The 55010-nt window shown below is 57.3% G+C and carries 55 protein-coding genes, 2 tRNA genes and 4 pseudogenes (2 of these 61 running past the window's edge); 27 read left to right on the top strand and 34 right to left on the bottom strand.

Annotated elements, in window-relative coordinates; translation table 11 throughout:
* Nucleotides 1-1370, top strand: partial view of a putative bifunctional diguanylate cyclase/phosphodiesterase gene (locus AC1MEE_RS21210; protein ID WP_480411514.1) — the 3' portion only. It extends 739 nt beyond the left edge of the window; the window shows 1370 of its 2109 coding nt (coding positions 740-2109); its start codon lies beyond the left edge, outside the window; its stop codon occupies nucleotides 1368-1370.
* A 201-nt stretch (nucleotides 1371-1571) separates the two neighbouring features.
* Here AC1MEE_RS21210 and AC1MEE_RS21205 read toward each other — a convergent pair whose 3' ends face one another.
* Nucleotides 1572-2321 (bottom strand): hypothetical protein, encoded by a 750-nt coding sequence (locus tag AC1MEE_RS21205; protein ID WP_480411513.1) that lies wholly within the window; start codon nucleotides 2319-2321, stop codon nucleotides 1572-1574.
* 432 nt (nucleotides 2322-2753) lie between these two features.
* On the opposite strand from AC1MEE_RS21205, the gene AC1MEE_RS21200 reads away from it, so the two are divergent.
* Nucleotides 2754-3113: a RidA family protein gene (locus tag AC1MEE_RS21200; protein WP_480416292.1), complete on the top strand. Its 360-nt coding sequence runs from the start codon at nucleotides 2754-2756 to the stop codon at nucleotides 3111-3113.
* A gap of 154 nt (nucleotides 3114-3267) precedes the next feature.
* On the opposite strand, the gene AC1MEE_RS21195 is transcribed toward AC1MEE_RS21200, so the two are convergent.
* Entirely contained in the window at nucleotides 3268-3921 is a 654-nt protein-coding gene (locus AC1MEE_RS21195) for a TetR/AcrR family transcriptional regulator (protein WP_480411512.1), read from the bottom strand.
* 51 nt (nucleotides 3922-3972) lie between these two features.
* Between AC1MEE_RS21195 and AC1MEE_RS21190 the strand changes: the two genes are divergently transcribed.
* Nucleotides 3973-4632 carry a glutathione S-transferase family protein gene (locus tag AC1MEE_RS21190; protein WP_480411511.1) on the top strand — a complete coding sequence of 220 codons (660 nt, stop codon included), beginning with the start codon at nucleotides 3973-3975 and terminating at the stop codon, nucleotides 4630-4632.
* On the opposite strand, the gene AC1MEE_RS21185 is transcribed toward AC1MEE_RS21190, so the two are convergent.
* Both AC1MEE_RS21185 and AC1MEE_RS21180 read right to left on the bottom strand, forming a co-directional pair.
* Nucleotides 4622-5125 (bottom strand): N-acetyltransferase family protein, encoded by a 504-nt coding sequence (locus tag AC1MEE_RS21185; protein ID WP_480411510.1) that lies wholly within the window; start codon nucleotides 5123-5125, stop codon nucleotides 4622-4624. The genes AC1MEE_RS21190 and AC1MEE_RS21185 overlap by 11 nt on opposite strands.
* A 59-nt stretch (nucleotides 5126-5184) precedes the next feature.
* Entirely contained in the window at nucleotides 5185-5724 is a 540-nt protein-coding gene (locus AC1MEE_RS21180; protein ID WP_480411509.1) for an NADPH-dependent FMN reductase, read from the bottom strand.
* A gap of 220 nt (nucleotides 5725-5944) precedes the next feature.
* Here AC1MEE_RS21180 and AC1MEE_RS21175 point away from each other — a divergent pair, with 220 nt between their 5' ends.
* Complete coding sequence (locus AC1MEE_RS21175) at nucleotides 5945-7081, top strand: DUF2817 domain-containing protein (protein WP_480411508.1); 1137 nt, start codon at nucleotides 5945-5947, stop codon at nucleotides 7079-7081.
* A gap of 112 nt (nucleotides 7082-7193) precedes the next feature.
* On the opposite strand, the gene AC1MEE_RS21170 is transcribed toward AC1MEE_RS21175, so the two are convergent.
* Nucleotides 7194-7427, bottom strand: a complete 234-nt coding sequence (locus AC1MEE_RS21170; protein ID WP_480416291.1) for a hypothetical protein — start codon at nucleotides 7425-7427, stop codon at nucleotides 7194-7196.
* 287 nt (nucleotides 7428-7714) lie between these two features.
* Between AC1MEE_RS21170 and AC1MEE_RS21165 the strand changes: the two genes are divergently transcribed.
* A complete protein-coding gene (locus AC1MEE_RS21165) occupies nucleotides 7715-8173 on the top strand; it encodes a carboxypeptidase regulatory-like domain-containing protein (protein ID WP_480411507.1) in 459 nt (152 codons plus the stop codon).
* A 390-nt stretch (nucleotides 8174-8563) separates the two neighbouring features.
* Here AC1MEE_RS21165 and AC1MEE_RS21160 read toward each other — a convergent pair whose 3' ends face one another.
* From AC1MEE_RS21160 to AC1MEE_RS21150, 3 genes are all read right to left on the bottom strand, one after another.
* Nucleotides 8564-8869 (bottom strand): panthothenate synthetase, encoded by a 306-nt coding sequence (locus AC1MEE_RS21160; protein WP_480416290.1) that lies wholly within the window; start codon nucleotides 8867-8869, stop codon nucleotides 8564-8566.
* A gap of 230 nt (nucleotides 8870-9099) precedes the next feature.
* Nucleotides 9100-10473 carry a nucleotide 5'-monophosphate nucleosidase PpnN gene (gene ppnN, locus AC1MEE_RS21155; protein ID WP_480411506.1) on the bottom strand — a complete coding sequence of 458 codons (1374 nt, stop codon included), beginning with the start codon at nucleotides 10471-10473 and terminating at the stop codon, nucleotides 9100-9102.
* A 183-nt stretch (nucleotides 10474-10656) separates the two neighbouring features.
* Nucleotides 10657-10917 carry a nuclear transport factor 2 family protein gene (locus AC1MEE_RS21150; protein ID WP_480411505.1) on the bottom strand — a complete coding sequence of 87 codons (261 nt, stop codon included), beginning with the start codon at nucleotides 10915-10917 and terminating at the stop codon, nucleotides 10657-10659.
* A gap of 146 nt (nucleotides 10918-11063) precedes the next feature.
* Here AC1MEE_RS21150 and AC1MEE_RS21145 point away from each other — a divergent pair, with 146 nt between their 5' ends.
* From AC1MEE_RS21145 to AC1MEE_RS21125, 5 genes are all read left to right on the top strand, one after another.
* Nucleotides 11064-11228 carry a BrnT family toxin gene (locus AC1MEE_RS21145; protein WP_480411504.1) on the top strand — a complete coding sequence of 55 codons (165 nt, stop codon included), beginning with the start codon at nucleotides 11064-11066 and terminating at the stop codon, nucleotides 11226-11228.
* A gap of 59 nt (nucleotides 11229-11287) precedes the next feature.
* Nucleotides 11288-11605 carry an IS66-like element accessory protein TnpA gene (tnpA, locus tag AC1MEE_RS21140; protein ID WP_480411503.1) on the top strand — a complete coding sequence of 106 codons (318 nt, stop codon included), beginning with the start codon at nucleotides 11288-11290 and terminating at the stop codon, nucleotides 11603-11605.
* Nucleotides 11602-11937, top strand: coding sequence for an IS66 family insertion sequence element accessory protein TnpB (gene tnpB, locus AC1MEE_RS21135; protein WP_480411502.1), 336 nt, complete (start codon nucleotides 11602-11604; stop codon nucleotides 11935-11937). The genes tnpA and tnpB (AC1MEE_RS21135) overlap by 4 nt, the downstream gene beginning before the upstream one ends.
* A 61-nt stretch (nucleotides 11938-11998) precedes the next feature.
* On the top strand, nucleotides 11999-13525 hold the full coding sequence (gene tnpC / locus AC1MEE_RS21130) for an IS66 family transposase (RefSeq protein WP_480411501.1): 1527 nt from the start codon (nucleotides 11999-12001) through the stop codon (nucleotides 13523-13525).
* A 14-nt stretch (nucleotides 13526-13539) separates the two neighbouring features.
* A complete protein-coding gene (locus AC1MEE_RS21125) occupies nucleotides 13540-13854 on the top strand; it encodes a BrnA antitoxin family protein (protein WP_480411500.1) in 315 nt (104 codons plus the stop codon).
* Nucleotides 13855-14465: 611 nt separating this feature from the next.
* Here AC1MEE_RS21125 and tnpC (AC1MEE_RS21120) read toward each other — a convergent pair.
* The 5 genes and pseudogenes from tnpC (AC1MEE_RS21120) to AC1MEE_RS21100 form a co-directional block, all read right to left on the bottom strand.
* Nucleotides 14466-16010: an IS66 family transposase gene (gene tnpC / locus AC1MEE_RS21120; protein WP_480411498.1), complete on the bottom strand. Its 1545-nt coding sequence runs from the start codon at nucleotides 16008-16010 to the stop codon at nucleotides 14466-14468.
* A gap of 16 nt (nucleotides 16011-16026) precedes the next feature.
* On the bottom strand, nucleotides 16027-16386 hold the full coding sequence (gene tnpB / locus AC1MEE_RS21115; protein ID WP_480411499.1) for an IS66 family insertion sequence element accessory protein TnpB: 360 nt from the start codon (nucleotides 16384-16386) through the stop codon (nucleotides 16027-16029).
* 99 nt (nucleotides 16387-16485) lie between these two features.
* Nucleotides 16486-16620, bottom strand: a complete 135-nt coding sequence (locus AC1MEE_RS21110; RefSeq protein WP_480416391.1) for a hypothetical protein — start codon at nucleotides 16618-16620, stop codon at nucleotides 16486-16488.
* Between the two features lie 28 nt (nucleotides 16621-16648).
* Nucleotides 16649-16777: pseudogene (locus AC1MEE_RS21105) on the bottom strand (tyrosine-type recombinase/integrase); the annotation flags it as partial.
* Between the two features lie 113 nt (nucleotides 16778-16890).
* Nucleotides 16891-17112: pseudogene (locus AC1MEE_RS21100) on the bottom strand (hypothetical protein); the annotation flags it as partial.
* Nucleotides 17113-17214: 102 nt separating this feature from the next.
* Between AC1MEE_RS21100 and tnpB (AC1MEE_RS21095) the strand changes: the two are divergent.
* Both tnpB (AC1MEE_RS21095) and tnpC (AC1MEE_RS21090) read left to right on the top strand, forming a co-directional pair.
* On the top strand, nucleotides 17215-17574 hold the full coding sequence (tnpB, locus tag AC1MEE_RS21095) for an IS66 family insertion sequence element accessory protein TnpB (protein ID WP_480411499.1): 360 nt from the start codon (nucleotides 17215-17217) through the stop codon (nucleotides 17572-17574).
* 16 nt (nucleotides 17575-17590) lie between these two features.
* Nucleotides 17591-19135, top strand: coding sequence for an IS66 family transposase (gene tnpC / locus AC1MEE_RS21090; RefSeq protein ID WP_480411498.1), 1545 nt, complete (start codon nucleotides 17591-17593; stop codon nucleotides 19133-19135).
* A gap of 510 nt (nucleotides 19136-19645) precedes the next feature.
* Here the strand turns inward: tnpC (AC1MEE_RS21090) and AC1MEE_RS21085 are convergent.
* The 8 genes and pseudogenes from AC1MEE_RS21085 to AC1MEE_RS21050 all read right to left on the bottom strand — a co-directional run.
* A pseudogene (locus AC1MEE_RS21085) lies at nucleotides 19646-19855 on the bottom strand (hypothetical protein); the annotation flags it as partial.
* Nucleotides 19855-20298 (bottom strand): hypothetical protein, encoded by a 444-nt coding sequence (locus AC1MEE_RS21080; RefSeq protein WP_480411497.1) that lies wholly within the window; start codon nucleotides 20296-20298, stop codon nucleotides 19855-19857. The gene AC1MEE_RS21080 and the pseudogene AC1MEE_RS21085, both read right to left, overlap by 1 nt.
* On the bottom strand, nucleotides 20295-21221 hold the full coding sequence (locus AC1MEE_RS21075) for a DUF6402 family protein (RefSeq protein ID WP_480411496.1): 927 nt from the start codon (nucleotides 21219-21221) through the stop codon (nucleotides 20295-20297). The genes AC1MEE_RS21080 and AC1MEE_RS21075 overlap by 4 nt, the downstream gene beginning before the upstream one ends.
* A gap of 5 nt (nucleotides 21222-21226) precedes the next feature.
* Nucleotides 21227-21838 (bottom strand): PAAR domain-containing protein, encoded by a 612-nt coding sequence (locus tag AC1MEE_RS21070; protein WP_480411495.1) that lies wholly within the window; start codon nucleotides 21836-21838, stop codon nucleotides 21227-21229.
* 175 nt (nucleotides 21839-22013) lie between these two features.
* The gene (locus tag AC1MEE_RS21065) at nucleotides 22014-22463 is read right to left on the bottom strand and encodes a RusA family crossover junction endodeoxyribonuclease (RefSeq protein ID WP_480411494.1); all 450 of its coding nucleotides are present in this window, start codon (nucleotides 22461-22463) and stop codon (nucleotides 22014-22016) included.
* Nucleotides 22464-22488: 25 nt separating this feature from the next.
* Nucleotides 22489-22565: transfer RNA gene (locus AC1MEE_RS21060), tRNA-Met, on the bottom strand.
* Between the two features lie 134 nt (nucleotides 22566-22699).
* Nucleotides 22700-24472 carry an acyl-CoA dehydrogenase C-terminal domain-containing protein gene (locus tag AC1MEE_RS21055; protein WP_480411493.1) on the bottom strand — a complete coding sequence of 591 codons (1773 nt, stop codon included), beginning with the start codon at nucleotides 24470-24472 and terminating at the stop codon, nucleotides 22700-22702.
* Between the two features lie 23 nt (nucleotides 24473-24495).
* Nucleotides 24496-26118: an acyl-CoA synthetase gene (locus AC1MEE_RS21050; RefSeq protein WP_480411492.1), complete on the bottom strand. Its 1623-nt coding sequence runs from the start codon at nucleotides 26116-26118 to the stop codon at nucleotides 24496-24498.
* 230 nt (nucleotides 26119-26348) lie between these two features.
* Here AC1MEE_RS21050 and AC1MEE_RS21045 point away from each other — a divergent pair, with 230 nt between their 5' ends.
* The 4 genes from AC1MEE_RS21045 (at nucleotide 26349) to ltrA (ending at nucleotide 32830) form a co-directional block, all read left to right on the top strand.
* Entirely contained in the window at nucleotides 26349-27827 is a 1479-nt protein-coding gene (locus AC1MEE_RS21045) for a sensor histidine kinase (RefSeq protein WP_480411491.1), read from the top strand.
* Complete coding sequence (locus tag AC1MEE_RS21040) at nucleotides 27824-28459, top strand: response regulator transcription factor (protein WP_480411490.1); 636 nt, start codon at nucleotides 27824-27826, stop codon at nucleotides 28457-28459. Before AC1MEE_RS21045 ends, AC1MEE_RS21040 begins: the two co-directional genes overlap by 4 nt.
* A gap of 176 nt (nucleotides 28460-28635) precedes the next feature.
* Complete coding sequence (locus AC1MEE_RS21035; RefSeq protein WP_480411489.1) at nucleotides 28636-30693, top strand: methyl-accepting chemotaxis protein; 2058 nt, start codon at nucleotides 28636-28638, stop codon at nucleotides 30691-30693.
* 853 nt (nucleotides 30694-31546) lie between these two features.
* Nucleotides 31547-32830, top strand: a complete 1284-nt coding sequence (ltrA, locus tag AC1MEE_RS21030; protein ID WP_480410935.1) for a group II intron reverse transcriptase/maturase — start codon at nucleotides 31547-31549, stop codon at nucleotides 32828-32830.
* A 133-nt stretch (nucleotides 32831-32963) separates the two neighbouring features.
* Here ltrA and AC1MEE_RS21025 read toward each other — a convergent pair.
* Nucleotides 32964-33170: pseudogene (locus AC1MEE_RS21025) on the bottom strand (hotdog family protein); the annotation flags it as partial.
* Between the two features lie 166 nt (nucleotides 33171-33336).
* Here AC1MEE_RS21025 and AC1MEE_RS21020 point away from each other — a divergent pair.
* The 3 genes from AC1MEE_RS21020 (at nucleotide 33337) to panB (ending at nucleotide 35803) form a co-directional block, all read left to right on the top strand.
* Nucleotides 33337-33954 carry a LysE family translocator gene (locus tag AC1MEE_RS21020; RefSeq protein ID WP_480411488.1) on the top strand — a complete coding sequence of 206 codons (618 nt, stop codon included), beginning with the start codon at nucleotides 33337-33339 and terminating at the stop codon, nucleotides 33952-33954.
* A 114-nt stretch (nucleotides 33955-34068) separates the two neighbouring features.
* A complete protein-coding gene (locus AC1MEE_RS21015) occupies nucleotides 34069-34887 on the top strand; it encodes a helix-turn-helix domain-containing protein (protein WP_480411487.1) in 819 nt (272 codons plus the stop codon).
* 115 nt (nucleotides 34888-35002) lie between these two features.
* Nucleotides 35003-35803, top strand: a complete 801-nt coding sequence (gene panB / locus AC1MEE_RS21010) for a 3-methyl-2-oxobutanoate hydroxymethyltransferase (protein ID WP_480411486.1) — start codon at nucleotides 35003-35005, stop codon at nucleotides 35801-35803.
* Nucleotides 35804-35851: 48 nt separating this feature from the next.
* Here the strand turns inward: panB and AC1MEE_RS21005 are convergent, their stop codons facing one another.
* The 4 genes from AC1MEE_RS21005 to AC1MEE_RS20990 are packed head-to-tail and all read right to left on the bottom strand — an operon-like array spanning nucleotide 35852 to nucleotide 40913.
* Nucleotides 35852-36793, bottom strand: a complete 942-nt coding sequence (locus tag AC1MEE_RS21005; protein WP_480411485.1) for an aldo/keto reductase — start codon at nucleotides 36791-36793, stop codon at nucleotides 35852-35854.
* Nucleotides 36794-36824: 31 nt separating this feature from the next.
* Nucleotides 36825-38291, bottom strand: coding sequence for an efflux transporter outer membrane subunit (locus AC1MEE_RS21000; protein ID WP_480411484.1), 1467 nt, complete (start codon nucleotides 38289-38291; stop codon nucleotides 36825-36827).
* Nucleotides 38292-38310: 19 nt separating this feature from the next.
* A complete protein-coding gene (locus AC1MEE_RS20995) occupies nucleotides 38311-39777 on the bottom strand; it encodes an MDR family MFS transporter (RefSeq protein ID WP_480411483.1) in 1467 nt (488 codons plus the stop codon).
* Nucleotides 39774-40913 carry an HlyD family secretion protein gene (locus AC1MEE_RS20990; protein ID WP_480411482.1) on the bottom strand — a complete coding sequence of 380 codons (1140 nt, stop codon included), beginning with the start codon at nucleotides 40911-40913 and terminating at the stop codon, nucleotides 39774-39776. Before AC1MEE_RS20990 ends, AC1MEE_RS20995 begins: the two co-directional genes overlap by 4 nt.
* 259 nt (nucleotides 40914-41172) lie before the next feature.
* On the opposite strand from AC1MEE_RS20990, the gene AC1MEE_RS20985 reads away from it, so the two are divergent.
* Nucleotides 41173-41796: a TetR/AcrR family transcriptional regulator gene (locus AC1MEE_RS20985; protein ID WP_480411481.1), complete on the top strand. Its 624-nt coding sequence runs from the start codon at nucleotides 41173-41175 to the stop codon at nucleotides 41794-41796.
* A complete protein-coding gene (gene mug / locus AC1MEE_RS20980; RefSeq protein WP_480411480.1) occupies nucleotides 41793-42311 on the top strand; it encodes a G/U mismatch-specific DNA glycosylase in 519 nt (172 codons plus the stop codon). The genes AC1MEE_RS20985 and mug overlap by 4 nt, the downstream gene beginning before the upstream one ends.
* 272 nt (nucleotides 42312-42583) lie before the next feature.
* On the opposite strand, the gene ychF is transcribed toward mug, so the two are convergent.
* The 8 genes from ychF to AC1MEE_RS20940 form a co-directional block, all read right to left on the bottom strand.
* Nucleotides 42584-43684: a redox-regulated ATPase YchF gene (gene ychF / locus AC1MEE_RS20975; protein ID WP_480411479.1), complete on the bottom strand. Its 1101-nt coding sequence runs from the start codon at nucleotides 43682-43684 to the stop codon at nucleotides 42584-42586.
* A 21-nt stretch (nucleotides 43685-43705) separates the two neighbouring features.
* Nucleotides 43706-44290 (bottom strand): aminoacyl-tRNA hydrolase, encoded by a 585-nt coding sequence (pth, locus tag AC1MEE_RS20970; protein WP_480411478.1) that lies wholly within the window; start codon nucleotides 44288-44290, stop codon nucleotides 43706-43708.
* A 165-nt stretch (nucleotides 44291-44455) separates the two neighbouring features.
* A complete protein-coding gene (locus tag AC1MEE_RS20965; RefSeq protein WP_480411477.1) occupies nucleotides 44456-45046 on the bottom strand; it encodes a 50S ribosomal protein L25/general stress protein Ctc in 591 nt (196 codons plus the stop codon).
* A gap of 137 nt (nucleotides 45047-45183) precedes the next feature.
* On the bottom strand, nucleotides 45184-46125 hold the full coding sequence (locus tag AC1MEE_RS20960) for a ribose-phosphate pyrophosphokinase (protein ID WP_397449821.1): 942 nt from the start codon (nucleotides 46123-46125) through the stop codon (nucleotides 45184-45186).
* A gap of 46 nt (nucleotides 46126-46171) precedes the next feature.
* Nucleotides 46172-46246, bottom strand: a tRNA-Gln gene (locus AC1MEE_RS20955).
* A 35-nt stretch (nucleotides 46247-46281) separates the two neighbouring features.
* Nucleotides 46282-47133 (bottom strand): 4-(cytidine 5'-diphospho)-2-C-methyl-D-erythritol kinase, encoded by an 852-nt coding sequence (gene ispE, locus AC1MEE_RS20950; protein ID WP_480411476.1) that lies wholly within the window; start codon nucleotides 47131-47133, stop codon nucleotides 46282-46284.
* A 2-nt stretch (nucleotides 47134-47135) separates the two neighbouring features.
* Nucleotides 47136-47753: a lipoprotein insertase outer membrane protein LolB gene (gene lolB, locus AC1MEE_RS20945; RefSeq protein ID WP_480411475.1), complete on the bottom strand. Its 618-nt coding sequence runs from the start codon at nucleotides 47751-47753 to the stop codon at nucleotides 47136-47138.
* Nucleotides 47754-47757: 4 nt separating this feature from the next.
* A complete protein-coding gene (locus AC1MEE_RS20940) occupies nucleotides 47758-49485 on the bottom strand; it encodes a tetratricopeptide repeat protein (RefSeq protein WP_480411474.1) in 1728 nt (575 codons plus the stop codon).
* 227 nt (nucleotides 49486-49712) lie between these two features.
* On the opposite strand from AC1MEE_RS20940, the gene hemA reads away from it, so the two are divergent.
* From hemA to AC1MEE_RS20910, 6 genes are all read left to right on the top strand, one after another.
* Nucleotides 49713-50990, top strand: coding sequence for a glutamyl-tRNA reductase (gene hemA / locus AC1MEE_RS20935; protein WP_480411473.1), 1278 nt, complete (start codon nucleotides 49713-49715; stop codon nucleotides 50988-50990).
* On the top strand, nucleotides 50987-52069 hold the full coding sequence (prfA, locus tag AC1MEE_RS20930; RefSeq protein ID WP_480411472.1) for a peptide chain release factor 1: 1083 nt from the start codon (nucleotides 50987-50989) through the stop codon (nucleotides 52067-52069). Before hemA ends, prfA begins: the two co-directional genes overlap by 4 nt.
* Nucleotides 52070-52912, top strand: a complete 843-nt coding sequence (gene prmC, locus AC1MEE_RS20925; RefSeq protein WP_480411471.1) for a peptide chain release factor N(5)-glutamine methyltransferase — start codon at nucleotides 52070-52072, stop codon at nucleotides 52910-52912. It begins immediately after the preceding gene.
* Entirely contained in the window at nucleotides 52906-53661 is a 756-nt protein-coding gene (locus AC1MEE_RS20920) for a molybdopterin-synthase adenylyltransferase MoeB (RefSeq protein ID WP_480411470.1), read from the top strand. Before prmC ends, AC1MEE_RS20920 begins: the two co-directional genes overlap by 7 nt.
* Nucleotides 53654-54454 carry a glutamate racemase gene (gene murI, locus AC1MEE_RS20915; protein WP_480411469.1) on the top strand — a complete coding sequence of 267 codons (801 nt, stop codon included), beginning with the start codon at nucleotides 53654-53656 and terminating at the stop codon, nucleotides 54452-54454. The genes AC1MEE_RS20920 and murI overlap by 8 nt, the downstream gene beginning before the upstream one ends.
* Before the next feature lie 117 nt (nucleotides 54455-54571).
* Nucleotides 54572-55010 carry the 5' portion of an acyloxyacyl hydrolase gene (locus AC1MEE_RS20910; protein ID WP_480411468.1) on the top strand. Its footprint extends 80 nt past the window's final position, so 439 of the gene's 519 nt are visible here — the first part of the coding sequence; it begins with the start codon at nucleotides 54572-54574; the stop codon falls past the right edge of the window.

Here is a 55010-nt window from a genome sequence, read left to right as displayed (position 1 = left end):
CACTCGCTCATGCGAACAGCGAACTGATCCAGTTGGCGTTGCACGATAACTTGACCAGGTTACCCAATCGCATACTGCTGGATGACCGACTGGAGCAGACGATTCAGAAAGCGGCTCGAGAGAAACGGCACTTTGCTGTGCTATTCATGGATCTGGATGGGTTCAAGGCAGTCAACGATGCCTGTGGCCACCACATCGGCGACCTCTTACTTATCGATGTAGCTCAACGCATTCAGAACGTCACGCGTATACAGGACACCGTTGCGCGGTTGGGGGGAGACGAGTTCGTCTTGCTGATTGAGGTTGAAGAGCCCGCGGATGCTGCGTTTTTTGCGGAAAAGTTGGCGAAACAAATCAGTAACCGCTATCAAATTGCTCGCCATGATTTACACGTCTCAGCAAGCATAGGCATTGCCATCTACCCTGACGATGGACGCACTCGGCATGAGTTAATGGTCAATGCTGATGCGGCCATGTACCACGCAAAGGAAAAGGGCCGGAATGGTTACTGCTTCTTCGAAAAAGCGATGAACACCAATGCGCACGAGCAGTTGCAACTACAACAGGATCTTCGGCAAGCCCTGGACCGGGGAGAGTTTCTGTTGCACTACCAGCCGAAAATGCTGGCCCCCAATGGTCCGATGATTGGCGTCGAGGCATTGTTGCGCTGGCAACATCCGGAGCGAGGGCTTATCCCGCCCGACCAGTTTCTGCCCCAGGCGGAGAAGACCGGGTTGATTATTCCGATTGGTAACTGGGTGATCGATGACGCGTGCAGGCAGATGCGTCAATGGCACGATCAGGGGCACGATTGGAGCATTGCGGTGAACCTGTCTGCTTTACAGCTTGCCCATCCCGGACTGGTTGATTTCGTGGGTGCTGCTCTGCAACGACACTCGCTAGAGGCCCGTTACCTGACCCTGGAAATCACCGAGTCCACGGCCATGCGTGATGCTGACGCCAGTCTGGTGGTCCTGGAACGGCTGGCTGAAATAGGCGTGAGCATTTCCATCGATGACTTCGGTACGGGTTACTCCAGCCTGCTCTACCTCAAGCGCCTCCCCGCCAATGAGCTGAAGATCGATCGCGGTTTCATTAATGAGCTGGCCCATGGCAGCGATGATGCTGCGATTGTCTCGGCCATTATCGCGCTCGGCTTGACGCTGAACTTGAAAGTTGTTGCTGAGGGGGTAGAAACCGTCGAACAACAGGAACTTCTTACGCGCCTTGGTTGCGACACTCTGCAAGGCTTCCTTCTTGGGCGTCCCATGCCGGCGGAACAACTACTCAATAGTGTGGCTAACGTAGCCGCACGCTCTCTGTTTCGACATGCCGAGGGCAGTGTCGGGGCCGATGGCGTCTGCCGCTAAATCGGCTGCACCGCCCAAACCGCAAACCCGGGCAGATTCAAAGCCTGGTCAGCGCGATTAGACCATCGGTTGAAAAAGTGCTGAAAGCGCCAGGTTCCTTGGCGAGTGACCAGCGATATCGAACAGGCTCGTTTGATGACGGCTGAAACCTTGCTCTAGCGTCATCAGCCCCCTTCACGGTTCAGGCCAGCTCCTCGTGACTCACATCGGGAGGGGCGAGCGCGGTTTTAGATATCCGAGCGTTCGACGTATCCGGCTGGCGAGGAGGCTGCTGGCATGCACGTTGTGGTAGTGAAAGACGGCGGTCGCACGCACGGTGTCCGGGTCAGCCGGCAGATTCGTGTGCAGCGAACGGTAACCCCAGAACAGGTAGAGGTTGCCCGGTCGCATTCGGACCCGCGTGAACCCGTCGGCATGAGTGGCGAAGTCCTTTGCCAACCGGCGCTGTATCCAGCGGTTGTCGACCCGCAACTTGTCGATCAGGTTCAAGGCGTAGGTCCGCCGGAGCGGTCGGTGGTTCGGCAGTATGAGCAAATCGCCGGGTTCGCCCTTGTCTGGCATACAGACCGGCATGATCGTGGTCAGCACGAAGGAGTCGTAGTGGAAAATCAGCGACTCACGTTGGCCGCGTTCACCGGTCAGGCAACGCAGCACCTGGTGCAGGCCCTGCTCGGTTGGACGTCGCCCCGTCGCAGTCGCAACGATACGCCGGCATAAGTCGATGAAGACCGGGGAGCAGCCCCACTCGTGCAAGAGTGAGCCGGCAACGGCTTGGTGTCCGGTCAGGGCAACGTAGTCGTTGCCCGCCGCTGCGACCGCGTCGAGGACCAGGGTCTGTAAGTCGGTCAGCTGTTCGCGGGTGGCCCATCCGGGCAGCACAGCGTAGCCGTCGATGTTTATCGCCTCGATCAGGGTCTTGATCTGTTCGTCTGAAAATGTTGTGTATTGCATGGCTTCATCCCTGACCCCTGTTAAAAATAACAGGGACGTTTGTTAACGCTGATCAAAACGTCCGGGAAGGCGTTGGGTGGTCGCCCGATCTAGCGCTGGTGGCACATATTGATAATGCCGAGGGGCACGCTTGAGAGTACGTCGAGTTGTTCAACGCTTTCGAAATGTCCTGGCAGCCCGTGCAACAAGGCTTCGTTCGTGGAGGCAGATGCCACAACTAGTTTCCACGTGGCTCGAAGGTCCGTCGAATTGATGCGGGGTTTCCTGCGGCATTGTCGATGGCTCCATTGTCGGTTACTCCATGAGATAGCCGACAATGCATAGCCGTTTTGAGGCGGTCTAAGAAGGCAATAATCAGCGTAGCAGCTATCTCGCATTACGCCCGTTGAATGGATATATTCTCTTTTGAAAACCGAGCGGGCGTTTATTTCTATGGATATCGAGCGAGTGCAGGGTGCCTATCAGGGGCGGAACAAATCTTCGGCATATGCGGATCTCGTTTGGACGGTAGCAACTGCTAGTGACGTAGGTCTGGGTATGAGAGGGCAAACACTTCAAACGCTAGAAACGATCCAGCGCAATCTTGAGGAGCTAGGTTCCGGCAAACATCACATCGTCTCAGCGCAGGTATACATCGCCAACATGGATGACAAACCTTTGATGGATGATATTTGGTGTCAATGGATTGGGAGTAACCCTAGGCACTGGCCGCAGCGCGCCTGTCTTGGGGGCGCTCTTGAGGGGAAAGTCCTTATTGAGGTGACGGTAACCGCAATACGGAACTTGACGTAAAAATGGCCGCCGCGGCGTCCAAATGAAGCCTGCTGTCAGGCTGCCAATAGGCTGGCCAGATACCTTGACGGGCTGTCTTGGATTCTTGACGGGCACAGGATAGATGCCGGTGCCCCAAGCGGCTGCAAACCGTTCTGACCCCGGATTAAAAAAATCAGCTCGGGACTTGGTCTTTCAGTAGAGCTAAACAACCATGTTGACAAGCAGCCAGAATATCTTCAGCTAGTTCTATGTCCTCTACGGCTCTAGCCAGCGCTACTCCGCCAATCATTCCTACGGCAATCTGTATTGCGTGCTGCCTGGAATTAACGCCTTCCGGCTCTGACGCAAGTACGCCCTCCAGGCGGGCAATGAATGCCGCGACAATTTGAGAGTAGTTGCTTCGAATCGCGTCGTCCTGCCGAGCGACATCGGAAACCATGAACGCCAAAGGACAGTGCATCTGACTACCGTCACGATGGTCCATTCGCAGATAGCTCTTAATTACTTGCTGCAAACCTCCTGCACCTGCGCGCTCAAGGAGCAAGCCGCCCGTTCGGGCTGCGTTCCGAATCGCCTCGTTGTACAGATCGGTCTTGGATGCGAAATGGTGATAGAAGGCTCCTCGGGTCAAGCCTGCATTCTTCATGATCGTGTCGATGCTGATCTGCTCGAAACCCTCCAGAGAAAATAACCGCGTGGCACTTTCAATGATTCGCTGGCGGGTAGTTGCACGCTGTGTGGCCGGCCATGGCATGAGTTTTTCTTCTCGGAGTTGGGCACTGAGGGGGGCAAGTATGCCAAGACTAAAGTTTATGTTCTTGAACATAAGGTCATCGCTGTCAGTATTTCAGCCACATTCCCTGCTCGGAAATTATCGATGAGCCTGCACATAGTTGGCCCGGGTTTCAGCACTTTCGTCCGCAGCGTCCGGCTGTACTGTGAAGAAAAGTCGCTCCTATACACTTACGGCCTTGAGCATGATGGCTACACAATCGCCCTGCGTAGCGCTGAGCATTTAGCTCTGCATCCTTTCGCAAAGATGCCCGTGCTGCTACACGGCGAACGGCGGATTTTTGAAACCACCAGTATCTGCCGCTACCTCGACAGTGCCTTTCCTCAATCATCTCTGCAACCGCAAGACCCGGTACTACGAGCAGAGGTGGATCAATGGTCCGCCGCGCTTGCCATGTATGTCGACGACCGGCTGATTCGCCGTTACCTTCTGCTCATCGTTTCACCTACCCAACCGGCCCGGCCCCTTGATCCATTGGCCATCGCTGCGGCGGAGCCGGCGGCCATTCAAACCCTCAATCATCTCGAGCAGCAACTGGGTAGTCGTGAGTTTTTCTGCGGCGAGCACTACAGCATGGCTGACGCAATTCTCACGCCGATGCTCGATTATTTGCAGGCGCTACCGAATTTGGCGGCATGGTTTGAGCAGTCTCCAACCGTATATGAATATTTGCGCCGCATGCGCTTGCGTCTGTCGGGACGTACAGTCTTGGGGGACGGAAATTGCACGGACGTCAAACGGTGAAAAGACGCTTCTCCATCCATGCGGAGCTAATGTAGCGATCGTCTTTCATACCGTATTCGTTGAAGACACCGACCTCAGCAAATCCGAATTTTCTATGCAGGGCGATCGAGGCCTCATTGGGCAAAACGATGCCAGCCAGCGCCCGGTGCAGATCATGCTTCGCCACTTCTCTAAACAGCCTCTCGTACAGCGCCGAACCGACCCCCTTCGACACGCTGCGAGGTGAGGTATAGATACTGGTTTCGATGGTTTTCCGATAGGCCTGCTCTGGACGGTAGGGCTGCGAGCAGCAAAAACCAGTAATGACGCTGTCCTGCTCCGAAACGAGTAGTTGGTGCGGACTGTCCTTGTCGAATCGCAGTAGCCAGGGCGTGCGCAACTCAAGGCTGACAGGCTCCGATTCAAAATAGCGCGCATCGCTATTGAGGATGTAGTGATTCAGGATGCCGGTGATTTCCAGAAAGTCTTCTGCGACGGCGTGACGAATGAGCATGTTGGTTCCTGATACCGAGTGAGGTGTAACGATTATTCGCTTCTTGCGAAGCCGATTTCTCAGGCTTTCACGCGTTGTTGCTCGATTTGCTCCTTGAACGTTTCCAGCGCGGAAACGATGAGGGGGCGAATCGATAGATCCGCTGCAATGCTCTCGGCATCTAATCCTTTGGCCAGCAAATTCACAGTGATCGATGCTTGTTCGATAATAGACGCTGACATTGTTTCAAGAACCAGCCGCAGTGCTGCCTGGGCGTGTGAGGCGCGTGGAGAGGCGTTGAAAAGCGCAACCGGTTTACCTGGGAAATCCTCGCAGCTGACTAGCCAGTCCAGCGCATTTTTGAATGATCCGGGAATGCCACGGGCGTACTCAGGGCAACAGATCAAAATGCCGTCTGCCTGGGCAATGATCGAGCGTAAATCAACGATTAGCGCGGGTGGATCGTCAGCTAGATCCGGGTCGAAGTGAGGTAACTGACCGACCCCATGATAGTGCTTGATCGACATGCCTTCAGGGCTGAGCATTTCAGCAGCGCGCAACAGCGCGGAGTTGGATGAGGCTTCACGAAGACTCCCTGACACTGCAAGCAATCGCACCATATTCACGCGCTCTTCGACTTAGGTAGAGGGGGGCAGTGTCGCATGGCGCCGAGCTCTCGTGTGTAGTGGTCAACTCATCCCGGACACGACGTTAAGTTTTTCTTTCGCTCTTCACAGATTTTCTTAAGAGACGTTCTTAATCTTTATGAGGGGGCGTATTTTCCGTACCGTCGATTGAAATAGACGTGCTCGTAGATCAATAAATCAATAAGAGGCAGACATGCACACAGACTTTCCAACGCACGCCAGTTACCGCACACAACGCGAACAATTTCTGGCTGCGGCGACTGCGGCTGGCGCGAGCCTGACCGAGTACCCGCATCCACTCCCGGGGCCGTTCGGCGAGCCTCTGAGCACTGATGTGGCGGTACTTGGCGATCCTGGCGCAAAGCGTTTGTTGGTTGCTCTTACTGGCACCCATGGGGTTGAAGGGTTCTATGGTTCGAGTTGCCAGATCAAATGGCTGCAAGAATTCGGCAAACGCCCACTGCCCGCGGATGTCGCGGTCGTGATGATCCACTTGATCAATCCCTGGGGCACTGCTTGGTTGCGCCGCGTCAACGAAGACAATATCGACCTGAATCGTAACCACCTGAACTTCGATCGCCCGCTGCCGAACAATGAGCCCTACGCGGCGCTTCATGAAATCTATGGCTGCACTCAATTGCAGGGGCCGCAGCGAGACCGAGCCGATGCCCTGCTCAGCGAGCAGGTTCGCGAGCATGGTTGGCCTACCGTGATGTCGATTGTCGAGGGTGGCCAGCACAGCCATCCCGATGGTCTGTTTTACGGTGGGCTGGCGCCCAGTTGGTCGAACAGAACACTGCACCGCATCATTCAGGAGCATGTGTCGCAGGCCGAGGTGGCCATGTGCTTTGACTTGCATACCGGCGCGGGGGACTACGGTCATCCGATGCTGTTGACGATTGCCCAGACGGCCTATCCGGCATTGGCGGATGCCAGCGCAGTCTATGGTCCCTGGCTGTACACCCTGCTGACTGGAGCGCAGAGCCTGAGTGACACCGGCGTTGCAGCGACGGCCACCGGCTACACGTCACAGGCCCTGATCGATGCACTGCCAAATGTGCACCTGATGCCTTTCGTCATTGAGTGCGGTACCTACCCAGGGGAAGAGGTTCACCGCCATCTGCGCGATGATCACTGGCTGCACCTGCACGGTGACCCCAGCGATAAGATTGGGCGGCAAATCAAACTGGACCTTCTTGAGCAGTTCTATCCGGCCGACAGTGACTGGCAGGAAATGGTCTGGGTCCGCACTCGGCAGATATGGGAGCGGGCATTGTCAGCGCTGCCGACGATTTGCCAAGGGGATCATGGACAGGCCGGCAGCCTGTAAGAGGGGTGACGTTGTGTGGGCGCGACATGTTTTGCGATTCGCTGAAGGGTGTCGCGTACCCGTAGCCAGGAAGTTTCCGGTTATCTTCCCTCCGCGGGGAATGACGCATCGATCATAACCACGACTCCACAACGCGGCGGTCCAGCTCTTCCAAATCCGCCATGCCCAACACTCTTGTGGTGTTGAGGCCGCGCAGGTAGCCCCTGAGCTGATTTGCCGATGCGCGCAGGTCGTCAGAGCGGGCATTCTCGTCGTGCAGAGTTTCTTCGTAGAAGCACAGGTATTCCGCCACCCGGTCACGGAACTCCGGCAACACTGCGTGGCGGATCAGGTCAAAGGTTCGCAGCTTCTGAGTGGTGTTCACGGAGTCATCCCTGGTGCGCTTGAGGGCTGTTGCGATGATTGGAGGATCATACCCCAACACCAGCACCCTGAAAGTGGGTAGATCTATCTTGTAGAGCCCTCATGCCAAAATGATCTAAAACCAACAAGTGAGGCGTAACATCAAAAAAGTAATGCCCCGCCAAGCAAGAGGCTATCGGCAGCGTCGCCATTAATTGAAAAGCAGCGCTTCATTCTCGCAGGCATTGAGGGGCGAAACTTAGGTTCTATACGAACCGAGGAGTACTCATCATGACGCCTACCCATTCACTTACACTGTCAGGTGCTGTCTTTGCCACGCTGTTGGCGTTGTTGCCTGCAGTGGGGCTGGCGGCTAGCGGAGAGCCGATCGACATGTCGGTCGTACAGTTGGTGCCACACGAGGAAAACGGAATTACCTATCTAACAGGCGGCATTGGCGAGGACGAGTCGCGGGCCATCCAACAGACCAAGGGCTACAACCTGCACATGACCTTTTCCAAGGGAAAGGACAATAAGTATATCGCCGATGCTGACGTTGTGATCAAGACCACAAACGGGAATACCTTACTGTCATTGAGTCAGGTAGGTCCTATTGTTTACGTTAAATTGCCGGCAGCCGAATACGTTATCGCCGGCAGCAGGGGTGGTCAGGTAAAACAACAAAAAGTCAAACTCGGCGGAACGACCGCCAGTAGTGTGATTTTCCACTGGGGTGAAGGACAGCCTTGAGCCTCGCCTGGACACAAAGTTGTATAAGACTCATTAAGCAGCGCGATGCGCTGCTTAATGTTTACTGGTCTGGCAATTTCTTTCGAGGGATGATCAGGACCAGGATTACCCTCTCATCAAACAACCTATAAATCATTGAAAAATAAAGCATAAATTTTCAGCTTAACGCCGATCCCCTGTAGGAGCTGCCGAAGGCTGCGATCGACCGGGAACCGGTCGCTTTCTTGAGACCGCTGAAGGTCGTGCCGGTCGAGCGCGACCCCGGCCTTTCGCAGCCTTCGGCAGCTCCTACAGGGGGACCGAGTTTGCTGCGCGACAGCGCGGTGGCGTAGACGGGGCGGAATCTCCCATGAATAATCAAACTACGTGACCGATCTCACTGACCGCTCTTCACGCCCACTTCTTCCCAAGCTCCTCCAGACCGGCCTTTTGCAGATCCTGCGGGCTCATCACAATGCGGAATTTGCAGTTGGCCTGGAAATTAAGAAAAAAGGGTTCCGCAAAAGCCGGGACGTCAGATGAGTTTTGTACATTGATCAAGAAGAGCCCACCGCGCATTCCGTCCTGCTCGGTAAAGTACGCCGCCTCTGGCTTGATGCTTTCAAGGATGCGCCCAATAATCTCGCCCGCCTTCCCGGCTCTGACGAGGGCATTGAAGGGTTCATGAGGAAATTCGACCGTAAGTAGCATCTTCATCATTCAATTCTCCTATCAACTTGCTGCCCTGTAGCCAGACGCTTGCCGCTGGCTCTCATGCCGCCTGACAGGCATTCAACTGTCCCGGCGGTCCGTGTCGTTAAGAATAGCGAAGCGTGAGCTAACGCTCATGTAGGGTTACGGACGGTCATGAAGCACGACAACCTCGTGCCTTGCGACCTGTTCTCAACGCTTTGGCAAGCGCGCCGGAACAGGTCACGACCCGGTTTTTACGTGGCTACCCGATAGCAGGGCACATAGGCCGCGCCGCCTGGCAGCTTCATGCGGTGCTGCGCGACGAACGCTTGCAGCAAGTGGTCCAGAGGCTGCATGACGGCCGCGTCGCCATGGATCTCGTAGGGGCCATGCTGCTCGATCAGGCGGATGCCCTTGTCTTTCACATTGCCGGCAACGATACCGGAAAAGGCGCACCGCAGATTGGCCGCCAGCTCGTGAGGAGGCAGGTCGCGGCTCAGCTGGAGGCTGGCCATGTTGGCGTGGGTGGGGTCGAACGGGCGCTGAAAGCTTTCCTCGATCCTTAGCAGCCAGTTGAAATGGAAGGCGTCGTTGCGCTCCCGGCGGAACTGCTTGACCGTCTTTAACCCCTCGGTCATTTGTCTTGCCACTTCGGCGGGATCATCGATGATGATCTGGTAGTGAGCCTGTGCGGCCTCTCCCAGCGTAGCGCCGACGAAAGCGTGCAACTGCTGCAAGTAGGGCGCCGCACTTTTTGGCCCGGTCAGGATGACGGGGAACGGCAGGTCCCTGTTGTCCGGGTGCATCAGGATACCGAGCAGGTAGAGGAACTCCTCGGCGGTGCCGGCACCACCGGGAAAAATGATGATGCCGTGACCAACACGCACGAAGGCCTCCAGGCGCTTCTCTATGTCCGGAAGGATCACCAGCTCGTTGACGATCGGATTCGGCGCCTCGGCAGCGATGATTCCCGGTTCAGTCAGGCCCAGGTAGCGGCCGCCGCTCATCCGCTGCTTGGCGTGGGAGATGGTGGCGCCCTTCATTGGCCCTTTCATCACCCCAGGCCCGCAACCGGTGCAGATATCCAGGCGGCGCAGGCCGAGTTCGTGACCGACCTTCTTGGTGTACTTGTACTCCTCGGTGTTGATCGAATGGCCGCCCCAGCACACCACCATCTTCGGCTCCACCCCAGGACGCAGGGTGCGCGCGTTACGCAGCAGGTGGAAAACGTAGTCGGTGATTCCCTGGGAACTGTTCAGGTCAATGTGCGGGCTGTCCAGCTCGTTCTGGGTGTAGACGATGTCGCGCAGGGCGCTGAACAGCATCTCGCGGGTGCTGGCGATCATCTCGCCGTCGACGAAGGCATCCCCTGGCGCGTTGAGCAGTTCCAGGCGGACACCACGATCCTGCTGGTGGATGCGAACCTCGAAGTCCTGGTAGGCCTCAAGAATCGTCTTGGCATTGTCAATGTGGGCGCCAGTGTTGAGGATCGCCAGGACGCACTGGCGAAACAGCGTGTAGAGGCTGCCCGAGCCGGCTTCGCTTAGTTGCTGCACTTCGCGTTGGGACAGTGTCTCCAGGCTGCCCTTGGGGCTTATCGAAGCGTTGATTACATGTCTTTGGGCCATTCTAGGTTCCCTGTTAGCGATGCCCCGAGCCAGGGAGGGCCAGTTGCATCAGGATGGTAAGCACCGAACGCCTCCACTAATAAAGGAGGAAGCGGTCGCTAAAGATCAGTGCCCACATCTTACCCCGGCCTTGTATGGATCGGCGCGAAAAGCGCTACAGATGGGCCTCGGCGACCGCCTGGCTCATGAAGCCGCTTCCCCTCCTGCGACAGGCTTCCAGTTAGCCAATGGGGTCAGGAAGTGCAAATCGAAACGTCGCTCAACGAAGGCCCAGCGGCCCAGGCGGCGTTCGAATTTATCGTGATACAAGCCGCTGATCTGGATCGGCCCCATGTCGATATGGGTACAAAGGCAGTCAACGGCTGCTCGTGCGGTAGCGGTATCGCCGTCGATGTCGATCAACGTGTTAGCCATCCAGTGGTGCATGTGTGGCAGTAATTCCATGCAGATTACTTACGATCCAGCCAAAGACGCCCGCAACACCGGGGAGCGCGGTCTTCCATTCGCCCAGGTGGTGGACTTCGAATGGTCTACAGCCCTGATCAAAAAAGGACGATCGATTCGAATACGGCGAGAGCCGGTATCAAGCGATGGGGTTCATAGGTGATCGACTGCATGTCGTGGTGTTCACCCCTCGCGGCGATGCGGTTCACGTCATCAGTTTTCGAAAAGCCAATAAACGGGAGGTCAAAAGCTATGAGCAAGCAGCCAAAAGTAAGGGGCCGGCGAACACACCTTCCGAGCCCGGCCGATAAGGGCGATTGTGTCCGCGTATTTTTAAGCGGACGCAATTACCCTTAACGCCAGGATCGCCATGCGCCAACGTAAGTCCTACCCGAAATCCTTCAAAACCCAAGTCGTCCAAGAGTGCGAACAACCCGGTGTTTCCGTGGCGGCTATTGCGATGAGGCACGGTATCAACGCCAATGTCGTTCGCCGGTGGATACCGCTTTATCGTGATCAACAGGCAGTCGCGCTGCCAGCCTTCATTGCTTTGAAAGTCGAACCAAAACGAAAGACCGAAGCGTCGGCGATCATTGAATTACCGCTCGGTCAGCAAACGCTCACAGTGAAATGGCCAACTTGCGATCCCGAAGGGTGCGCCCGCTTCATCCGGGGGCTTGCCCTGTGATCCGCATCGATGCCATCTGGCTCGCCACCGAACCGATGGATATGCGAGCGGGTACCGAGACTGCGCTGGCCAGAGTGATCGCGGTGTTTGGTGCGGCGAAGCCGCACTGTGCTTATCTGTTCGCCAATCGCCGCGCCACTCGCATGAAAGTGCTGGTGCATGACGGCTTCGGAATCTGGCTGGCTGCTCGCCGGTTGAACCAAGGCAAGTTTCACTGGCCAGGCATTCGCCATGGCTCTGAGATGGAGTTGGATGCCGAGCAACTTCAAGCCTTGGTGCTGGGCCTGCCATGGCAACGCGTGGGTTCCGGCAGCGCGATCACACTGCTTTAAAGGCCACCATTAGCCTATCGGTCTATCGCTGTGAATTGCCCGCTCTGGCAAAATCCGCAGCATGACTTCTTCGCCCAATCTCGACCAAATGTCTCCCGACCAACTGCGTGCCTTGGCAGCGCAGTTGCTGTCGCAGGTCGACACTATGGGCAAGAAGATCAACCGCGACCAAACGGTGATCGAGAAGCTGACCCACGAGATCGCACAACTCAAGCGCTTGAAGTTTGCCAAGCGCAGCGAGCAGTTGAATCCGCAGCAGGCCAGCTTGCTCGATGACTTGATCGATACCGATATCGCGGCGATTGAAGCAGAGCTTCAGGCCTTGCAAGCAGTGCCAGCGGCGACCGAAAAAAAGCAAAAACCTAAGCGCACTGCGTTGCCGGCAGAGTTTCCACGCACGTTGATCCATCACGAGCCCGACAATACTCACTGCCCATGTGGCTGCGCACTGAAACGCATCGGTGAAGACGTCAGCGAGAAGCTGGACTACACGCCCGGCGTGTTTACCGTTGAACGCCATGTCCGTGGCAAGTGGGTGTGCGATGACTGCGAAACGCTGATCCAGGCCCCCGTTCCGGCGCAGGTCATCGACAAGGGCATCCCGACCGCCGGGTTGCTGGCCCATGTCATGATCGCCAAGTTTGCTGACCATCTGCCTCTTTACCGCCAGGAATCGATTTTCGGTCGGGCTGGCTTGGCAATTCCGCGTTCAACCTTGGCTCAATGGGTTGGCGTTACTGGCGTGCAGTTGCAGCCTCTGGTCGATGCGCTGCGCGACGTAGTGCTCGGGCAGCTGGTCATCCACGCCGATGAAACACCGGTTCAGATGCTCGCTCCGGGCTCAAAGAAAACCCATCGCTCTTATGTCTGGGCCTACGCCACCAGCCAATTCTGCGAAACAGCGGCAGTCGTTTACGACTTCAGCCCCAGCCGCGCCGGTGAGCATGCTCGCAACTTCCTGCAAGGCTGGAAGGGCAAGCTGGTCTGCGATGATTTTGGTGGTTACAAGGCCAGCTTCGAACTCGGTGTGACCGAGATCGGCTGCATGGCCCATGCGCGGCGCAAGTTCTTCGAACTGCATGCCACCAACAAGAGCATGCTCGCCGAGCAAGCCCTGCGCTACATCCAGTTGCTTTACGAAATCGAAAGTGAAGTCCGCGACCTGGAACCGGATTTACGCCGTCGAATACGGCAAGAAAAGGCTGTGCCTGTGATGGATGCACTGCATGCCTGGATGATCGCCCAGCGCGATCTCGTGCCCGAAGGTTCAGCTATCAGCAGAGCACTGGATTACAGCCTGAAACGCTGGGCAGCTCTGTCGCGCTACCTCGATGACGGGGCCGTACCCATAGACAACAATTGGGCCGAGAACCAGATCCGACCATGGGCTCTTGGACGCAAGAATTGGCTCTTCGCAGGGTCGTTACGCAGCGGCAAGCGGGCGGCAGCGATCATGAGCTTGATCCAGTCTGCGCGGCTGAATGGCCATGATCCGTATGCCTATCTGAAGGACGTTCTCACGCGACTGCCGACGCAGCGGGCGAGTGAGATTGACGAGTTGCTGCCGCATAAGTGGCAGCCGGTCTAATTACGCAAGGCGTGATGCCCGGACGCATACAGCCAAAATCTGAAATGGTCGATGAGACCAACCCTGAGTGGTCGCCCAAGGACTTCGCCAAGGCCAGACCGGCCAGCGACGTGTTGCCGGGATTGTTCGGCAAGGCTCAGGCCAAGGAAATGCTCCAGCCCAAGCGCGGGCGCCCGAAAGCGGACGCGACCAAAGAGCATGTCAGCCTGCGACTTGATGCGGAAGTTTTGGAGCAATTCAGAGCATCGGGCCCAGGCTGGCAAACGCGCATGAACGCCGCTTTGGCCGACTGGCTCAAGACGCACACGCCGAAAGAATTGCAGGTATGACCCTCAAGCTGACTAGGCGGGATGAGTCTCCGGCTTCGGTCGGCTGGAATCTGGCTCCCTTCTGGGTTGAGCCAGTTAAGCCGTAGCCTCGCGCTGTTTATTGGTAACCGCTCCATTAACCCCACATCCAACGCCGACAGCTTAGGCTGGAGCGAGAACTGTGTTCCAGCATCATCAGCCGAGCCATCCACCGTACCGAGATTTGCTACTCATGACTTAGCTAGTAGCCAGTGGACTGCCAGGCACATGTGGCACATAAATAGTCCACTTCCTATTTAGCTGGCACAAGAATGCCAAGCCCAGCTATTTCAGTGGCACAAGAATAGAGACACGGCCTATTTAGGTGACAGAAAAATAGAAAATCGGCCCATTTCTATGCCACATAAATACAGAATTGCGCCCTATCTCTGCCTATGGGAGCCACTTCAGTTCTGTACCAGCGGTAGGACGTTTCTTGTACCGGGGGTGGGACGCTCAGTTTTACCGGAGCTTGGAAGCTCTAAAAGTGTCCGCAGTCTATTACCTGTTGGTGGATTTGGCGGTACACCAAAGGATGTCGAGGCTTCCCTAGCGTACGATTCGATCCACTCACCCCACGTTAGGGTTCAGGTTTAACGTGATATCTCTGGCGAGCAGTTCCAAGGCAACAGTGCTTCATAGTCTGCCACCGACTTCGCAAGTGGCACATGCTCCAGTACATAGCGTAGCCACGTATAAGGCTCTCGGCCGTTGACCTTGGCGGTCTCGACCAAGCTGTAGATCTGGGCACTGGCGGTAGCGCCTTTGGGTGTATCGCTGAACAGCCATGCCTTACGTCCGATCACAAACGGCTTTATCGCGCGCTCCGCCGCGTTGTTGTCGATCGGTAAAAAACCGGCCTCCACGTAACGCTCCAGCCGGCTCCAGTTGTTGGCAAGATAGTTAACCGCCTTGCCCAGCACACTTTGCGGCGTCACTTGGGACTGCGTTTTATCCAGCCAGCTTTTCAACTGGGCCAGGATCGGCAGGCTCTTTTCCTGTCTGCCGATAAATCGTTGCTCGTCACTGACGTCCTTCAGTTCACGCTCGATGCCGTACAGCTTGTTGATCATCGTCAGGGCGATATCGGCACGTCCCGCCTTGCCCTTGGGCTGTACCTTTTGAGCATCGACAAACTTGCGCCGCACATGGGCCATGCACGCCAGACGTTCCACTCCGGGCTGTAATGCCAAGGCGTTGTAACCCGCGTAATCATCGGTCATGACGTAGCCACGATAACTTTCCAGCAGGCGCAACGGCACTTCCTGCGCACGGCTGGAGGTGTAGTCAAACAGCACGACTTTTCGATCCGGCGGCCCGCTGGCTTGCACCCACATCCAGGATTGGCTGGTTGGGTCTCGATCCGGTTCTTTAAGTACCTGGACGCGGGTTTCATCACAGTGGATGACCGGGCTTTCCAGCAACCGATCCCGCATCAGATTTAATAACGGTTGCAAGTGCTCGCCGCACTGGATGACCCAGCGCGCCAAGGTTTGGCGAGGGATGTCCACACCATGCCGGGCAAGTACCGTTTCGAAACGGTGGAGCGGCAGGCCGTCGACGTATTTAGTGGTCAACAACATCGCCAAGACACTCGGACTGGCCATGCTCTTTTCGATCAACTGAGCCGGTTTGTCAGCAGTGACCGGCGCCGCTTCACAACCACGACACCCGTAGACTTTGCGGATGTGTTTGATCACGCGGATTTGCATCGGCACGATATCCAGCTGCTCGCTGGTTTCTTCGCTGACGACATGCTTGCGGCAACCACAGGCACACGTCAGTTCGTGCTCGGGAAGTTCGTGGATGACTTCGATGCGCGGCAGATCAGCAGACAGAGGCTTGCGCTTGCCACGACGTGAAGTCGGAGCAACAACTTCTTCGTCAGCGTCGCCGATTGAGGGCATCGGCTCGCTTTCGGGCTCGTTGAACAACGCCAGTTGAGGGGTATTGGGTTCAACGGTCTGCTCGGATTTGCGACCGAACAAACGGTCGCGCAGCAGCTTGATCTGTTCTTTCAGATCGACGATATGAGTCTGGTATGCCTCAGCCGTTACCTGTTGACGACTGAGTGCCTCAAGCAACATTTGCTTGAGCAGAACAGGGTCGTCAGGGAGGTCTTCGGGCATCAAATTCATGCCCGGATTATACCCGTCAGGCGACGAATCTTGGCGTTAAAACCTTGTGTGGACGGTTGCGCCAGAGATCAAATCCATCCAGTAGCCAGTTCAGTTCTTGGACGGTCAGCACGATAGCCTCGTCCACCTCATCGGGTGAAGTTTTGAAACGCTCGGACTCCAGGCGCTTGAGCCAAAGGCAGAAGCCGTTACGCTCCCAGTACAACACTTTGACCCGGTTACGGTGGCGATTCAGAAAAACAAAGAGCACGGGGTCAAACACCGCGACCTTGATATCCAGTTCGACCAGCGCAGCTAGGCCATCAATGGACTTTCGAAAATCTACCGGCTTTGGGTAGAGGTACACTTTTTCAACGCTGGCATTGGGACGCATCATGGTGATGGGCTCCTGATGGAAATCGGGAGCACAGCATCAGCCGTCAGCTATCCGCTTGGAATGTGGGGTTCATGGAGCGGATACGTTTATTGAGTGCGATCATGTTGCAATCCTCCGCTGATGCTTGCTTTGCTGGTCACGGACATAGCGCAGCAGTACGGCCTTGCGCGTTGCGAAGTCCTTGCCTTGGCCGATCAGCAACACGTCACGGATCTCGATCAGCGATACCCGCACCAACTCGTTGGCGTCGAGTTGATCGCGGTTGTCCGTCAGGCTTTACCCGAAAGTACAGGCCATTGCCGTCATGCTCCCGATATTCTTTGGCGTCGGGCTCTAAGTCAGCCAGGGAGGTGTCCGAGAGGAGGCTGCGCTTCATTTCTGAGCGCTTCACAGCTTGTATCCCCCGGTGCAATTATTGTCGAAGGATCCACTGGAATATGCGAAGGGAAGGTATAGGGGGATGCAAGAAGAGATAACCAGAAACAATTCGTCGTGAGGTGGGTTTCATTCTTTTGATTTCCGGGCCGTGGGCTGATCGTCTATGCAATCAGGTGCGTTCGTGCCGATGGGGATCATTCCGGCAAATACTTCTCCCGATCCACCCCCCCAAGACATTCGCCCGCCTGCCGATTCTAAGTCGTAGATTTTGGTCTCTGAAATTATCTCACCGCTACGATGATCATAAAGTCGAAAAAAACCTGGATAGCCCCACCAGGGAAACCATTGCGGTTTATCTAGTTCATCGTATCCGCTCCATGAACCCCACATTCCAAGCGGATAGCTGACGGCTGATGCTGTGCTCCCGATTTCCATCAGGAGCCCATCACCATGATGCGTCCCAATGCCAGCGTTGAAAAAGTGTACCTCTACCCAAAGCCGGTAGATTTTCGAAAGTCCATTGATGGCCTAGCTGCGCTGGTCGAACTGGATATCAAGGTCGCGGTGTTTGACCCCGTGCTCTTTGTTTTTCTGAATCGCCACCGTAACCGGGTCAAAGTGTTGTACTGGGAGCGTAACGGCTTCTGCCTTTGGCTCAAGCGCCTGGAGTCCGAGCGTTTCAAAACTTCACCCGATGAGGTGGACGAGGCTATCGTGCTGACCGTCCAAGAACTGAACTGGCTACTGGATGGATTTGATCTCTGGCGCAACCGTCCACACAAGGTTTTAACGCCAAGATTCGTCGCCTGACGGGTATAATCCGGGCATGAATTTGATGCCCGAAGACCTCCCTGACGACCCTGTTCTGCTCAAGCAAATGTTGCTTGAGGCACTCAGTCGTCAACAGGTAACGGCTGAGGCATACCAGACTCATATCGTCGATCTGAAAGAACAGATCAAGCTGCTGCGCGACCGTTTGTTCGGTCGCAAATCCGAGCAGACCGTTGAACCCAATACCCCTCAACTGGCGTTGTTCAACGAGCCCGAAAGCGAGCCGATGCCCTCAATCGGCGACGCTGACGAAGAAGTTGTTGCTCCGACTTCACGTCGTGGCAAGCGCAAGCCTCTGTCTGCTGATCTGCCGCGCATCGAAGTCATCCACGAACTTCCCGAGCACGAACTGACGTGTGCCTGTGGTTGCCGCAAGCATGTCGTCAGCGAAGAAACCAGCGAGCAGCTGGATATCGTGCCGATGCAAATCCGCGTGATCAAACACATCCGCAAAGTCTACGGGTGTCGTGGTTGTGAAGCGGCGCCGGTCACTGCTGACAAACCGGCTCAGTTGATCGAAAAGAGCATGGCCAGTCCGAGTGTCTTGGCGATGTTGTTGACCACTAAATACGTCGACGGCCTGCCGCTCCACCGTTTCGAAACGGTACTTGCCCGGCATGGTGTGGACATCCCTCGCCAAACCTTGGCGCGCTGGGTCATCCAGTGCGGCGAGCACTTGCAACCGTTATTAAATCTGATGCGGGATCGGTTGCTGGAAAGCCCGGTCATCCACTGTGATGAAACCCGCGTCCAGGTACTTAAAGAACCGGATCGAGACCCAACCAGCCAATCCTGGATGTGGGTGCAAGCCAGCGGGCCGCCGGATCGAAAAGTCGTGCTGTTTGACTACACCTCCAGCCGTGCGCAGGAAGTGCCGTTGCGCCTGCTGGAAAGTTATCGTGGCTACGTCATGACCGATGATTACGCGGGTTACAACGCCTTGGCATTACAGCCCGGAGTGGAACGTCTGGCGTGCATGGCCCATGTGCGGCGCAAGTTTGTCGATGCTCAAAAGGTACAGCCCAAGGGCAAGGCGGGACGTGCCGATATCGCCCTGACGATGATCAACAAGCTGTACGGCATCGAGCGTGAACTGAAGGACGTCAGTGACGAGCAACGATTTATCGGCAGACAGGAAAAGAGCCTGCCGATCCTGGCCCAGTTGAAAAGCTGGCTGGATAAAACGCAGTCCCAAGTGACGCCGCAAAGTGTGCTGGGCAAGGCGGTTAACTATCTTGCCAACAACTGGAGCCGGCTGGAGCGTTACGTGGAGGCCGGTTTTTTACCGATCGACAACAACGCGGCGGAGCGCGCGATAAAGCCGTTTGTGATCGGACGTAAGGCATGGCTGTTCAGCGATACACCCAAAGGCGCTACCGCCAGTGCCCAGATCTACAGCTTGGTCGAGACCGCCAAGGTCAACGGCCGAGAGCCTTATACGTGGCTACGCTATGTACTGGAGCATGTGCCACTTGCGAAGTCGGTGGCAGACTATGAAGCACTGTTGCCTTGGAACTGCTCGCCAGAGATATCACGTTAAACCTGAACCCTAACGTGGGGTGAGTGGATCGAATCGTACGCTAGGGAAGCCTCGACATCCTTTGGTGTACCGCCAAATCCACCAACAGGTAATAGACTGCGGACACTTTTAGAGCTTCCAAGCTCCGGTAAAACTGAGCGTCCCACCCCCGGTACAAGAAACGTCCTACCGCTGGTACAGAACTGAAGTGGCTCCCATAGGCAGAGATAGGGCGCAATTCTGTATTTATGTGGCATAGAAATGGGCCGATTTTCTATTTTTCTGTCACCTAAATAGGCCGTGTCTCTATTCTTGTGCCACTGAAATAGCTGGGCTTGGCATTCTTGTGCCAGCTAAATAGGAAGTGGACTATTTATGTGCCACATGTGCCTGGCAGTCCACTGGCTACTAGCTAAGTCATGAGTAGCAAATCTCGGTACGGTGGATGGCTCGGCTGATGATGCTGGAACACAGTTCTCGCTCCAGCCTAAGCTGTCGGCGTTGGATGTGGGGTTAATGGAGCGGTTACAGTTCATCGGGATGCACCCGTGGGTGAAAGATATTAGGTAGCACCCAAAACGGCTTAAACGTCTCAACTCGATAGCAACCACCGGGGCTGATGTCCGGTTCGCCCAATCTGGTCGCCAAGCCTTTTTCCCACCATTGCGAAGCGGTCCAGAGACCGCCTGCAATAGTGATGTAGGCCACGACAAAAGCGATTCGTCGTGAGGATGCCTTCATTATTTAGAATTCGGGCCAGTGGGGCGGTCGCCTATACAGTCGGGTACATTTGGACCAATATATATTGCTCCGGCAGATACTTCCGGAAAGGTTCTGCTGCCCCAATATAATGGCCCGCTTGTGTATTCCAAGTCATAGACTTTACTCTCTCCAATCAATTCACCACTGCGATGATTGTATAACCGATAAAAGCCAGGGTAGCCCCACACCTGAAACCACTTTGTTGGTACGTCCTTGTTCGGATCAGGATCAAGTTGAAGCATGCTAGGCAGGACCCAAAATGGTTTAAACGTCTCAACTCGATAACAACCACCGGGACTGATAACGGGATCGCTTAAGCTGGTCGCCAAAGATTTTTCCCACCAATGCGAAGCGGTCCAGAGACCGCCTGCGATGGTGATATAGGCCACGACAAAGGCGATTCGTCGTGAGACGGGTTTCAAGTTATCTCTCCAAGATCAATAATCTTGTCGACTTTTTTCCAGAACACATCCGAATAAAGAATAAAGTCCCCGCCTTTGCCGATTTTATCGCGGTACTCTCGGAAGTCTCCATTGGTGACAGCAGCAAACGGCCCGTCCTTCAAGCGCAAGACAAGCTGCCCATAGGGACTAAGGGTAAATGCGGTTTCGGCCTTGGTCAGGACCCGGTCTTCAGTCCAAGTGCCCAAGTATTGCATGCCATTGAAATCGTAGTTGTCGCGAATATAGAAGCCCAGATGGTCTGCACGGAAATAATGGTGCGGGCGTCGAGTAATAGCGTCTTCCTCGGTAACAGCTTTTCCCACTATGCCGAATTTTAGGGTTGCCTTGCCTAAGGCGCCATACATATCATCCAGTACATCTAAAGTGTCGCCAAATGGAGCATAGTTTACTTGAGATATCGCGTCGATTTGCAGAGCAGACATATTGTAAAATCCTAAATCAAACGAACCTTTTTGCTTCCAGCCGGCTTTCTTTAGTCGCGATTGCAGTTGTTTCACCGCGTTAGGCGTGGCCATCCTGGACTCCGCGACCTCCACTGCTTTTCGGCAGCGCTCAAACTTCATCGCCCAGTCCATCTTTACAATGCTGTCATCGCACTGCGCCGCCGTCAGGCTCATTGGGTCCGGTTGGGTCTTATCCTCTTTCCAGCTCTCCGGCATCTGCCAAGCCGGGCTATCAAACCACCTCTGCATCAAGGCCGCTGCCGTGTCCCAACCTATATTACGCATGGCAGCGGGCAGGCGGGATAGGGCCAGGGGTTCGATGATGACCTGCTTGGGTGGTGTGTCGGTGGGGGCATAGGTTTCTGAGCTGCCTTGCGGCAAGGTGAATAAGGTATCCGGGCCTACGGCATTGGTGCGCTGGAAATCATTCAGGGACATCGTATTTACTCCATAACAGGCGACGGAGCGCCGGTAGCAATTTTCAGGCTGGCGGGGCTTGTGCTGCTGTGGGCGCTGCTGTGACCTCGGTCGTCCAGCTTGCCGTAAGCAATGCACTGGTCGTTTTGCAGCAAGGCGTAATTCAGCGAGCCAAAGGGCAGGCGTCGGTGATTGAGGAGTTGAAAACGCTCGTCGCAAGCGGCAGGGTTTGGAGTGTATGTTGATGACGCGCTGGCGTAGTCCGAGGTTGGAGCGGTCTGATGGGACGTTGCGAACGTGTTGTCCGGCGGGGGCACCGGTTGAGCGGTAACCCTGATAGCTTGCGGCGCCGGGCTTGGCTCCCCTTCATAAGTAGCCGTGAATACGGAGGGGATCAGTTGCGCCCGGCATGGGCAACCGCTGAAGCTGTCCAGCGTACCAGCCACGCGCCTGCCGTTATTGGTAAAGCTCGAAACGCCACCGCAGATCTGATAAGTCTTACCGTCCTTGCCACAGGAGACCAGATGATCTTCGAGCGCATGAATCAAGCCATTCCAGGAAATGGTCTCGTCGCCTTCCAAGACCTGGCCGCCACAGTCGGTTTTGTCACCTAAGCCAATGTAATATCCGATAGCCATTGAATTCCCTGTGTACTGATGCGGCGCCCCAGCCCAGGAAGCGCACGCTGTTGATTACGAAGGATTGCGCCGATCACCAAGTAGGAATCGAGCAACGTAACCAGTCAGAGCTTGAATAGAATGGCGTCGGAAGTAAGTAGGAAAGGTCCGAAAGTTATTCGGATTCAGGTCGGAGTTATGTGAGCAGTGGGCTACCGATGCTCACGCACGTCGCTGCACGAAGTAATGAGCGTTCCGTTTCTATTGGCAGTCCGTGGCGAACGCTGTCAGCGATGTGACGTGCTCGCCCAAGCGTAGTTTTGCGTAGTTCAAGACAGTCTCCCTCCAGCGGCACGATGCGCACATACACGCCCGCTGTTTCGCTCCAGCGCCGACGAAACACGCCGTCGGTGGTCTGCACGTCGTCCTTCCACACCACGCCGTTGCAGGCGTCACACACGGCCTTCAGCACGTTGTCTGTGTCCGGTTTTCTTATGCGCGAAATCTGTCCGGCCAACGCCATGGCCTTGCGCTTTTTCGACATGGATCGAGGCACGGTATGGAAGATGCGCAGCTCAATCAGGACCGGGTCTGTAGAAACAAGAAAGCCCGCACTAGGCGGGCTTCTTGAATGTTTCGTAGGCATCGAACGACGTCACGAAACAGGTACTTGGTGGCTACACAGGGACTTGAACCCCGGACCCCAGCATTATGAATGCTATGCTCTAACCAACTGAGCTATGTAGCCAAGTGGCGCGCATTATTCGCGGATAACGGAAATGTGTCAAGCGTTGTTCGTGAAAATTCATGCGTGTGATCAAGCGGTTAGCCCGGAATGCCGGTGAACCCCGTGTTTCCGGGGCGCCGCGTTACGCTAGATCGTCAGAACTGTTCGGCATCCAGACCATATAACGACGCGCTGCCCGCTCGAATGCTCTGTTCCAGGCTCAAGGTACGAGGCAGCAGGCGGCTGAAGTAAAACTGGGCGGTGGCGATTTTTGCGCCATAAAACCCTTCGTCTTCACCGCGCTTGCTTTCGGCGACCTGAGCCATGCGCGCCCAGAGGTAGGCGTAGGCGATGTAGCCGAACAGGTGTAGATATTCGACCGACGCTGCGCCGATTTCGTTGGGATTGGTTTTTGCCTGTTCTTGCAGCCAGTCGCTCAGGTTTTCCAGACGCTGCGCGGCATGGAGCAATTGTGTGGCGTACGGAGCTTCGGGTTGGTTGGCGAACGCGCGAATTTCTCCGGTGAATTGACGCAGGGCGCCGCCGCCGTTAGCTATTACTTTGCGCCCGAGCAGGTCCAAAGCCTGGATGCCATTGGTGCCTTCGTAGATCTGTGCAATGCGTACATCGCGCACCAGTTGTTCCTGACCCCACTCGCGGATATAGCCGTGGCCGCCGAATACCTGCTGACCCAACACGCAGCTGTCCAGGCCGCTGTCGGTGAAGAACGCTTTGGCCACGGGGGTGAGCAGGGCGACCAGGGTTTGGGCATCGTGCCGTTCTTGCGCATCGTCGGAAAACTTGGCCAGGTCCAGTTGTTGCCCGACATAGCTGGCAAAGGCTCGGCCACCTTCGGTCATGGCTTTCATGCTGAGCAGCATGCGGCGCACGTCGGGGTGGACGATGATCGGGTCGGCTATTTTATCATTCGCCACTGGCCCGCCCGGTGCACGGCTCTGAATACGTTCGCGCGCATAAGTGACGGCGCTCTGGTAGGACGCCTCGGCGCAACCAATGCCCTGTATGCCGATGGACAGGCGTTCGTAGTTCATCATGGTGAACATCGCCGCCAGCCCTTTGTTGGCTTCGCCGATCAGCCAGCCGCTGGCGCCGTCGAAGTTCATCACGCAGGTGGCCGAGGCCTTGATGCCCATCTTGTGTTCGATTGAGCCGCAACTGACCGCATTGAGCTGACCGAGCGAACCGTCGGCATTGATCAACACCTTGGGCACCAGAAACAGCGAGATGCCTTTGGGGCCGGCCGGTGCATCCGGCAATTTGGCCAGGACCAGATGGATGATGTTTTCGGTCAGGTCCTGATCGCCACCGGTGATGAAGATTTTGCTACCGGTGATGCTGTAGCTGCCGTCGGCCTGAGGTTCGGCACGGGTGCGGATAATGCCCAGATCAGTGCCAGCATGGGCTTCGGTCAGGCACATGGAGCCCGCCCAGCGACCTTCATACATCGCGGGCAAATACAGGCTTTTCAGGGTTTCGCTGGCGTGGGCATCAATGGCCAGGCAAGCACCCGAGCTAAGGGCCGAGTACAGCGCGAAGCTGGAGTTGGCGCCGTAGAGCATTTCTTCGAACTGCACCGCGAGCATTTTCGGCATGCCCATGCCGCCGAACGCCGGGTTGCCGGAAAGACCGACCCAGCCGCCTTCGATGTAGGTCGTGTAGGCGTGCTTGAAACCGCTGGGCGTGCTGACTTGGCCGTCGTGCCATTGCGCGCCTTCCTCGTCGCCGCTGCGGTTCAGCGGCGCGATCAGTTGCCCAGTGACTTTGGCCGCCTCTTCGAGAATGGCGTCAGCAGTGGCGGCGTCGACGGTATCGGTCAGGGCCGGCAGGCGCGCCCACAGGGCTGGGGCGTCGAATACTTCATGCAGGACAAAGCGCATGTCGCGCAGTGGGGCGTTGAATTCAGGCATAACGTGAACCTCGTGATGATGGGTTAAAGGTTCTTGGCCATGTCCCGCAGGACGAATTTCTGGATCTTGCCGGTGGAGGTTTTCGGCAGCAGGCTGAAAACCACCGTGCGCGGCACTTTGAAGCCCGCCATATGTTCGCGGCAGAAGCTGATGATGTCGGCTTCGCAAACGTTCTGGTGATCGGCCTTGAGGGTGATGAACGCGCAGGGCGTTTCTCCCCACTTCTCATCGGGGCGTGCAACCACGGCGGCCTCCAGCACGGCCGGGTGGCGATAGAGCACGCCCTCAAGCTCAATGGTGGAGATGTTCTCGCCGCCGGAAATGATGATGTCCTTGAGCCGGTCCTTGATCTCGACATAACCGTCCGGGTGGCACACCGCCAGGTCACCGGTGTGGAACCATCCGCCGTCAAAGGCTTCAGCGGTGGCGGTGGGGTTCTTCAGATAGCCTTTCATCACGGTGTTGCCGCGCATGAATATCTCGCCGATGGTCTGGCCGTCGCGCGGGGTGGGCTCCAGGGTTATCGGGTCCGCAACCATCAGACCTTCCAGTGTGGGGTAGCGCACGCCTTGGCGGGACTTGATCTGGGCGCGCTCTTCGAGTGGCAGTTCATCCCACTCGGCATGCCAGGCGCAGATAGTCACCGGGCCGTAGACCTCGGTCAGACCGTAGACATGCGTGACCTTGATACCCATCTCTTCCACGGCGCCAATCACTTTGGCCGGTGGTGCTGCGCCAGCGACCATGGCGTTTACGGGATGATCGATCGCCGCTTTGGCCGAGTCCGGCATGTTGATCAGCGCGTTGAGCACGATCGGTGCACCGGAGAAGTGGGTGACCTGATGCTCGCGGATCAGGGTCAGAATCTTTTGCGGGTCGACCCGGCGCAAAAACACATGCACTCCGGCCATCGCGGTGATGGTCCACGGATGGCACCAACCGTTGCAGTGAAACATCGGCAAGGTCCACAGATAAACCGGGTGGTTGCCAATGCCCCAGATCATCTGGTTGCCCAGTGAATTCAAATAGGCGCCACGATGGTGGTAGACCACGCCTTTGGGGTTGCCGGTGGTGCCTGAGGTGTAACTCAGCGAAATCGCCTGCCACTCATCCTCCGGCCACTGCCAAGCGAATTGCGGGTCACCTTCGGCCAGTAGGGCTTCGTAATCGAGATCGCTCACAGCCTGCCCTTCGCCGTATTCCGGGTCATCGACATCAATCACCAGCGGCGGATTGTCCAGCATGCTGATCGCGGCACGGACCACGTCATGAAACTCGCGGTCGGCGATCAATACTTTGGCCTCGCCATGGCCCAGCATGAAGGCAATCGCCTCGGCATCCAGGCGCACGTTGAGCGGATTGAGCACGGCGCCAATCATCGGTACAGCGAAGTGCGCTTCGAGCATGGCCGGGATGTTCGGCAGCATCAGCGCGACCGTGTCGTTCTTGCCAATGCCGCGACCTGCCAGCGCTGAGGCCAGACGGCGACAGCGGGCGTAGGTTTGCGCCCAGGTACGACGGATCGAACCGTGGATCACGGCGGGGTAATTCGGGTAAACGCTGGCGGTGCGCTCGATGAAGCTGAGCGGCGACAAGGCAATGTGATTGACAGCCGTAGGGGCTAGCCCTTGTTCGAAGATCGACATGTGAGGGGTACTCGGTGGCTGATTGTTAGCTCTGTAGGTGACCTTGTGGCGTGAGCCGCTGAGGTCAACTCTATGTCCGGCGTGTTTTATATAACAATTGTCGCTTTATATGGAAGTAATACCTTAATCATATAGTATATATACTGTATGTGATTCTCGAATGGCTGAATTGATGCCGCTGCCGTGGTGCAGCGGATATATGCTAGCTCCCCCTCACGACAGGATCTGTGATGACTTCCCCCCAGGTTCGACTGCCGCGAAGCTCGCCGCTGCTGGGTCTCGACCCGCAACCGAGCCTGCTGCTTGATATTCAGGCGCAACCCCTTGAGCTCAATCCCGCGATGCGCGAGCTGCTCGCGCGCCGGGGGCTGACCGAGGCGGCGCCGTTGTTGCCGGTTAATCAGCTCGCGCTCGTTCGTGCCTGCCTGGAACAGCAACGTGCTATCGAGGATGTCGAAGCGCGGTGGGAAGATCAGATTTTGCTCTGGACCTTCATCCCTGACCCGCAACAAAACCGTGTGTTGGCGCGCTGTCGTGAAGCCACGGCGCAGGTGCTGGCCGAGCGTGAAGCGGCTAAAGCGCGGCGGTTGTATCGGTTGATTATCGAGAACACTACCGACCTGATTTCCCGGCACACACCCGATGGCCGCTTTCTCGACGCCTCGCCAGCGTCCTGGACGTTGCTCGGCTATTGGCCGCAGGAGCTGCAAGGGCAGCTGGCGCAAAGCCTGTTTCACGAGCAGGGTCTGGCCGGATTGATAAACCGTGCACGCGATGCGTTGGCGCAGGATGGCTATCACACCATGACCTACCGCATTCGCCACCGTGCCGGGAATTACCTCTGGTTCGAGACCGCCAGCCGCGCTATTCGCGAGACCTACACCGGCGCTGTGGTCGAAGTGGTCAGTGTGTCGCGCGATATCACTGCTCGGGTACAGGCCGAAGAGGGCAAGCGGCGTCTGGAGGACGAACTGGCGCACACCGCGCGGCTGGTGACCTTGGGCGAACTGGCCTCAGGCATCGCCCATGAAATCAATCAGCCGCTGGCGGCGGTGGTCAACTATGCCAGCGCCAGCCAGCGCTACTTGCAGGCGCTGGGCACCCATCCGCAGGCGGCCGAGCGGGTCGCTCAAGGCCTGGAGCGCATTACCCTGCACGCCAATCATGCTTCGGAAGTGATCAAGCGTTTGCGCGCGTTCCTGCGCAAAGGTCGGCGGCAGATGCAGGCGCTGGATGTAAGTGATGTGGCGCGTCAGGCGGTGCGTCTTTGCGCCTGGGAAGCGAGTGATTGTCAGGTGACTATCGAGGAGCGACTGCCGGATAATCTGCCGCCCATTTATGCCGACCGGGTGCTGTTGGAGCAGGTGTTGCTCAATCTGTTGCGCAATGCCATCGAGGCCAATCGTGACGCTCATCCGGGGCAGCCGTCGATGATTGAGCTCGTGGCGGGGCAGGCCAGTGATGGGCGCATGGTGATCAGCGTGCATGACCAGGGCCCAGGTGTGAGCGAGTCTGAACTGGAAAAAATATTCACGCCTTTTTACACCAGTAAAGCTGATGGGTTGGGATTGGGGTTGTCCATGAGTCGCAGCATTATCGAAGGCTTTGGCGGTGAATTGCAGGCTCAGCGCGTGCCAGTCGGGCTGCTGATGCGCTGCTTTTTGCCGCTAATAGGCCCCCTAACAAAAACATCAGGAGTGATTGAATGACGAGTGTCGCGGAGCAGGTGGTCTATGTGGTCGACGACGATCAGGGCATGCTCGACTCGACCGTCTGGTTGCTGGAGTCGGTGGGCCTCAAAGCATTGCCGTTCACCACTGGACGGGCCTTCCTCGACGCATGTGATGCTCAGCTCAATGCCTGCGTGCTACTGGACGTGCGCATGCCCGGCATGGGTGGATTGAATGTGCAGGAAGAGATGCGCGCGCGTGAGCTGCACATGCCGGTCATCTTCGTCAGCGGGCACGCGGATGTGCCGATTGTGGTGCGCGCCTTCAAGGCCGGCGCCCATGACTTCATCGAAAAACCTTATAACGAACAACTGTTGCTTGACAGCGTGCAGCAGGCGCTGGGCAGCTTCGATGCAAAACGCTCCGGCAGCCAGGGACACGCAGAGTTGCAGGCACGCCTGTTGACGCTAACGCCACGCGAACGCGATGTGTTGCTGCCGCTGGTGCAGGGCTACACCACCCGCGAAATCGCCGAGCAATTGGGGGTTAGCGCAAAAACCGTGGATCTTTATCGGTCGCGGGTGATGAAGCGCATGCAAGCTGATCACCTGCCTGAACTGGTGGGTATGGCAATAGTGGCAGGGATGGTGGATCCGCTGAAGCTGCGTTGAGGTGATACGGCGTATGCGGCGCTGAAGCCTTCTTCTGCGCAAATGTCTGCGCGTTACGCCTGCGGTCCAAATCTTGCTTCCATAATCGAATATAAAACGGCGATCTGTCGGTTTTTTTGCATAGACACCTTCCATGGCCACAAGCGGTGGGACGGTGTCCAGATGAGAGGTTGGACATGCAGGCTCTTTTGTCACCGGGGATTCGCCTGCTTGGGCGTTTTGGATTTGCTCGCAAATTTCAGCTTCTTTTTCTTCTGTTCATGCTGCCGTTGGTGGGCAGTCTATGGATGATTGGCCAGGATTATCGCGACAAGCTGGCCTTGATATCGGGCGAGCGGGCGGGGGTGCGCCAGTTATTGGCGCTGGAAACGCTGGACGATTTGCTGGCTGCTCAGCGCGACCGTGCTGCCCGTTGGAAAGCTGCCGATATTCTTCATGAGCCGACGTCTGCTGCCCGTGAAGCCATGACTGCGCTGGACGCCGCTAACCCGGCTGTCGGTCAGGCGCTCACTCTTTTGGGCACCGTTTTGCACAGCGATGGGGCGACAGCCGAAACGCAGAATCGTTACCAGACGCTACAAGCTGCCGTCACAGGACTGGATTCTGCGGCCCTGCGCACGGTTGGTTGGTGGCCGGATGGTTACGAGCGCTTCACGGCCGCCTTGAGCGCGCTGCAAAACTTGCGTGAACAAATCGCCCAAGACAGTGGATTGATCATCGACCCTTGGCGGGAAACTTATCTGTTGATGCAGATATCCACACAGCAGGCACCCGATCTGATCGAGCGTGTCGGGCGTCTGGCCAGTGTGGGTCAAACCTCGGTGACGTCCGGCCAGTTCAGCTTGCAAAGCCGTTTGCAGATGCGTGATCTGCGCGGCCGGCTCGGCGACGCCCGGGAGCAACTAAACAAAACCGGGGCCTCACTGGAAGCCAAGCTGCCGCACGAAATGCAACCTTGGGCCGATCAGTACCGTAAAAGCCAGCAACACCTGGACAGTGAGTTCAAGGTGCTCGATGACGGGTTGTTCGGTGGCAGCATCAGCCTCAAGCCCGAGGGTTTCGAGCGTAGCGTGGATGCCTTGCTCGATGATTTGGCTGCGTTGCGCCATCAATCGCTGGCCTCGTTGGATGGTCGCCTGGGCTACTACCACGATCAGGCTATTCGGCAGTTCATCCCGGTGGCGGCGATTTTCAGTTGCTTGTTGTTGGCGGCGCTTTACCTGTTCGTGTGTTTGCAGGCTTCAATCCGGCGCAGTGCCAGTGGCATCACAACTCTGGCCCAGTCTTTACGCGACGGCAATCTGTGTGTTCAGGTACCAGTGGAGGGGCGCGACGAGCTGGCGGCGATCAGCACGGCACTGAATGCCGCTGTGGTGCAGCTACGCACGAGCCTGCTCGGTGTCGATCACGAAACCCTGCAGCTGAGTGGCGCGGTTTTGACCCTCAACACGCAGTCCAATCGCACGCTCGATGAAGTCGAGGAGCAGCAGCTACAAATCAGCCAGATCGCAACGGCAGCAACCCAATTGGCCGCGACCTCTCAGGGCGTGGCGAAAAGCTGTGAGCAGGCGTCGACCAGCGCCCAGCACACTCGTCACGTGGCTGAAGAGAGCAGCCGCGACAGTCAGCGGACCACGGCGAGCATTCAGCAGCTTAACCAGCGCTTGACCGACACTGCAGCGGCGCTGGGACGCGTCAGCGAACAGGGGCAGCAGATCCAGTCGGTCGTGGATGCGATTCGTGGCATTGCCGAGCAGACCAACTTGCTGGCGCTCAATGCTGCCATCGAGGCGGCGAGGGCGGGCGAGCAGGGCAGGGGGTTTGCGGTCGTCGCCGATGAGGTACGCAGCCTGTCGCAACGCACGCAAGCTTCCACTGCGCAGATCGCGGGCACTGTGGACAGCTTGCGCAGCACGGTAAGCCAGGCCGTCAGTCTGATGGACGCTGCGTGTGGCCAGGCTGAGACCGATGCAACTGCGGTGACTGGGTTGGGCCTGCGTCTGGGGGAAATCGCCAGTGCCGTGCAAGGGGTGACCGATACCCTGGCGCAGATCGCCACAGCCGTCGAGGAGCAGGCGGCAACGGCTGACGAGGTGAGCGGTAATATCCAGCAGGTCGATCAGGCGGCCGGGCGATTGCTGGACGGCGCGCGAGCGGTGAACCAGGCGGTCGATACGCTGAGCAAGGGCAGTGAGGCGCTAAGCAACAACACGGCACGCTTTCAGTTGAGCTGAGGATTGAGGATATTCAATCCATTCTGTGGGAGGGGCCACCCTGTCTTCGACGCCGCGCTGTCGCGCAGCAAACACGGTCTCGATTCTGCCCGGAGGGCGTAGGAGCTGACTTGTCTGCGATAAGGGCCGAAGGACCTTCCAGCGGTGGTGAATTCACTATTTTTGCCAGCGCTTCGGTCGGACGCGACCCCGGACGGATCGCAGACAAGTCAGCTCCTACATGGGGTCGGTGCAGGACTTAAAATTTATGCCTATTTTCAATGACTTATAGGTTGTTTGATGGGAGCAGGCTTGCCTGCGAATGCTTTTATGCGGTGTGTCTGACACGCCCCTTTCGCAGGCAAGCCTGCTCCCAGTGTGCCCGGCATGGGCCAAAACCAGCCATCTGAAAGCGATGGCCAGAGTAAGTGACGACAACTGTAGTGAAACGCAAGGTGGACGCCGTGAGGCCAAGCTGAAAGAAGCGCGTAGCAAAGGCACGACCGTAGGAACACGAACAGGCAGCGAGGCTGGATGCGGGCGATTAGTGTGCTGGGAACCACGAAATCCGACTGTCACCGAAAGACGCATTCAGTAGAGCCTGACGGCACGGGCCGATGGTTTTGGCACCTTACCCGGGGAGATCTCGCACACGTCAGTGAGCGAGAAGTCAGCAGAGGCCGTAGTAGCGAAGATGAGCGGTAATGCGCTTGGAGCAAAGGGCCGAAGGATAAACAACACCCGTAATGGACTTCTTACATTGAGCCAGAGCTCTTTGAAACCGAACCCGGAAAAGTGCAGTGACACCGACGGGTTGGCCGGACATGAATGCCCGGGTGGATCCCGGAGAACTAATGAAAGGAAAGAGCGAGTGATGTGTCAGACGGAACAGGAAACTGGAGACGTGTTGAGCGAAATCAGCGTGGAGCAGGTTGTCGAGGCTGACAACATGCGCCGTGCGTTCAAGAAAGTCCGGGCCAACAAAGGTGCGCCCGGGGTTGACGGTATTAGCACTGAAGACCTCGAAGCGCACTTGGTCAAGCATTGGCCGGGCATCAAGGAAAAGCTTCTGGCCGGGAGCTACCAGCCCGGTCCGATCAGGGGTAAAACGATCGGCAAACCCCAAGGCGGAGAACGGCTGCTGGGGATTCCCAACACGCAGGATCGAGTGATCCAGCAAGCGGTAAGCCAGCAACTGACGAAGCTTTGGGACGGTGGTTTCAGTGAGCACAGCTACGGGTTCAGGCCCGGGCGCAGCAACCTTGACGCGATCAGGGCGGCGAAAGACTTCGTGCTCAGCGGCAAGACCTGGGTTGTCGATGTGGACATTGAAGCGTTCTTTGACGAGGTCAATCACGACCGACTCATGACGCGCATCACCCGCGACATCCGGGACAAGCGGCTGAACAAGTATCTGGCGTCGAACCTGCGCGCGGACATGGTCCTGAACGGCCAGCGGCACAAACGCACGGCGGGCGTACCGCAAGGTGGTCCGCTGAGTCCGCTGCTGGCCAATCTGTATCTGGACCCGCTGGACAAGGAGCTGGAAGCTCGAGGGCTGAGCTTCTGTCGCTATGCAGACGACCTGATGATATTTGTCGAAAGCGAGCGCAGCGCAGAGCGAATACTGGAAAGCATCGTGGCGTGGATCGAGAAACATCTGAAGCTGAAGGTCAATGCCAGCAAGAGCGGCACGGGTCGTCCTTGGGAACGCGATTTTCTGGGTTATCTGATCGACGAGGAAGGCAACAATCACCTGTCGGGCAGGACGGTCAAACGATACCGCAAACGCGTTCGTGAATGTTGGTCAGCCAGACAGGGACTCACCTCCCGGGAACTGGTTGAGCAATGGAGAGGTTATCTTCTTGGCTGGTTTGGTTATTTCCGGCTGGCCACGGAGCGAAACTTCACGCAGCTCTCACAATGGACGCGGCGCCACATGCGCAAGTGCTTTTGGCAGCGGTGGCATAACCGCAAGGGTCGTATGGCCCAACTGCTGAAGATGGGCATCTCGAAACGAGGGCTTGCGCGAGTGAGTTTTCACGACGGAGCTTGGAAAGCGGCGGCACATCCGGCCATGCACCAAGCCTTGAACAACAAACGCTTGAAGCAATATGGCCTGATCACCGCGCAGGATCTCGCCTCAGCGCAATGCTGAGCAGTCCAACCGCCGGATGCGGAAAACCGCACGTCCGGTGGTGTGGGAGGGGTAACGGGCTAGTCCCGTTACCTCGACCCGATCAGAGTGTCATATCCGGCTTAGCGCCCGGTTTGGAAGCTGCGTATGACTTTACTTTCACTGCGGTTGCGTTGGTCATCGTGATAGCCGCCGTCGCACGGCCCTGACCATCCATGGCCTTGATCACCCAGTGACAGCTGATGGTGTCGCCAGCATAGACCGGTTTCTTGAAGTGGAAAGTCATGCCGGCTGCCAGCCAGCCGATCTGCCCGCCGATCTCGGTGACCAGACTTGCCGTCAGCAGGCCTTGGGAAATGGGCGTTGTTGCCGAGAGTCAATCCGGTCATCGGTCACCCACAAACGTACAAGCCAAGCGATAAGTTGCCTGCGTAGACTCCGACGACTCCTTCGCTGGACGGGGGGCGCAATTAAAGAGTGCCCCTTCCAGGCAATACCGTTATTCCTTGGGTATCTAAAGGCAAGTCATGGAAATCTTTCTCTACGCCTTCAGCGTGATGTACAGCCCAGGCCCGGTCAATTTCATGGCTCTGAATGCCGGGCTGACCGGAAGGTTTCGCCGTTCGTTGGGTTTCTTCGTCGGCGTGGGATGCGCGCTGTTGGTTCTGTTCATCCTCTTTGGCTATACCGGCGAGGCAATTATTTCCCAGGCGGCGCTGCCTTATATTTCCCTGGTAGGCGGCATCTATACGCTCTATCTCGCTTACCAGGTCTACACCGCGACGACCGCAGTGCCGGGGGAGGCCAACGATTCATCAACAGCACCGCAGAAGACCCTGACCTTCTGGAACGGTTTCCTGATCCAGGTGCTCAATCCCAAGGGCATCATGGTGGTGCTACCGATCACCAGCGTCATGCTGCCGGCAGCGCATATCACCGGCGCCTCAATTGCCATGGTCTCCGCACTGCTGGCGATTGCAGGTGGCGGGGCGCCGGGGGTCTACTCGCTGCTGGGCGCCATCCTCGGTCGACGTATCACCCGTGAGTCCTGCTTCACGGTGTTCAATCGTCTGATGGGGCTCGCGCTGGTGGTTTGTGCTTACTTCATGTTCCATGAGTTCTACCTGCACTTTAAGGCTTTATAAGTGAGTGCCATGGCGAGCGTTTGCGAAGGCAACTTGAACAGGTTTGAGCCAGTTGCCAATCGACCGTGCTATCGTTCCGAGCGTTCAAATCTGCAATCGCACCGGTGCGCCAACATGCAGGATCGAAATTCGGAACGGGATTGGGTCAGACATGCGCCCCCGACCTCGAAATTAGAGCGCTTCGAAGCGTTCTTCGGCGCCCATGCCTTCGACCCTCATCGGCATGACACGTACGCCATCGGGCGAACTGTCTCCGGCGTGCACCGTTTCCATTACCGGGGCGAAGCGAAACTGTGCCTGCCCGGAGAAACCATGATTGTGCATCCGGACGAACAGCATGACGGTTGCGCCGGTTCCGAGGCGGGTTTCCGTTATCGCGGGGTGTACCTACCCCCGTCCCTTGTTCAGCAAATCATCAAGGGCAAACCGCTGCCATTTTTCAAGGCGGGCGTTACCCGTGATCCGCGCTTGGCCGCTGCGGCCGATGCGCTGCTGAATACGCTGGACGCCGAGCTGGATCCGCTGGCGGAAGATGACGCTCTCTACACTTTCGTCATCACCCTGGCAGAACTCGCGGGCCAGCCCCTGATCAGGACAACCCATCACTTCTCCGCCGCGGCGCGAGCCCGCGAGTATATCGACGACAACATGGACAAGCCGATTACCCTGGACGACCTCGCCGACTGCGTCGGACGGGATCGCTGGAGCCTGTCGAATGACTTCCGCCTGTTCTTCGGCACCAGCCCGCACCGCTATCTCACCCTGCGTCGCCTCGATCGGGTGAAGACGCTCGCCCAGGCAGGGCAGGCGTTGTCGGATGCCGCGATCGAGGCGGGCTTTTTCGACCAGAGCCACATGTCCAGGCACTTCAAGAAGACCTTCGGCCTTTCGCCTTCGCGTTGGTGCAACCCCTCGAAATCGTTCGACCACTGACCGACCCCGTCACGCCTCCGACACTCGTATTCGCTCAGGTTTCATCGCAGGTCCGTGCCCAGTCCTGGGCCATCCCTAATCCCCCAAGCGCTAAGCCAAGGCGAGGAGCCTCATCATGTCCAACATCACCCTGACCACCTTGCAGGGACTCAAACAGCGAGGCGAAAAAATCGTCATGCTGACCTGTTATGACGCCACGTTCGCCCAGGCGGCAAGTACTGCTGGCGTCGAGATGCTTCTGGTGGGAGACACTTTGGGCATGGTTTTGCACGGTCACGACAGCACCCTGCCAGTAGAAGTGGATGACGTGGCTTACCACACCGCCTGCGTCAAACGCGGCAACAGCGGCGCCTTCATTGTCGCCGACATGCCATTCATGAGTTACGCCAGCATCGAGCAGGCCTTGCAGAGCGCCGGCCGCCTGATGAAGGCCGGCGCGCACATGGTCAAGCTGGAAGGTGACCTCTGGCTGGCCGAGACCATTCGCCGGCTGACCGAAAACGGCGTGCCAGTGTGCGCACACCTGGGTTTGACGCCGCAGTCGGTGAATGTCCTCGGCGGTTTCAAGGTTCAGGGGCGTGACCCGGTTCGTGCGCGTCAGCTGGTTGAGGCCGCCAGAACTCTGGAGGAGGCAGGGGCCGCGATGTTGTTGGTGGAATGCCTGCCCAGTCCTTTGGCCGAACAAATCAGCCAAGCGGTGCGAATCCCGGTCATTGGCATCGGCGCCGGATCGGGGACTGACGGCCAGGTGCTGGTTCTCCATGACATGCTCGGCCTGTCCCTGACCGGTCGCACACCCAAATTCGTGCGCAACTTTATGGCGGGGCAAGACAGCATCCAGTCCGCGCTGGAAGCGTATGTGGCGGCGGTGAAGGGCGGGGCGTTCCCGGCTGTGGAACATGGGTATTCGACTTGATGTGAAATTTCCCGAACGAGGTGGAAGCCGATCTCACCTCGTCGAGCGTTACTTTTTCCGCGGAATAAACCCAGGCACACCGGTTTCCACTACCGAGTTGAATCGTACCCTGGTCGTAATCTCTTCCTGAATTTCACGCATGGCCGTTTGAGGCAGGCTAGAAATCTCAAAGTTTTCCTGGATATGGCTCGGTGTTGCAGAAGTGGTCAGGAAAGCGACGCCGCGCTGTACAGACCAGGCCAATGCAACTTGAGCCGGGGTCTTCTGTACGCGCTGAGCGATCCGCGTAATCACGGAGTCTTCCAGTACGTTCGGCTCCATGCCATGTCCGAGTGGCGCAAACGCAAGGACGATGATTCCATGCTGCTGACAGAATTCAAGCAGTTCCCATTCAGGCAGATAAGGGTGGGATTCGACCTGCACGACGGCGGGTTTTATCCGGGCCGCTGCCACAATCTCTTGTAAAGCCTCCAACGTGATATCAGACAAGCCGATGGACTTACACCGACCTTCATCCATGAGGCGCTCAAGTGCCCTCCAGGTTTCTATTAACGTCACGCCTGAGTCATAGATGACTCGACCCTGCTCGTCTCTTGGATCCTGATTCTCACCGGGCTGAAAGGCAAACGGAGTATGGATGAGATAGCAATCGATATAATCAACTTGAAGTCGTCGGCAGCTTGCCTCAAAAGCAGGTTCGACTCGCTCGGGACGATGATTGGTGTTCCACAGTTTCGTGGTAATGAACACGTCCTCTCGCCGGACCTTTCCCGCCGCCAGAACTTCCTGTAGAGCAACGCCGACCATATCCTCATTTCGATAGCGCTCTGCACAATCGAAATGGCGAAATCCTGTTTCCAACGCGTGCTTAACCGCTTGTGTGGTGACGGTGAGATCTCGGAACAGCGTGCCAAATCCAACGGCCGGCATCTCCCCAGATCCGTGTATAAGAGGAAATCTTGTATCGCGAAGTGCATCGTAATAGGTCATGTCTTTACTCCATTGTCTGGGGCCAGCGTTCTTAGCGATAGGCAACTCTTTGCTCAAACACACCGACGGCATTACCGCCGAGTGCCACATACAGCCGCACCGTGTCGAGATACTGCGCCGTCTTCACACTGATTCGACCCAGTAACGCCTGCTCATAGGCACGTTCCGCTTCCAGCACCTGGAGAATGCTGTTCTCGCCTTGCGCGTAGGCTTGTTGGTTCAACCGAAAACTCGTTTCAGCCGCTCGTAACGCGTCCTCCTGCGCCAGGTTTTGCTCTGCGTCATGGTTTATTGCCTGCAGCGTGTCTGCGACCTGACCGAACGATGTAATGACGGTCTGCTGGTAGCCGGCGAGAGTCGCCTTGTAGCCGTCGACTGCAGCCTGACGTTCAGCCCTGAGCGTTCCACCATCGAAGATCGGACCCGCCAGCCCCGCAGCTAAGCCCCAGAGTGCGGCGCCGCCATTGCCTGAAGCGGCCTGTGCAAGAGACGCGGACAGCGTTACATGGGGATAGAGGTTCGCTGTCGCGACTCCAACAGCGGCGCTGGCCATGTGCAGCTCAGCCTCTGCTTGCAGTACATCCGGCCGGTCGTGGGCCATTTCCGAGGGCAAGCTGACCGGCACGTTTGGCGGCAAGACAAACTCGTCAAGAGCGAAGTCAGGCGGGAGCCAATCACCAGGACCTTTCCCCGTCAGAATCGACAGTGCGTGCCGGGCCGAATCACGCTGCTGAGCGAGGGGCGGCAACAGCGTGCGGTCCTGAGCGAGCCGCGTCTCGGCCAGCGAAACATCGATCTGGGTGGTCGCACCACTCGCATGAGCCTTGCGCACCAGGTCGAGATTCTTGGCGTCATTGGCGAGCAGCTTCTCGACGGCAACCATCTGCGCGTTTGCAGAGGCCACCAGTATCGCCTGGCTGGCGACATCGCCCGTCAGCGTCAGGTACGCCGCTTCGTATCGATGCTTCTGCAGATCGGTAAAAGCCTGTTGCTGTTCGACCTGGCGCTTGATACCGCCGAAAGCGTCAAGGTCGAAGCCGACCCGCGGCCCAATCGTATAGAAATTGGAGACGGAGGCCTCGGGCGCGTTGTGTGTGCGTTGACGGCCAGCCTGAGCGCCAAAATCGACCTGCGGAGAAAGTGCACCCTCCGCCGCGGCGACGGAGGAAGCCGCTTGGCGGATCGTTGCGTCGGCAGCCACCAGCTCAAGATTGCCGTCGATGGCCCGATGTACCACCTTGTCGAGCTTCGGCGAATGAAAGGCAGACCACCAGTCACCGTTGACCTTCTTGCCAAGGTCGATGTGTTGGTCACCGAGCCTGTTAGCCTTCTCGCCGAGATGTTGCTCGGCCTGTTGATCATAGTGCTGCGACGTACTCGCCGCAGGCGTTTCAAAGTCAGGGCCGACGGTACAGGCAGACAGAAACATAAGAGCCGACACCGCCCCGAGCTTCGTTCGGAACAGATGTCTGTTGATTTCGAGCGTATTAACTTTCATTTGGCAGACTCCACGAAAACTAGTTGGTCGGAACGGGTTTGCGAAGAAACACAACCAGCGGGCTCACCACCACCATCGCCAACATCAAAATCTTGAACTGGTCGATAATTGCGATAAACGCGGCCTGGCCGGTGATCATTTCGTTAAGTCCCCCAAGTGCTTGCAGGGACATCGACGCCGAATGCGTAGCGGCGTGATAGGGCGTCAGATTACTTACCAGCGCCATGTGCATCGCTTGCGTATTGTTGAAGAAGAAGATTTGCACGACCGCAACGCCGATCGTGCTCCCATAAACACGTGCCAGATTGAACAAACCGGTACCTTCCGGGCGGAACTTGGGGTCGAGCGTGTTGAACGCCACCTTGCTGATCGACGGCATCAAGACACCGAGGCCGACACCCTGGATTGCACCGGCAACCGCTACGAGCCACCCGTCCATCAAAGGCGAATAGCCGAGCATCAGCCAGTTGGCATAAACCACCACCACTACGCCCGCCGCAACGAAGAGTCGCTGGTCGATACGATCGGAAACACGGCTCATCAGCATGAATGCGCCGACCAGTCCCACACCTCGCGGTATCGTCATCAAGCCTGTACTGACAGGTGGGTATCCGAGAATCTCATCCAACATCGGGGACGTCAGCGCCATCGTCGGCAACAGCACGAAACCGAGTGCGAAAAAGATGATCGTCGACAGCACGAAGTTGCGGTCTTTGAACAAACTCTTGTTGAGGAAATGCACCTTCGCGGTCAGCACATGGACAACAAACAGGTAGAGCCCCAATGCACCTGCCACCGCCTCCACCCAGATCTCCGGCGAGTCAAACCAGTCCAGGCGCTCACCACGGTCGAGCAACATTTGCAGCCCGATCATTCCCAGCGTGAAGGTGCCGACGCCGAAGAAGTCAAAAGGCGGACTTTTCTCGGCCTTTCTCTCCTGAAGCAAAAGCGTCACCACGAGGAAGATAAACGCCGATACCGGAAGGCTGATGTAGAAGATCGAGCGCCATCCATAATGTTCGCTGACCCAACCACCGATACTCGGGCCGCTGACGATGCCGAAGAGCACAATGGCCGTCCACACCGAGCCAAATTTCGCACGCCGTGCAGGTGGCAATGTTTCCATTGAAATCGCCATCGAGAGGGGCGCCAGCACGCCACTCGCGGCGCCTTGAATAATGCGTGCGCCTACGAATTCCAGCGGGGTCGTTGCAAACGTAGCGAGCAGCAAGCCAAGGACGAAGAATGCTATCGCGGCTTGATACACAACCTTCAAGCCATAGCGTCCGGCGAGCCACTGCGCAATCGGCATGGTGATGGCGCTCGCAGCGAGGTATGAAGTGAATACCCAGCCAGCCTCGTCGTCGGTCATCGACAAGGCGCCCTGAATAAACCTGAGTGCCGCATTCGGCATAGGCAGGTTCACAGACTGCATGTAGGTCGCGAGCAGAGCGGCGAACCTGAGCGTGCGCGCGTTGGTGTTCATCGCTCGTTACCTGCGGTCAACAGCGTTTTGAACGACTGCCACCAAGGGCTGCGATACCCGGTATCGACCTTGACCGTGGCGCTGATGCCGGAGTAAAGCGGCAGCTCAGGATCCACCTTATCCAGTTCGAGTCGCACCGGTACCCGCTGAACAACCTTGACCCAATTGCCGGTCGCATTTTCAGGCGGAAGCAGTGAGAAGTCCGATCCGGCGCCAGGGCTCATGCTGACCACGTGGGCCTTGAATACGTGATCAGGATAGGTATCGATCTTGATGGTAGCTGCCTGGCCCGGATGCATATGGGTCACTTCCGTTTCGCGGAAGTTGGCCTCAATCCAAGTCCGTTGATCGGACAGCAAAGCAAAGGCTGGCGCACCGTTGTTTACATAGTTGCCCACCTGCAAATCGTCGACCTTGGCCACGATGCCATCGTCAGGCGCATACACCGTCGCGTACGAGAGGTAAAGCTGCGCCTCGTCGAGCTGAGTCTTGGCCTCGCGAACCGCCGGGTGGCTATCGACTTCGATGTTTGGATTACCGTTCAAGGCAACCACCGTACTGGCGATCTGCTGTTCGATAGACGCTATTCGTTGCCGTGACACTTTGAGGTCGGTGTCTGCGCGGTCGTAAGTGGCGCGCGAGACGAACTCGGTCGCGACCAGCGCCTTCTTGCGGCCAAACTCCTTTTGGTCGAAATCGGCCGACTCTTTGGCCGATTGCAGCTCAGCCTGCTGCTGCCGGTAGCTGGCCTTGAGGCCGTCGATGCGAAGTCGCGCCACGCTCAGTTGTGCTTGTGCACGGCTAACCGCGACCTGGAAGGGTTCCGGGTTGATCCGAAACAGAACCTGGCCCTTGTGAACAAGCTGATTGTCCTCGACCGCGATTTCGACGACTTGTCCGGAAACGCGCGCGTTGATCGATGCCTTCGCCACCCGGGCGTAGGCGTTATCGGTCGAAACATAGGGCTCGCCCGCCAGATAGTATGCGGTCCCAACCGCCGCAAAGAGGACAGGCACACCCAGCATAAGGACTGGCCGCAATTTCTCTTTAAACGGTTTCTTGATGGGTGTGTCAGCCTGGTTCGGCCCTGGATGCTCGAAGGCTGGTGTAGCTGTGTTGTCGAACTGTTTAGTCATGATCGAATCCACCTTTAACCGGGAAATCGGGCCAACACCCGCAAAAATCGTCTGCGGCCCTGATGTCAATAGTTGCTATGAGAAAGCAAGCCCGTGTGCGGTCTGGAGGATCGCTCCGCCGCACCTGTTTCGTCGCCGTAACACCCAGTTCGAGCTCCGCTACAACAAACCTGAAATTCAGGAACTTCTGGTTCCTTAATTTTGTGCGATGGTGTAAGAATATCCCCTCACAAACCCGTATTCAAGGATTTTGTACAACATGGCACAAAAAAAGATTACTGAGGGAAAAGGTCGAGGCCGCCCCCGCGCGTATGACCCGCAGGCAGCACTGCAGCAAGCGCTTGGTGTGTTCTGGAGCACCGGATATTCCGGCGCTTCTCTGGACAGCATCGCCACTGCGGCCGGAATGAATCGCCCAAGCCTCTATGCAGCCTTCGGTGACAAGCACGCGCTCTATATCAAGGCGCTTGAGATGTATTGGGAGTCTGCCGCTGCGGCCATGCATGAGGCGCTGGCGGACCACGACCTGCCAGTGGCCGAGGCGTTGATGCGTTTCTACGAGGGGCAGTTGTCGATCTACTTCTCGGGTGACAGCCAACCGCGAGGCTGCTTTGCGATCGGCACAGCGACGACCGAGGCCGTTGAGGATGCTGAAATACGAGACGCTCTTTCGGGGCTGATCAGTAAGCTCGATGCCGACCTCGAAACGCGCCTGCGAGCGGCCATCAATTCCGGCGAGTTGAAAGACGATGTCGACCCAGTGGCCCTGGCGGCACTCGCGTCAGCCATGCTGCATAGCATTGCGATACGTGCGCGGGCGGGAAAATCCCGCGCTGAATTGACGCAGCTTGCACGCCATGCGGTCAGTGTGATCTGCGGATGAGCGAGGGACTCGACGATATTCTTACTGAGCGTCTCGCCGTGATTTTTTGTGGCATTAATCCGGGAGTGACGGCTGCCGCCCAAGGGCATCATTTTGCGGGCAGAGGCAATCGCTTCTGGCGCACGCTCCATCTTGCCGGTTTTACGCCGGAGGAGGTGCGCCCGGAAAACGATCGGACGATCTTGCAATATCAGTATGGATTAACGGCCGTGGTTGAACGGCCTACGGCGCGAGCGGATCAGCTGTCTGTACATGAATTCATCGCTGCCGCTGCGGATTTTGAACAAAAGATCGCGCGCTATGCGCCACGCTTTGTGGCTTTTCTCGGTAAAGCTGCGTATTCCGCGTTATCCGGCCAACGAGAAGTTACGTGGGGGCTTCAGGCAAAGACCTTTGGTAATGCCTCGGTATGGGTGCTGCCCAATCCTAGTGGGCGAAATCGCGCGTTCACGCTTGATCAACTGGTTGGCGCGTACCGCCAACTCTGTTTAGCAGCAGGCGAGAGTCGGTTTTAGATTAATAGCCCAGGAAGGGCACCTGGGGGACGGGCTTAAAAGGTGCAGCCCCTTTCCATCGGTGAGCTTGTATGGTTTTTCCTTGGGCTTTGCAGTGCGGCTTTGGGTGTCGGTCAGCATGGCCGGATCTCCGCCGTACCCGGTAGCGTACCCATCAACATCCCGGATCACGATGGAGGAGGGTGGCGATCCCAAGACGCAAAATCCCCGTATCAGCGAGTGATTACGGGGATTTTGTGTCTATCGAGATCCGTGTAAATCCACGGTTCCTGTTACACGTTGAAGCGGAAGTGCATCACGTCGCCGTCTTTAACGATGTATTCCTTGCCTTCCAGACGCCATTTACCCGCTTCTTTGGTGCCGGCTTCACCTTTGTACTGGATGAAATCGTTGTAGGCGATGACTTCAGCGCGGATGAAGCCTTTTTCGAAGTCGGTGTGAATCACGCCTGCGGCCTGTGGTGCGGTGGCACCGACACGTACGGTCCAGGCGCGAACTTCTTCGACACCGGCGGTGAAGTAGGTCTGCAGGTGAAGCATCTCGTAACCGGCGCGGATCACGCGGTTCAGGCCGGGTTCTTCCAGGCCCAGGGCTTCGAGGAACATGTCTTTCTCTTCGCCGTCGTCGAGCTCGGCGATTTCCGCTTCGATCTTGTTGCACACCGGGACGACGATTGCGCCTTCTTCTTCGGCGATGGCTCTGACCACATCCAGCAGCGGATTGTTTTCAAAGCCGTCTTCGGCAACGTTGGCGATGTACATGACCGGTTTGCTGGTCAGCAAGTGGAAGCCGCGAACGGCCGCCTTCTCATCGACGCTCATGTTCTTCATCAGGGTGCGTGCAGGCTTGCCTTCTGTGAAGTGAGCAATGAGTTGCTCCAGCAGGCCTTTCTGGACCACTGCGTCCTTGTCACCACCTTTGGCATTGCGCGTGACTTTTTGCAGTTGCTTCTCGCAGCTGTCGAGGTCGGCGAAGATCAATTCCAGGTCGATGATTTCGATGTCGCGCTTAGGGTCGACGCTATTGGAGACGTGGATCACGTTCTCGTCTTCGAAGCAGCGTACGACGTGGGCAATGGCATCGGTCTCGCGGATGTTGGCGAGGAATTTGTTGCCCAGACCTTCACCTTTCGAGGCGCCCGCCACGAGGCCGGCGATATCGACGAACTCCATGGTGGTCGGCAGAACGCGCTTTGGATTGACGATAGCTGCCAGCGCGTCAAGGCGCGCATCAGGCATCGGCACGATGCCGGTGTTCGGCTCGATGGTGCAGAAGGGAAAGTTCTCCGCCGCAATACCGGACTTGGTCAGGGCGTTGAATAGGGTGGACTTGCCGACGTTGGGTAGGCCGACGATGCCGCAATTGAATCCCATGATGTTTCCCCTCGGAGTTAGTCAGGCCTTCTGGCTGTGCAGGTGTTTCATCGCTCGGTTCCATTCACCGGCGAAGATATCCGGCAGCACGCCGAGGGCAAAATCGATACTGGCGTCCAGTTTTTCCTGTTCGGCGCGTGGCGCTCGACTCAGGACAAAACCAGAGACCTTGCTGGCGTCGCCTGGGTGGCCAATGCCAAGCCGCAAGCGGTGGAACGTATTCTGATTGCCGAGCTGCGCGATGATGTCGCGCAGCCCGTTATGACCGCCATGGCCGCCGCCTACTTTGAGCTTGGCAACGCCGGGAGGCAGATCGAGTTCGTCATGCGCCACCAGTATGGCGTCTACCGGGATGCGATAGAAACCGGCAAGCGCCGCCACGGCTTGGCCGCTGCGGTTCATGTACGTGTTGGGGATCAGCAGACGAACATCCTGACCCAGGTGACTGAAGCGCCCGGTCAGGCCAAAAAATTTGCGCTCGACGATGAGATTGACTCGTTGCGCCGCAGCAATACGCTCAACAAAAAGAGCCCCTGCGTTATGCCGGGTCTGTTCGTATTCGGCGCCTGGATTTCCCAGACCAACGATCAGTTGTATGGCAGTCACGACAGGGGCTCTTCCTTGGAGTTGTGGATAACACCGCTATAGGTAGCGGCAACAGTGGACGAAATAAGCTCATTTACCATGATGTAAACTCCGCGATCTCGCCCGCCTTGCCTGACTATCGCTCGCGATGTTTCCTGAGCAACTCCGACGTTACCAAGTAATTAATTACTCGGCAGCGGCTTCAGGTGCTACACGTGGAGCGTGAACGTTGGCAACAGCCAGGTCGTTACCGTGCGCCAGTGCCACGAACTCAACACCTTTAGGTGCTGTGAGGTCGGACAGGTGAACGATCGAACCGACTTCGGCGTTCTCCAGATCGACTTCGATGAACTCAGGCAGATCTTTCGGCAGGCAGGTCACTTCAACTTCAGCAACTACGTGCGAAATTTCGCCGCCTTTCTTGATCGGTGCTTCTTCGTTGATGAAGTGCACAGGTACGTGAGCGATCAGTTTCTGACCAGCGATAACACGTACGAAGTCAGCGTGCAGCACGTGGCCTTTAGCTGGGTGGCGTTGCAGCGCCTTGATAACGACGTCCTGCTTGGTGCCGCCAACGTTCAGTTCGATAACGTGGCTGAAAGCAGCTTCGTTTTCCAACAGCTTGGCAACTTCTTTAGCCAGCATGCTGATGGATTCAGGGGCTTTTTCGCCACCGTAAACTACAGCTGGAACCAGGCTTGCGAGACGACGCAGGCGGCGGCTCGCACCTTTCCCCAGGTCGGAACGCACTTCAGCATTCAGAGTAAATTCATTCATGTTGTTTCTCCAAAATAACCACATTCGCCCAGCGGTTGCGACCAGCGCTCAGGCGATATGGGCAAAAAAGCCCCGCCCCAACAATAGGTTGGGGCGGGGCGCTTTTCGACAACGAGATGTGGCGTTGGGCAGAGCCCTTAGCGGAACATCGCGCTGATCGATTCTTCGTTGCTGATGCGGCGGACCGCTTCGGCGACTACCGGTGCGATATCCAGTTGACGGATACGTGCACAGGCTTGTGCTGCGGCTGACAACGGGATGGTGTTAGTCACCACCAGTTCGTCCAGCACGGAATTTTCAATGTTCTCGATAGCCCGACCCGACAGCACAGGGTGTGTGCAGTAGGCAAAGACCTTGGAAGCGCCATGCTCTTTCAGGGCCTTCGCCGCGTGGCACAGAGTGCCGGCGGTATCGACCATGTCATCGACCAGAATACAGGTACGCCCTTCGACATCACCGATGATATGCATCACTTCAGAGTGATTGGCTTTCTCACGGCGTTTGTCGATGATCCCGAGATCGACGCCCAGGGATTTGGCAACAGCCCGTGCACGCACGACGCCGCCGATATCCGGGGAAACAATCATCAGGTTTTCGAAGCGTTGATCTTCGATGTCATCCACCAAAACGGGGGAGCCGTAGATGTTATCTACCGGAATATCGAAGAAGCCCTGAATTTGGTCAGCATGCAAATCAACCGTGAGAACACGATCGATCCCCACCACGGTAAGCATGTCAGCGACGACTTTCGCGCTGATAGCCACACGTGCGGAACGCGGACGGCGATCCTGACGGGCATAACCAAAGTATGGGATTACCGCAGTGATACGAGAAGCTGAAGAGCGGCGGAAGGCATCTGCCATCACAACCAGTTCCATCAGGTTATCGTTCGTTGGGGCACAAGTCGGCTGGATAATGAAAACGTCTTTACCGCGAACGTTTTCGTTGATCTCAGCACTGATTTCGCCATCGGAGAACTTACCGACGGAGATATCACCTAGAGGGATATGTAGCTGACGTACGACACGTCGAGCTAGATCGGGGTTAGCGTTCCCCGTAAAGACCATCATCTTGGACACGCGCAGTACCTGCCGGCTGAGGGTATACCTGGATGAGTATAGAAAATGGCAGGGGCGGCTGGATTCGAACCAACGCATGGCAGGATCAAAACCTGCTGCCTTACCGCTTGGCGACGCCCCTGTAGTGAACAACCTGAGTGCCCAGCACTCAATACCTCAGAACAACTCTTGCAGCTTGCGATGCAACATCGAAACGTTGCTTCCCTTTGCTACAAACCCCGTAAGGGTCTCTGTAAGAAGGGCCGAGACTTTATCAGCTTCAGCTTTGTTTGGGAAGGCCCCAAACACACAACTTCCAGTTCCGGTTAATTTTGCTTCGACAAAATTGCCTAACAATTTCAACGCGTTACGTACAGCTGGGTAACGCCTCTCTACCACCGGTTGGCAGTCATTTCGACTGTTTCCCTTGAGAACGGGGCGCACTTTAATGGGAGGAGTGTCACGTGTCAACAGTGGATCTGAAAAAATTTCTGCTGTACTTACAGATACTTGCGGCACAAGCACCAGATACCACGGTTCTTCGGGGTCTACAGGGGTCAAAATTTCTCCGACGCCTTCGGCAAAAGCCGCGTGGCCACGGACGAAAACCGGGACGTCAGCCCCTAAAGTCAGGCCTAGAGCGGCCAGGCGATCTTCATCCCAGCCAAGTTTCCACAGGTGATTGAGGCCGAGCAAGGTGGTGGCCGCATCGGAGCTTCCGCCACCGATTCCTCCACCCATGGGCAAATGTTTTTCCAGCCAGATGTCGATGCCGAGGGGGCAGTCGGACTGTTTTTGCAATGCTCGAGCAGCCTTGACGATCAGATTGCTGTCGTGGGGCACGCCGGGAATGTCAGTCTGAAGACGAATTTCTCCGTCATCGCGCACGGCAAAACTGAGTTCGTCCCCGTAGTCGAGAAACTGAAACAGCGTCTGCAACTCGTGATAGCCGTCTTCGCGGCGACCAAGAATATGCAGCATCAAATTGAGTTTGGCGGGTGCGGGAAGCGTCAGCCGATCAGCGCTCATGCTCATTGCCCCAGTTTGCGTGGTTGCCAATCCTTGATCACCAGCGTGACGTCGAGGTCCTGTCCGTGCAGCTTGATGCGCTCCGGCAGCCAATAGCCGTTCTGTTGCGTATAGCTCAGGTATTCGACTTGCCAATCGTCTTGTTCGAGGCTGGCGAGGTTGCTGTCGCTATCCAGGGTCAGGCGACTCTTGGTGTCAGGGGCGGGTAGGCCGCGTACCCACCAGACGAGGTGCGAGACCGGCAATTTCCAGCCCAACTGTGCCTTGAGCAGTTCTTCTGGATTGGTTGCCTCATAGCGGCCCTGATTGGCGACTTCCAGCGCCACGCTACCCGGACGTCCGGTCAGGCGTGCTGCGCCGCGCCCCAGGGGGCCTGAGAGGCGAATATCGTAGTAATCCTGGCGTTGCAGCCAGAACAGAGTGCCGCTCCCCGAGTCCTGAGGCGCGCGAATGCCGACCTTGCCGCTGATCTGCCAGCCGTCGAGGCTGGTCAGTTGGGTTTTATGTTCGCGCCACTTTGCTGGATCCCCCTGGCCCTGCAGGGCCTCGCGAGAAGTGAAACCGGCGCAGCCGGCGAGCAGGGCAATCAGGCTAAAAACGATAACGTGGCGCAAAAACATAAAATTAAAGAGTCTCGGATCCGGTCAGGCGCCGCAGAGTGCTGCGCAAAATAGGGCTGTCAGGTTGTTGCTCAAGGGCTTTTCCCCAGACTTTGCGGGCTTCGCGCTGATTGCCTTTGGCCCACAATACTTCGCCCAGGTGAGCGGCGACTTCGTGGTCAGGAAAGCGTTCCAGCGCCAGGCGCAGCAAACGTTCGGCTTCATCGAGGTTGCCAAGGCGGTAATTCACCCAGCCCAGGCTGTCGAGTACGGCCGGATCTTCCGGGTTCAGGCGATGCGCTTGCTCGATCAAGACCTTGGCTTCGGCGTAGCGTGTCGTACGGTCTGACAAGGTGTAGCCCAAGGCGTTCAAGGCCATGGCATTGTCAGGCTCGCGCTTGAGGATCGCGCGCAGGTCTTTTTCCATCTGCGACAGGTCGTCGCGTTTTTCCGCGAGCATGGCGCGGGTGTACAGCAGGTTCAGGTCGTCGGGATATTGCTTCAACGCCTGCTCCAGCACTTGCCATGCACGATCACCCTGCTTGTTGTTCTCCAGGGTCTCGGCTTCGATCAAGTACAGCTGAATCGCATAGTCGGGCTGACTATCGCGAGCCGCGGCCAGACGTTTCGTCGCTTCGGCCGTGCGGCCATGGCTCATCAGAATGTCGCTTTGGCGCAGTTGTGCCGCCAGGTAGTCATTGCCGGGGCCGACCTCGGCGTATTCGGTGAGGGCGTTTTGCGGATCGTTGCGTTCTTCGTAGACCCGGCCGAGGTTCAGGTGTGCCGAATCGACATGGCTGCCACGAGCGATCAAGTCTTCCAGATAGCCAACGGCTTCATCCCAGGCTTTGGCTTCAAGGCAGACCAGCGCCAGCGAATAGCGCAATTCGTCATCGTCCGGGAACTGCTGAACCAGGCTGGAGAACTCGACTTTGGCGTCGGCCATGCGGTTTTGCTCGACCAGCATTCGGGCATAGGTCAGGCGCAGGCGTTTGTCGTCCGGGTATTTGTGAATGCTTTTTTCCAGCAGCGGCAAGGCTTCCTTACCTCGGGCCATCCCTTGCAACAGGCGGGCGCGCAGCAGGATCGGGGCGACCTCGCCCTCGTTGGGCGGGTTGTCTTCGAGCAGTTTCAGGGCGCTTTGGGAGTCGCCGCTCTGCTGCAGCAGCAAGGCTTTGCCGAAGATCAATTGACCGTTTTTCGGGTATTTTTTGAGCAGGCGATCAAAGCTCTTCAGCAGACCGTTGCGGGTATCGGCATCGGACTCGGCGGCAGACAGCGCCAGGAAGTCGAAATGGGTATCGCCCTGACCTTGCAGCACCTTCTCCATGTACACCATGGAGTCGTCATAGCGACCGGCGCGGGCCAACTGGATTGCTGCGGCACGCTGCGCATCAAGATTGCTCGGGTCGTTCTTCGCCCAGATCATGGAGGTGTCCAGAGCAGCCTGGTCGGCGCCCAGGTATTCGGCAATGCGGAAAGCGCGCTCGGAAATTCCCGGATCCTGGGTGTTGATCGCCTGGGTGACGTAGTTATCCAGAGCAATGTCGAAACGGTTGCGCTGACCAGCCAGCTCCGCACTCAACAGGCTGAACACGGTGTCTTGAGTGAATGAGCTGTAGACCTTCGGCTTGGGAGCAGGCGCGGGCGTCGTGTCTACGACCGGAGGCGTACTCTCCGGTGAGGCAGGGGTCAGGGCCTGGCAGCCGCTCAGAAAGACAAAGGCGAGAAATAACGCGGAGGATCTATTCATATATAGGAAATGGGCGACTTACCTGCGGTCGGATCATCATGACACAAGCCCAGTAGCAAACCCACAGCCCATGCGAAAACTACTCGGCCGGCCTTTGCAGCGCCGAAAACACACTGGATAAACGGCTTCAAGTGGGCCACCAGATTGGGACAATAGTCAGCGGTGGTTGTTCTGGATCTGGCGAAGTAGGACAATTGCCGGCTTATCGTCACCATCAGCGACCTTGAATGGCCTTCCTTGCACTGGGTATTAACCATAAGACTGCTTCAGTAGACGTCCGCGAGCGCGTGGCATTTACGCCTGAGCAGTTGGTTGAGGCCTTGCAGCAGCTCTGCCGTCTCACCGACAGCCGCGAAGCTGCGATCCTCTCGACCTGTAACCGCAGCGAGTTGTACATCGAACAGGATCATCTGGCGTCCGAGTCCATCCTGCGCTGGCTGGCCGATTATCACCATTTGAACCTGGAAGAGCTGCGCGCCAGTGCTTATGTGCACGAAGATGATGCGGCCGTTCGTCACATGATGCGTGTCGCCTCGGGGCTTGATTCGCTGGTCCTGGGCGAACCGCAGATTCTCGGCCAGATGAAGTCGGCGTACGCCGTTGCGCGGGAAGCGGGGACCATCGGCCCATTGCTGGGTCGACTGTTCCAGGCCACCTTCAACGCCGCCAAGCAGGTGCGCACTGATACCGCGATTGGCGAAAACCCGGTGTCGGTGGCGTTCGCGGCCGTCAGTCTGGCCAAACAGATTTTCAGTGATTTGCAGCGCAGCCAGGCATTGCTGATCGGTGCGGGCGAAACCATCACGCTGGTCGCCCGGCATCTGCATGATCTGGGCGTGAAGCGTATCGTGGTGGCCAACCGCACGCTGGAGCGCGCCAGCATCCTGGCCGCGGAGTTCGGCGCTCATGCGGTTTTGCTTTCTGATATCCCGGCCGAGTTGGTCAACAGCGACATCGTGATCAGCTCCACCGCCAGCCAGTTGCCGATCCTGGGCAAGGGCGCGGTGGAAAGCGCCCTGAAGCTGCGCAAACACAAACCGATCTTCATGGTCGATATCGCTGTTCCTCGGGATATCGAGCCCGAAGTCGGTGAGTTGGACGACGTTTACCTCTACAGCGTCGATGACCTGCACGAAGTGGTCGCCGAAAACCTCAAGAGTCGCCAGGGCGCTGCGCAAGCGGCTGAAGAGCTGGTGGCCCTGGGCGCTGACGATTTCATGCTGCGCCTGCGCGAGCTGGCGGCGGTGGATGTACTCAAGGCTTATCGCCAACAAAGCGAGCGCCTGCGTGACGATGAATTGCTCAAGGCACAACGCATGTTGGCCAACGGCAGCAGCGCCGAAGAGGTGTTGGTGCAATTGGCGCGTGGCCTGACCAACAAACTGATGCATGCCCCGAGTGTGCAGTTGAAAAAACTGTCTGCCGAAGGTCGCCTCGATGCGCTGGCCATGGCCCAAGAACTTTTTGCCCTCGGTGAGGGCTCGACGGAAAAACCCCCGCAATGAAAGCTTCACTGCTCAATAAGCTGGACATCCTCAATGACCGTTTCGAGGAATTGACCGCACTGCTTGGTGATGCCGAAGTCATTTCCGAGCAGAACAAGTTCCGCGCCTACTCCCGTGAATACGCCGAAGTAGAGCCAATTGTCGGCGCTTATAACAAGCTGCTCAAAGTGTTGGGCGATCTCGAAGGTGCGCAGGCACTGCTCAAGGACAGCGACCCGGACATGCGTGAAATGGCCGTCGAGGAAGTCCGCGAAGCCAAGGAACAACTGATCGAGCTGGAAAGTCAGCTGCAACGCATGCTGCTGCCCAAGGATCCGAATGACGGGCGCAATGTGTTCCTGGAAATTCGTGCCGGCACCGGTGGTGACGAGGCGGCAATTTTCTCCGGCGATCTGTTCCGCATGTATTCGCGTTACGCCGAACGTCGCGGCTGGCGCGTGGAAATTCTTTCGGAAAACGAAGGCGAGCATGGCGGTTATAAAGAAGTCATCGCCCGGGTCGAAGGCGATAACGTCTACGGCAAATTGAAATTCGAGTCCGGCGCACACCGGGTTCAGCGCGTCCCCGAAACCGAATCCCAGGGCCGCATTCACACCTCCGCCTGCACCGTAGCGGTGTTGCCTGAACCCGATGAGCAGCAGGCGATCGAGATCAACCCGTCGGACCTGCGCGTAGACACCTATCGCTCCTCCGGTGCCGGTGGTCAGCATGTGAACAAGACCGACTCGGCGATCCGCATTACCCACCTTCCTTCAGGGATCGTGGTCGAATGTCAGGAAGAGCGTTCCCAACACAAAAACCGTGCGCGGGCCATGTCCTGGCTCGCGGCGAAATTGAATGATCAGCAAACCAGCGCGGCAGCCAACGCCATCGCCAGCGAGCGTAAACTACTGGTGGGATCGGGTGACCGTTCTGAACGAATTCGTACCTACAACTTCCCACAAGGGCGAGTGACGGACCATCGGGTCAACTTGACGCTGTATTCCCTTGATGAAGTTTTGGCCGGTGGAGTCGATGCAGTGATAGAGCCGTTGCTAGCCGAATATCAGGCTGACCAACTTGCGGCACTGGGTGAGTAAATGACCATTATTGCCAGTGTGTTAAGAGGCGCCGAGCTTCCGGATTCGCCGACCGCGCGTCTGGACGTGGAGTTACTGTTGGCCGCAGCATTGGGCAAGCCCCGCAGTTACCTGCACACCTGGCCCGAGCGGATTGTCAGCAGCGAAGCGGCGCAGGTGTTTGCGTCCTACCTGCTACGCCGTCGCTCCGGTGAACCGGTGGCTTATATTCTGGGCCAGCAAGGCTTCTGGAAGCTGGACCTGGAAGTGGCGCCACATACGCTGATCCCGCGTCCCGACACCGAACTGTTGGTTGAAGCTGCGCTGGAACTGCATGCTGCGACGCCTTCCCAGGCGCCCGTCACCGTGCTCGACCTCGGCACCGGCACCGGCGCGATAGCCCTGGCGCTGGCCAGTGAGCGTCCTGCGTGGAACGTGACGGCGGTGGATCGCGTGCCTGAAGCCGTGGCACTGGCCGAGCGCAATCGGCAGCGACTGCACTTGAGCAACGCAAGCGTGCTGAGCAGCCATTGGTTCAGTGCCCTCGAAGGCCAGCGCTTCGACCTGATTATCAGCAATCCTCCTTATATTGCTTCCGCCGATCCGCATCTGGTGGAGGGCGACGTGCGTTTCGAACCGAGCAGCGCCCTGGTCTCTGGCCTCGATGGGCTGGATGACCTGCGGCTGATCATCGAGCAGGCGCCTGGGTATCTGGACGCGGGCGGCTGGTTGTTGCTCGAACACGGTTACGATCAATCTGCCGCCGTGCGCGATTTGATGGCGGGCCGAGGCTTTGAGCGTGTGCACAGCCGCAAGGATCTTGGCGACCACGAACGCATTACCCTCGGGCGTCTACCGTGCTGACCGATTCGGAGCTGTTGCGTTACAGCCGGCAGATTCTTTTGCAACACGTCGATATCGACGGTCAGTTGCGCCTCAAACACAGCCGGGCATTGATCGTCGGTCTTGGCGGCCTCGGTTCGCCGGTGGCGCTGTATCTGGCAGCTGCCGGTGTCGGCGAGTTGCATCTGGCCGACTTCGACACGGTGGACCTGACCAATCTGCAACGGCAGATCATTCATGACAGCCACAGCATCGGAAAGAGCAAAGTCGATTCAGCCATCGAACGCCTGACCGCGATCAATCCCGAAGTGAAGCTGATTACCCATCGCAGCGCACTGGATGCCGACACCCTGGCTGCTGCGGTAGCTGCTGTGGATCTGGTACTCGATTGCTCGGACAACTTCGGTACCCGTGAAGCGGTGAACGCCGCCTGTGTCGCAGCGCGCAAGCCGCTGGTCAGTGGTGCAGCGATTCGTCTGGAAGGACAGTTGTCGGTGTTTGATCCACGGCGCGATGAAAGCCCGTGCTATCACTGTTTGTACGGTCATGGCAGCGAAGCTGAACTGACCTGTAGCGAAGCCGGTGTCATCGGCCCCTTGGTGGGATTGGTCGGCAGTCTGCAAGCGCTCGAAGCACTGAAGTTGCTGGCCGGTTTTGGCGAGCCGTTGGTGGGGCGATTGTTGTTGGTCGATGCCTTGACCAGCCGCTTCCGTGAACTGAGGGTCAAGCGCGATCCAGCGTGCAGTGTGTGTGGGATCACCCATGACTAAAACGAATGAAGCGCCGATTGGGGTCTTCGATTCCGGGGTTGGTGGTTTATCCGTGCTGAGTGAGATTCGCAGCCTGTTGCCCAGCGAGTCACTGCTGTACGTGGCCGATTGCGGCAACATTCCCTATGGCGAGAAAACCCCCGCGTTCATTGGCCAACGCTGTGCGGTGATGGCTGACTTCTTCCACACGCAGGGCGCCAAAGCCCTGGTACTGGCCTGCAATACAGCCACGGTGGCGGGCGTCGCTGATCTGCGCGAGCGCTATCCCGACTGGCCCATCGTCGGTATGGAGCCTGCGGTCAAACCGGCAGCAGCGGCAACCCGTAGCGGTGTGGTCGGCGTGCTGGCGACCACCGGCACCTTGCAGAGTGCCAAGTTCGCGGCCTTGCTCGACCGATTTGCGCTTGATGTGCAGGTCGTTACCCAGCCGTGTCCGGGTCTGGTCGAGTTGATCGAGACCGGCGATCTGGTCAGCCCGACTATCCGCAACTTGCTGCGCAGTTATGTAGAGCCTTTGCTGGCTGCTGGCTGCGACACCATTATTCTCGGCTGTACGCACTATCCCTTCCTTAAGCCGCTGCTGCGCCAAATGGTGCCGGAGTCGATCAGCCTGATCGATACGGGCGGCGCTGTAGCCCGGCAGCTTGAGCGATTACTGAGCCAGCGCGAGCTGTTGGCGAGCGGCCCCCCTCTGGAAACACAGTTCTGGACCAGTGCGGATCCGGAAATATTCAGAAACATTTTGCCATTGCTCTGGAAAAAAACTGGCAGTGTGCGATTCTTCTCAATGTAAAGACTGTGTCAAGTCCACGGGTTTGAGCTGAGCTTACGCCTGCCCCCCGGATTTCTATAAAAAGCCTGTTGAAAATTAAAAATTCCTAAAACGGTTTACGCAAATAGGATATTTCCGATGAAGCGACTGTTTTGTTTGGCTGCGATTGCAGCCGCATTAATGGGGCAAAGTGTTATTGCTCAAGCAGATGGCGTCGAGTTCTCGGTCGGGGAGACCGGCGAATCGACGATGACCTACCGCTTGGGCCTGCAGTTTGATTGGGATAAAAGCTGGTTTCAGAGCGATGTGGGGCGCCTGACGGGCTACTGGAGTGGGGCTTACACCTATTGGCAAGGCCACAAGTCTTCCAACAACAACAGCCTGTCGTTCTCTCCGGTATTGGTTTATGAGTTCGGTAGCGGAAGTATCAAGCCGTACTTGGAAGCTGGCCTCGGCGGGGCTGTGTTTTCCAGTACTCGGGTGGAAGAGCAACGATTGGGTTCGGCCTTTTTGTTCGAAGACCGGATCGGGGCGGGTCTGCGCTTTGCGGGAGGACATGAGATCGGGATCCGTGCGA

The sequence above is a fragment of the Pseudomonas sp. ASL3 genome (assembly GCF_056680425.1).
This window is presented reverse-complemented; position numbering and strand designations above follow the sequence as displayed.

What these genes read in the sequence shown, in the direction of transcription:
- AC1MEE_RS21205 (WP_480411513.1), bottom strand. Translation starts at nt 2,321, where the DNA reads ATGCAATACACAACATTTTCAGACGAACAGATCAAGACCCTGATCGAG.
- AC1MEE_RS21200 (WP_480416292.1), top strand. Translation starts at nt 2,754, where the DNA reads ATGGATATCGAGCGAGTGCAGGGTGCCTATCAGGGGCGGAACAAATCT.
- AC1MEE_RS21195 (WP_480411512.1), bottom strand. Translation starts at nt 3,921, where the DNA reads ATGTTCAAGAACATAAACTTTAGTCTTGGCATACTTGCCCCCCTCAGT.
- AC1MEE_RS21190 (WP_480411511.1), top strand. Translation starts at nt 3,973, where the DNA reads ATGAGCCTGCACATAGTTGGCCCGGGTTTCAGCACTTTCGTCCGCAGC.
- AC1MEE_RS21185 (WP_480411510.1), bottom strand. Translation starts at nt 5,125, where the DNA reads ATGCTCATTCGTCACGCCGTCGCAGAAGACTTTCTGGAAATCACCGGC.
- AC1MEE_RS21180 (WP_480411509.1), bottom strand. Translation starts at nt 5,724, where the DNA reads ATGGTGCGATTGCTTGCAGTGTCAGGGAGTCTTCGTGAAGCCTCATCC.
- AC1MEE_RS21175 (WP_480411508.1), top strand. Translation starts at nt 5,945, where the DNA reads ATGCACACAGACTTTCCAACGCACGCCAGTTACCGCACACAACGCGAA.
- AC1MEE_RS21165 (WP_480411507.1), top strand. Translation starts at nt 7,715, where the DNA reads ATGACGCCTACCCATTCACTTACACTGTCAGGTGCTGTCTTTGCCACG.
- AC1MEE_RS21160 (WP_480416290.1), bottom strand. Translation starts at nt 8,869, where the DNA reads ATGAAGATGCTACTTACGGTCGAATTTCCTCATGAACCCTTCAATGCC.
- ppnN (WP_480411506.1), bottom strand. Translation starts at nt 10,473, where the DNA reads ATGGCCCAAAGACATGTAATCAACGCTTCGATAAGCCCCAAGGGCAGC.
- AC1MEE_RS21150 (WP_480411505.1), bottom strand. Translation starts at nt 10,917, where the DNA reads ATGGAATTACTGCCACACATGCACCACTGGATGGCTAACACGTTGATC.
- AC1MEE_RS21145 (WP_480411504.1), top strand. Translation starts at nt 11,064, where the DNA reads ATGGGGTTCATAGGTGATCGACTGCATGTCGTGGTGTTCACCCCTCGC.
- tnpA (WP_480411503.1), top strand. Translation starts at nt 11,288, where the DNA reads ATGCGCCAACGTAAGTCCTACCCGAAATCCTTCAAAACCCAAGTCGTC.
- tnpC (WP_480411501.1), top strand. Translation starts at nt 11,999, where the DNA reads ATGACTTCTTCGCCCAATCTCGACCAAATGTCTCCCGACCAACTGCGT.
- AC1MEE_RS21125 (WP_480411500.1), top strand. Translation starts at nt 13,540, where the DNA reads ATGCCCGGACGCATACAGCCAAAATCTGAAATGGTCGATGAGACCAAC.
- tnpC (WP_480411498.1), bottom strand. Translation starts at nt 16,010, where the DNA reads ATGAATTTGATGCCCGAAGACCTCCCTGACGACCCTGTTCTGCTCAAG.
- tnpB (WP_480411499.1), bottom strand. Translation starts at nt 16,386, where the DNA reads ATGATGCGTCCCAATGCCAGCGTTGAAAAAGTGTACCTCTACCCAAAG.
- tnpB (WP_480411499.1), top strand. Translation starts at nt 17,215, where the DNA reads ATGATGCGTCCCAATGCCAGCGTTGAAAAAGTGTACCTCTACCCAAAG.
- tnpC (WP_480411498.1), top strand. Translation starts at nt 17,591, where the DNA reads ATGAATTTGATGCCCGAAGACCTCCCTGACGACCCTGTTCTGCTCAAG.
- AC1MEE_RS21075 (WP_480411496.1), bottom strand. Translation starts at nt 21,221, where the DNA reads ATGTCCCTGAATGATTTCCAGCGCACCAATGCCGTAGGCCCGGATACC.
- AC1MEE_RS21070 (WP_480411495.1), bottom strand. Translation starts at nt 21,838, where the DNA reads ATGGCTATCGGATATTACATTGGCTTAGGTGACAAAACCGACTGTGGC.
- AC1MEE_RS21065 (WP_480411494.1), bottom strand. Translation starts at nt 22,463, where the DNA reads ATGCCTACGAAACATTCAAGAAGCCCGCCTAGTGCGGGCTTTCTTGTT.
- AC1MEE_RS21055 (WP_480411493.1), bottom strand. Translation starts at nt 24,472, where the DNA reads ATGCCTGAATTCAACGCCCCACTGCGCGACATGCGCTTTGTCCTGCAT.
- AC1MEE_RS21050 (WP_480411492.1), bottom strand. Translation starts at nt 26,118, where the DNA reads ATGTCGATCTTCGAACAAGGGCTAGCCCCTACGGCTGTCAATCACATT.
- AC1MEE_RS21045 (WP_480411491.1), top strand. Translation starts at nt 26,349, where the DNA reads ATGACTTCCCCCCAGGTTCGACTGCCGCGAAGCTCGCCGCTGCTGGGT.
- AC1MEE_RS21040 (WP_480411490.1), top strand. Translation starts at nt 27,824, where the DNA reads ATGACGAGTGTCGCGGAGCAGGTGGTCTATGTGGTCGACGACGATCAG.
- AC1MEE_RS21035 (WP_480411489.1), top strand. Translation starts at nt 28,636, where the DNA reads ATGCAGGCTCTTTTGTCACCGGGGATTCGCCTGCTTGGGCGTTTTGGA.
- ltrA (WP_480410935.1), top strand. Translation starts at nt 31,547, where the DNA reads ATGTGTCAGACGGAACAGGAAACTGGAGACGTGTTGAGCGAAATCAGC.
- AC1MEE_RS21020 (WP_480411488.1), top strand. Translation starts at nt 33,337, where the DNA reads ATGGAAATCTTTCTCTACGCCTTCAGCGTGATGTACAGCCCAGGCCCG.
- AC1MEE_RS21015 (WP_480411487.1), top strand. Translation starts at nt 34,069, where the DNA reads ATGCAGGATCGAAATTCGGAACGGGATTGGGTCAGACATGCGCCCCCG.
- panB (WP_480411486.1), top strand. Translation starts at nt 35,003, where the DNA reads ATGTCCAACATCACCCTGACCACCTTGCAGGGACTCAAACAGCGAGGC.
- AC1MEE_RS21005 (WP_480411485.1), bottom strand. Translation starts at nt 36,793, where the DNA reads ATGACCTATTACGATGCACTTCGCGATACAAGATTTCCTCTTATACAC.
- AC1MEE_RS21000 (WP_480411484.1), bottom strand. Translation starts at nt 38,291, where the DNA reads ATGAAAGTTAATACGCTCGAAATCAACAGACATCTGTTCCGAACGAAG.
- AC1MEE_RS20995 (WP_480411483.1), bottom strand. Translation starts at nt 39,777, where the DNA reads ATGAACACCAACGCGCGCACGCTCAGGTTCGCCGCTCTGCTCGCGACC.
- AC1MEE_RS20990 (WP_480411482.1), bottom strand. Translation starts at nt 40,913, where the DNA reads ATGACTAAACAGTTCGACAACACAGCTACACCAGCCTTCGAGCATCCA.
- AC1MEE_RS20985 (WP_480411481.1), top strand. Translation starts at nt 41,173, where the DNA reads ATGGCACAAAAAAAGATTACTGAGGGAAAAGGTCGAGGCCGCCCCCGC.
- mug (WP_480411480.1), top strand. Translation starts at nt 41,793, where the DNA reads ATGAGCGAGGGACTCGACGATATTCTTACTGAGCGTCTCGCCGTGATT.
- ychF (WP_480411479.1), bottom strand. Translation starts at nt 43,684, where the DNA reads ATGGGATTCAATTGCGGCATCGTCGGCCTACCCAACGTCGGCAAGTCC.
- AC1MEE_RS20965 (WP_480411477.1), bottom strand. Translation starts at nt 45,046, where the DNA reads ATGAATGAATTTACTCTGAATGCTGAAGTGCGTTCCGACCTGGGGAAA.
- ispE (WP_480411476.1), bottom strand. Translation starts at nt 47,133, where the DNA reads ATGAGCGCTGATCGGCTGACGCTTCCCGCACCCGCCAAACTCAATTTG.
- lolB (WP_480411475.1), bottom strand. Translation starts at nt 47,753, where the DNA reads ATGTTTTTGCGCCACGTTATCGTTTTTAGCCTGATTGCCCTGCTCGCC.
- AC1MEE_RS20940 (WP_480411474.1), bottom strand. Translation starts at nt 49,485, where the DNA reads ATGAATAGATCCTCCGCGTTATTTCTCGCCTTTGTCTTTCTGAGCGGC.
- hemA (WP_480411473.1), top strand. Translation starts at nt 49,713, where the DNA reads ATGGCCTTCCTTGCACTGGGTATTAACCATAAGACTGCTTCAGTAGAC.
- prfA (WP_480411472.1), top strand. Translation starts at nt 50,987, where the DNA reads ATGAAAGCTTCACTGCTCAATAAGCTGGACATCCTCAATGACCGTTTC.
- prmC (WP_480411471.1), top strand. Translation starts at nt 52,070, where the DNA reads ATGACCATTATTGCCAGTGTGTTAAGAGGCGCCGAGCTTCCGGATTCG.
- murI (WP_480411469.1), top strand. Translation starts at nt 53,654, where the DNA reads ATGACTAAAACGAATGAAGCGCCGATTGGGGTCTTCGATTCCGGGGTT.